51 protein-coding genes, 1 tRNA gene and 1 pseudogene (1 of these 53 running past the window's edge) are annotated in these 57384 nt (G+C 62.0%); 26 read left to right on the plus strand and 27 right to left on the minus strand.

Annotated features, from left to right (window positions below):
• From ABID19_RS16740 to ABID19_RS16750, 3 genes are all read right to left on the minus strand, one after another.
• Positions 1 to 387, minus strand: the 5' portion of a protein-coding gene (locus ABID19_RS16740; RefSeq protein ID WP_354492094.1) for a DUF1810 domain-containing protein. 48 nt of this gene lie to the left of the window's left edge; only the first 387 of its 435 coding nucleotides appear in the window; the start codon lies at positions 385 to 387; its stop codon lies off the left edge, out of view.
• Between the two features lie 44 nt (positions 388 to 431).
• Positions 432 to 713 (minus strand): GNAT family N-acetyltransferase, encoded by a 282-nt coding sequence (locus ABID19_RS16745; RefSeq protein ID WP_354492095.1) that lies wholly within the window; start codon positions 711 to 713, stop codon positions 432 to 434.
• Positions 714 to 803: 90 nt separating this feature from the next.
• Positions 804 to 1562 carry a sensor histidine kinase gene (locus ABID19_RS16750; RefSeq protein ID WP_354492096.1) on the minus strand — a complete coding sequence of 253 codons (759 nt, stop codon included), beginning with the start codon at positions 1560 to 1562 and terminating at the stop codon, positions 804 to 806.
• Positions 1563 to 1604: 42 nt separating this feature from the next.
• Between ABID19_RS16750 and ABID19_RS16755 the strand changes: the two genes are divergently transcribed.
• The 10 genes and pseudogenes from ABID19_RS16755 (at position 1605) to ABID19_RS16800 (ending at position 8101) form a co-directional block, all read left to right on the plus strand.
• On the plus strand, positions 1605 to 1811 hold the full coding sequence (locus ABID19_RS16755; RefSeq protein ID WP_354492097.1) for a hypothetical protein: 207 nt from the start codon (positions 1605 to 1607) through the stop codon (positions 1809 to 1811).
• 83 nt (positions 1812 to 1894) lie between these two features.
• Complete coding sequence (locus tag ABID19_RS16760) at positions 1895 to 2680, plus strand: alpha/beta fold hydrolase (RefSeq protein ID WP_354492098.1); 786 nt, start codon at positions 1895 to 1897, stop codon at positions 2678 to 2680.
• A 59-nt stretch (positions 2681 to 2739) separates the two neighbouring features.
• A pseudogene (locus ABID19_RS16765) lies at positions 2740 to 2835 on the plus strand (NmrA family transcriptional regulator); the annotation flags it as partial.
• Between the two features lie 330 nt (positions 2836 to 3165).
• Positions 3166 to 3936: an SDR family oxidoreductase gene (locus ABID19_RS16770; protein WP_354492099.1), complete on the plus strand. Its 771-nt coding sequence runs from the start codon at positions 3166 to 3168 to the stop codon at positions 3934 to 3936.
• 199 nt (positions 3937 to 4135) lie between these two features.
• Positions 4136 to 4966: an alpha/beta fold hydrolase gene (locus tag ABID19_RS16775; RefSeq protein ID WP_435528733.1), complete on the plus strand. Its 831-nt coding sequence runs from the start codon at positions 4136 to 4138 to the stop codon at positions 4964 to 4966.
• 97 nt (positions 4967 to 5063) lie between these two features.
• Complete coding sequence (locus ABID19_RS16780; RefSeq protein WP_354492101.1) at positions 5064 to 5486, plus strand: cupin domain-containing protein; 423 nt, start codon at positions 5064 to 5066, stop codon at positions 5484 to 5486.
• Positions 5487 to 5560: 74 nt separating this feature from the next.
• Positions 5561 to 5998: a CBS domain-containing protein gene (locus ABID19_RS16785; protein WP_354492102.1), complete on the plus strand. Its 438-nt coding sequence runs from the start codon at positions 5561 to 5563 to the stop codon at positions 5996 to 5998.
• Between the two features lie 37 nt (positions 5999 to 6035).
• Positions 6036 to 6650: a glutathione S-transferase C-terminal domain-containing protein gene (locus ABID19_RS16790; protein ID WP_354492103.1), complete on the plus strand. Its 615-nt coding sequence runs from the start codon at positions 6036 to 6038 to the stop codon at positions 6648 to 6650.
• An 11-nt stretch (positions 6651 to 6661) separates the two neighbouring features.
• Positions 6662 to 7411 carry an SDR family NAD(P)-dependent oxidoreductase gene (locus tag ABID19_RS16795; protein WP_354492104.1) on the plus strand — a complete coding sequence of 250 codons (750 nt, stop codon included), beginning with the start codon at positions 6662 to 6664 and terminating at the stop codon, positions 7409 to 7411.
• Between the two features lie 57 nt (positions 7412 to 7468).
• The gene (locus ABID19_RS16800; protein WP_435528734.1) at positions 7469 to 8101 is read left to right on the plus strand and encodes an HD domain-containing protein; all 633 of its coding nucleotides are present in this window, start codon (positions 7469 to 7471) and stop codon (positions 8099 to 8101) included.
• Positions 8102 to 8156: 55 nt separating this feature from the next.
• Here the strand turns inward: ABID19_RS16800 and ABID19_RS16805 are convergent, their stop codons facing one another.
• Genes ABID19_RS16805 through ABID19_RS16820 form a run of 4 tightly spaced genes read right to left on the minus strand, consistent with a single transcriptional unit; the run spans position 8157 to position 12688 of the window.
• The gene (locus ABID19_RS16805) at positions 8157 to 8852 is read right to left on the minus strand and encodes a response regulator transcription factor (protein ID WP_354492195.1); all 696 of its coding nucleotides are present in this window, start codon (positions 8850 to 8852) and stop codon (positions 8157 to 8159) included.
• The gene (locus ABID19_RS16810) at positions 8842 to 9231 is read right to left on the minus strand and encodes a response regulator (protein ID WP_354492106.1); all 390 of its coding nucleotides are present in this window, start codon (positions 9229 to 9231) and stop codon (positions 8842 to 8844) included. The genes ABID19_RS16805 and ABID19_RS16810 overlap by 11 nt, the downstream gene beginning before the upstream one ends.
• On the minus strand, positions 9228 to 9875 hold the full coding sequence (locus tag ABID19_RS16815) for a response regulator transcription factor (RefSeq protein ID WP_354492107.1): 648 nt from the start codon (positions 9873 to 9875) through the stop codon (positions 9228 to 9230). The genes ABID19_RS16810 and ABID19_RS16815 overlap by 4 nt, the downstream gene beginning before the upstream one ends.
• Positions 9872 to 12688: an MASE1 domain-containing protein gene (locus tag ABID19_RS16820; RefSeq protein ID WP_354492108.1), complete on the minus strand. Its 2817-nt coding sequence runs from the start codon at positions 12686 to 12688 to the stop codon at positions 9872 to 9874. Before ABID19_RS16820 ends, ABID19_RS16815 begins: the two co-directional genes overlap by 4 nt.
• Before the next feature lie 293 nt (positions 12689 to 12981).
• Between ABID19_RS16820 and ABID19_RS16825 the strand changes: the two genes are divergently transcribed.
• On the plus strand, positions 12982 to 13503 hold the full coding sequence (locus ABID19_RS16825) for a carboxymuconolactone decarboxylase family protein (protein ID WP_354492109.1): 522 nt from the start codon (positions 12982 to 12984) through the stop codon (positions 13501 to 13503).
• 199 nt (positions 13504 to 13702) lie between these two features.
• Here ABID19_RS16825 and ABID19_RS16830 read toward each other — a convergent pair whose 3' ends face one another.
• Positions 13703 to 15430, minus strand: coding sequence for a DHA2 family efflux MFS transporter permease subunit (locus tag ABID19_RS16830; RefSeq protein WP_354492110.1), 1728 nt, complete (start codon positions 15428 to 15430; stop codon positions 13703 to 13705).
• The gene (locus tag ABID19_RS16835; RefSeq protein ID WP_354492111.1) at positions 15427 to 16458 is read right to left on the minus strand and encodes an HlyD family secretion protein; all 1032 of its coding nucleotides are present in this window, start codon (positions 16456 to 16458) and stop codon (positions 15427 to 15429) included. Before ABID19_RS16835 ends, ABID19_RS16830 begins: the two co-directional genes overlap by 4 nt.
• Positions 16459 to 16539: 81 nt before the next feature.
• Here ABID19_RS16835 and ABID19_RS16840 point away from each other — a divergent pair, with 81 nt between their 5' ends.
• The gene (locus ABID19_RS16840; protein WP_354492112.1) at positions 16540 to 17169 is read left to right on the plus strand and encodes a TetR/AcrR family transcriptional regulator; all 630 of its coding nucleotides are present in this window, start codon (positions 16540 to 16542) and stop codon (positions 17167 to 17169) included.
• Positions 17170 to 17498: 329 nt separating this feature from the next.
• Here the strand turns inward: ABID19_RS16840 and ABID19_RS16845 are convergent, their stop codons facing one another.
• From ABID19_RS16845 to ABID19_RS16855, 3 genes are all read right to left on the minus strand, one after another.
• Positions 17499 to 17867 carry an SPW repeat domain-containing protein gene (locus ABID19_RS16845; protein ID WP_354492113.1) on the minus strand — a complete coding sequence of 123 codons (369 nt, stop codon included), beginning with the start codon at positions 17865 to 17867 and terminating at the stop codon, positions 17499 to 17501.
• 261 nt (positions 17868 to 18128) lie between these two features.
• Positions 18129 to 19253 carry a patatin-like phospholipase family protein gene (locus ABID19_RS16850; RefSeq protein WP_354492196.1) on the minus strand — a complete coding sequence of 375 codons (1125 nt, stop codon included), beginning with the start codon at positions 19251 to 19253 and terminating at the stop codon, positions 18129 to 18131.
• A 496-nt stretch (positions 19254 to 19749) separates the two neighbouring features.
• Positions 19750 to 20103 carry a cupin domain-containing protein gene (locus tag ABID19_RS16855; protein WP_354492114.1) on the minus strand — a complete coding sequence of 118 codons (354 nt, stop codon included), beginning with the start codon at positions 20101 to 20103 and terminating at the stop codon, positions 19750 to 19752.
• Between the two features lie 502 nt (positions 20104 to 20605).
• Between ABID19_RS16855 and ABID19_RS16860 the strand changes: the two genes are divergently transcribed.
• Entirely contained in the window at positions 20606 to 21244 is a 639-nt protein-coding gene (locus ABID19_RS16860) for a response regulator transcription factor (protein WP_354492115.1), read from the plus strand.
• 111 nt (positions 21245 to 21355) lie between these two features.
• The gene (locus tag ABID19_RS16865) at positions 21356 to 23203 is read left to right on the plus strand and encodes a PAS domain-containing sensor histidine kinase (RefSeq protein WP_354492116.1); all 1848 of its coding nucleotides are present in this window, start codon (positions 21356 to 21358) and stop codon (positions 23201 to 23203) included.
• Positions 23204 to 23213: 10 nt separating this feature from the next.
• Here the strand turns inward: ABID19_RS16865 and ABID19_RS16870 are convergent, their stop codons facing one another.
• Genes ABID19_RS16870 through ABID19_RS16885 form a run of 4 tightly spaced genes read right to left on the minus strand, consistent with a single transcriptional unit; the run spans position 23214 to position 28453 of the window.
• A complete protein-coding gene (locus tag ABID19_RS16870) occupies positions 23214 to 24203 on the minus strand; it encodes an ABC transporter permease (RefSeq protein WP_354492197.1) in 990 nt (329 codons plus the stop codon).
• Positions 24203 to 25066 carry an ABC transporter permease gene (locus tag ABID19_RS16875; protein WP_435528735.1) on the minus strand — a complete coding sequence of 288 codons (864 nt, stop codon included), beginning with the start codon at positions 25064 to 25066 and terminating at the stop codon, positions 24203 to 24205. The genes ABID19_RS16870 and ABID19_RS16875 overlap by 1 nt, the downstream gene beginning before the upstream one ends.
• The gene (locus ABID19_RS16880; RefSeq protein WP_354492118.1) at positions 25063 to 26865 is read right to left on the minus strand and encodes an ABC transporter ATP-binding protein; all 1803 of its coding nucleotides are present in this window, start codon (positions 26863 to 26865) and stop codon (positions 25063 to 25065) included. Before ABID19_RS16880 ends, ABID19_RS16875 begins: the two co-directional genes overlap by 4 nt.
• Positions 26866 to 26896: 31 nt before the next feature.
• Positions 26897 to 28453 (minus strand): ABC transporter substrate-binding protein, encoded by a 1557-nt coding sequence (locus ABID19_RS16885; RefSeq protein ID WP_354492119.1) that lies wholly within the window; start codon positions 28451 to 28453, stop codon positions 26897 to 26899.
• A gap of 792 nt (positions 28454 to 29245) precedes the next feature.
• Between ABID19_RS16885 and ABID19_RS16890 the strand changes: the two genes are divergently transcribed.
• From ABID19_RS16890 to ABID19_RS16900, 3 genes are read left to right on the plus strand one after another with little or no spacing between them, the layout of a single operon-like run.
• The gene (locus tag ABID19_RS16890) at positions 29246 to 30460 is read left to right on the plus strand and encodes a macrolide family glycosyltransferase (RefSeq protein ID WP_354492120.1); all 1215 of its coding nucleotides are present in this window, start codon (positions 29246 to 29248) and stop codon (positions 30458 to 30460) included.
• Between the two features lie 3 nt (positions 30461 to 30463).
• Entirely contained in the window at positions 30464 to 30976 is a 513-nt protein-coding gene (locus tag ABID19_RS16895; protein ID WP_354492121.1) for a hypothetical protein, read from the plus strand.
• Complete coding sequence (locus ABID19_RS16900) at positions 30973 to 31914, plus strand: hypothetical protein (protein ID WP_354492122.1); 942 nt, start codon at positions 30973 to 30975, stop codon at positions 31912 to 31914. The genes ABID19_RS16895 and ABID19_RS16900 overlap by 4 nt, the downstream gene beginning before the upstream one ends.
• Positions 31915 to 32381: 467 nt before the next feature.
• Here ABID19_RS16900 and ABID19_RS16905 read toward each other — a convergent pair.
• A tRNA-His gene (locus ABID19_RS16905) sits at positions 32382 to 32458 on the minus strand.
• A 433-nt stretch (positions 32459 to 32891) separates the two neighbouring features.
• Entirely contained in the window at positions 32892 to 33350 is a 459-nt protein-coding gene (locus tag ABID19_RS16910; protein WP_352937135.1) for a phasin, read from the minus strand.
• 260 nt (positions 33351 to 33610) lie between these two features.
• On the opposite strand from ABID19_RS16910, the gene ABID19_RS16915 reads away from it, so the two are divergent.
• Entirely contained in the window at positions 33611 to 37237 is a 3627-nt protein-coding gene (locus ABID19_RS16915; protein ID WP_354492123.1) for a PAS domain S-box protein, read from the plus strand.
• Positions 37238 to 37516: 279 nt separating this feature from the next.
• Here the strand turns inward: ABID19_RS16915 and ABID19_RS16920 are convergent, their stop codons facing one another.
• Entirely contained in the window at positions 37517 to 39475 is a 1959-nt protein-coding gene (locus ABID19_RS16920) for an acetoacetate--CoA ligase (protein WP_354492124.1), read from the minus strand.
• A 182-nt stretch (positions 39476 to 39657) separates the two neighbouring features.
• Here ABID19_RS16920 and ABID19_RS16925 point away from each other — a divergent pair, with 182 nt between their 5' ends.
• The gene (locus ABID19_RS16925; protein ID WP_354492125.1) at positions 39658 to 41508 is read left to right on the plus strand and encodes an AsmA family protein; all 1851 of its coding nucleotides are present in this window, start codon (positions 39658 to 39660) and stop codon (positions 41506 to 41508) included.
• A gap of 63 nt (positions 41509 to 41571) precedes the next feature.
• On the opposite strand, the gene ABID19_RS16930 is transcribed toward ABID19_RS16925, so the two are convergent.
• The 6 genes from ABID19_RS16930 to ABID19_RS16955 form a co-directional block, all read right to left on the minus strand.
• Positions 41572 to 42390 (minus strand): ABC transporter permease, encoded by an 819-nt coding sequence (locus ABID19_RS16930; protein ID WP_354492126.1) that lies wholly within the window; start codon positions 42388 to 42390, stop codon positions 41572 to 41574.
• Positions 42387 to 43361 carry an ABC transporter permease subunit gene (locus ABID19_RS16935; protein WP_354492127.1) on the minus strand — a complete coding sequence of 325 codons (975 nt, stop codon included), beginning with the start codon at positions 43359 to 43361 and terminating at the stop codon, positions 42387 to 42389. The genes ABID19_RS16930 and ABID19_RS16935 overlap by 4 nt, the downstream gene beginning before the upstream one ends.
• A gap of 9 nt (positions 43362 to 43370) precedes the next feature.
• Entirely contained in the window at positions 43371 to 44510 is a 1140-nt protein-coding gene (locus ABID19_RS16940) for an ABC transporter ATP-binding protein (RefSeq protein ID WP_354492128.1), read from the minus strand.
• Between the two features lie 72 nt (positions 44511 to 44582).
• Positions 44583 to 45683 (minus strand): polyamine ABC transporter substrate-binding protein, encoded by a 1101-nt coding sequence (locus ABID19_RS16945; RefSeq protein ID WP_354492129.1) that lies wholly within the window; start codon positions 45681 to 45683, stop codon positions 44583 to 44585.
• Positions 45684 to 46040: 357 nt separating this feature from the next.
• The gene (locus tag ABID19_RS16950) at positions 46041 to 46988 is read right to left on the minus strand and encodes a DMT family transporter (protein WP_354492130.1); all 948 of its coding nucleotides are present in this window, start codon (positions 46986 to 46988) and stop codon (positions 46041 to 46043) included.
• 148 nt (positions 46989 to 47136) lie between these two features.
• Positions 47137 to 48591 (minus strand): helix-turn-helix domain-containing protein, encoded by a 1455-nt coding sequence (locus ABID19_RS16955; RefSeq protein ID WP_354492131.1) that lies wholly within the window; start codon positions 48589 to 48591, stop codon positions 47137 to 47139.
• 236 nt (positions 48592 to 48827) lie between these two features.
• On the opposite strand from ABID19_RS16955, the gene aceA reads away from it, so the two are divergent.
• The 3 genes from aceA (at position 48828) to ABID19_RS16970 (ending at position 51121) form a co-directional block, all read left to right on the plus strand.
• The gene (gene aceA / locus ABID19_RS16960; RefSeq protein ID WP_354492132.1) at positions 48828 to 50117 is read left to right on the plus strand and encodes an isocitrate lyase; all 1290 of its coding nucleotides are present in this window, start codon (positions 48828 to 48830) and stop codon (positions 50115 to 50117) included.
• Between the two features lie 62 nt (positions 50118 to 50179).
• Entirely contained in the window at positions 50180 to 50422 is a 243-nt protein-coding gene (locus ABID19_RS16965; RefSeq protein ID WP_126043653.1) for an SMc00767 family acetate metabolism repressor, read from the plus strand.
• Between the two features lie 300 nt (positions 50423 to 50722).
• Positions 50723 to 51121 (plus strand): response regulator, encoded by a 399-nt coding sequence (locus tag ABID19_RS16970; RefSeq protein ID WP_354492133.1) that lies wholly within the window; start codon positions 50723 to 50725, stop codon positions 51119 to 51121.
• Positions 51122 to 51150: 29 nt separating this feature from the next.
• Here the strand turns inward: ABID19_RS16970 and ABID19_RS16975 are convergent, their stop codons facing one another.
• Entirely contained in the window at positions 51151 to 51867 is a 717-nt protein-coding gene (locus tag ABID19_RS16975; RefSeq protein WP_354492134.1) for an HAD family hydrolase, read from the minus strand.
• Positions 51868 to 52009: 142 nt separating this feature from the next.
• Between ABID19_RS16975 and ABID19_RS16980 the strand changes: the two genes are divergently transcribed.
• The 4 genes from ABID19_RS16980 to ABID19_RS16995 all read left to right on the plus strand — a co-directional run bounded on the left by ABID19_RS16980 (position 52010) and on the right by ABID19_RS16995 (position 56277).
• On the plus strand, positions 52010 to 53446 hold the full coding sequence (locus tag ABID19_RS16980) for a glutamine synthetase family protein (protein WP_354492135.1): 1437 nt from the start codon (positions 52010 to 52012) through the stop codon (positions 53444 to 53446).
• A 59-nt stretch (positions 53447 to 53505) separates the two neighbouring features.
• Positions 53506 to 53877 carry a four helix bundle protein gene (locus ABID19_RS16985; protein WP_354492136.1) on the plus strand — a complete coding sequence of 124 codons (372 nt, stop codon included), beginning with the start codon at positions 53506 to 53508 and terminating at the stop codon, positions 53875 to 53877.
• Between the two features lie 90 nt (positions 53878 to 53967).
• Positions 53968 to 55254: an NAD(P)/FAD-dependent oxidoreductase gene (locus ABID19_RS16990; protein ID WP_354492137.1), complete on the plus strand. Its 1287-nt coding sequence runs from the start codon at positions 53968 to 53970 to the stop codon at positions 55252 to 55254.
• Positions 55255 to 55449: 195 nt separating this feature from the next.
• The gene (locus tag ABID19_RS16995) at positions 55450 to 56277 is read left to right on the plus strand and encodes an SH3 domain-containing protein (RefSeq protein ID WP_354492138.1); all 828 of its coding nucleotides are present in this window, start codon (positions 55450 to 55452) and stop codon (positions 56275 to 56277) included.
• A 217-nt stretch (positions 56278 to 56494) separates the two neighbouring features.
• Here the strand turns inward: ABID19_RS16995 and ABID19_RS17000 are convergent, their stop codons facing one another.
• Positions 56495 to 57241, minus strand: coding sequence for an SDR family oxidoreductase (locus ABID19_RS17000; RefSeq protein WP_354492139.1), 747 nt, complete (start codon positions 57239 to 57241; stop codon positions 56495 to 56497).
• Between the last annotated feature and the right edge of the window lie 143 nt (positions 57242 to 57384).

The following is a 57384-nucleotide window of genomic DNA, read 5'->3' on the forward strand; positions in this document are numbered from 1 at the left end:
ACCGTCGAACCAGACGTCGAACATGGTTTCGAGCAGGAACTCATCGTCACTGGCTTCGGAGAACAGCGTCAACGACGCATGCAGCTTGCGGGCGTCGGCATCACCGAAGACGGTGTGGGCGCTGAATTTGACCAGCCGCTGCAATGTGCCGACGCATTCGCGATAGCGACCGCCGAGCAGCGGGGAGGAAATATAGGCGTTCGCCTCGTCGAGCGATCTGATCGCGTAAGACTCAAGCGCACCGTCGCTTCCGCTAGAGGCCAGCCTGGGAAACATGAATTCCATGTAGGGCGTGCACATCATTCCCCGACGCAGAATGCCAATGGCATCTTCGTAAACCGGATCTTGTGCGTGGACGAATCTCTGCAGATTGTACTCGTCATTCATTGCGGCTCACCCGATCTTCCCGGAAAGCAACTGCTGCACCGCGATCATCCAGCGACGATGTCGGTATATTGCGGGTTCTTGACGAGGAAGCGTTCCATGAACGGGCATCTCGGGATCGCCTTGCGGCCGGTCTCGCGCAGCAACTCAAAAGTGCCATGCGCCAACTGCGATGCGATCCCCTTTCCGGAGAATTCCGATGGAACCTCCGTATGGATCAGAACGACCCGCTCGTTCTCGAGACGGTAGTAGGCCGCAGCGAGCGCACCGGCTGCAATCGGCAACTCGAAACGATGTTGCTGCGCATTTTCCGTGACCTTTGCGCTCATTTGAGAGTCCTCGATCTTGTGCCGCGTCTGTATCGGCGGTTGCGGGCATGAATGACTGGGCGCTGTGGGCCGTGCCCTATTGACTTGCAATTAATCCTGCCGGGCCTCGATGGCGGGTAGCCGCAATATCACTGTCGTGCCCGACCCGAAGGCGCTTTCGATATCGATGCGCCCGCCGTAGTGCTCGGCAAAATGCTTCACCATCGGCAGGCCGACACCGCCGAGCCCGGTGCCCTTGGTGGTGAAAAAGAGATCGAAGGCGCGGAGCAGGGTCTCGCGCGTCATCCCGATGCCGCTGTCTTCGACCCGGAGCTCGACCACGGTTTCAGGATTTTGAACGACGGCGGCCGCGCTTATCGAGATCAACCCACCATTTGGCATAGCATCGCGCGCGTTGAACACGAGATTCAAGATCGCAGTCTGTAAACCCAGAGGATCACACATCGCAGCGGGTAGATCTCGCTCAACGTGAACCTCAAGACGGATGTTCGCCTCCGATGTGCTTTGGACGAGTTTTACGACCTCGGCCAGACAGGCGCTTACGCTTGCCCGTTCAGGCATCCGGTGACTAGTTGCGGCCCGGCCTACAGTTTCCCGGACGAGCGCGCCGGCTCGCTGCAAGGCAGTCCTGGCGCTGGCGATTGCGGGCTCGAGCGCCGGAGCCGTCGAGACGCTCGGGTCGCGGGCGACCCGATTCAGCGCGGATGATGCGACCTGAATGAGATTGCCAAGATCATGAACAACGCCGGCGGTCGACTGCCCTATGGACAGGCCGAACTGAAACCCATCGGTGGTCCGGTCAAAGGCATGATTGCCGGTCGTGCCTGATCTTGTTTCCGCGCCTGACATTTTCACGCCCTTTTTGTTGAGTCGACAATTGGCGACTTGGTCGTGCAAAAACGCTATATAGAGGAGTATCTGCGGGTCGACTGGATCAAGGACGAGGTGGGGCCATACGGCGGTATATGTCTTGTTGCGATTGCGCCGGATTTCTCGTTTGCCGAAGCGGCTTCGATCTACCGACGCGATCCGGCTCCGCCGACTGCCGGCTGCGGCCAGTCCCGGGTTCAATCGGCCCTAGACTTTAGGATCGCCTGACCGAGCCGTCCGTCGAATATTTTCGCGCGCCATGTGGGCGCATTCTCCTGGGCATCGAACGACCGCCGCACAGGAGAAGAGACGTGCAGAAGATCATCAGAGCGCTGGCCCTTGTTTATGCATGCTGCGTGTCGGACAGCGCGACGGCGCAGCCCGCGGATCATCAGGTCAAGCCGACGATCGTGCTGGTGCACGGGGCCTTTGCGGAATCGTCAAGTTGGAACGGCGTCATCGCCGAGCTCGAGAGAGACGGTTTCCGGACCATCGCCGCGGCCAATCCACTTCGCGGCGTTGCAAGCGACGCGGCGGCGGTATCGGCTCTGATCGGATCGATCCACGGACCGGTCGTCCTGGTAGGCCATTCTTATGGCGGCCCGGTCATTACCGAGGCAGCCAACGGAAAAGGCAATGTGAAAGCGTTGGTCTATGTGGCCGGGTTCGCGCCGGACAAAGGCGAGTCCAGTCTAACACTTTCAGGACAGTTCCCGGGCAGCACACTTGGCGAGGCGCTTCTGACAGTGACGCGGCCAGATGGAGGACAGGACCTCTACATCCAGCCGGAAAAGTTTCACGAGCAATTCGCGGCCGACGTACCGGCAGCGCAGGCCAGCCTGATGGCGGCGACACAACGCCCCGTGGCTGACGCAGCTCTGGCCGAGCCCTCCGGCGCCGCCGCCTGGAGGATAATTCCGTCCTTTTCGATCTACGGCTCGGCTGATCGAAACATCCCGCCGGCTGTCATGAAGTTCATGGCCGAGCGCGCGGATTCGGTGAAGACCATCGTCGTCGAGGGCGCTTCGCACGCCTTGATGGTTTCGCACCCGGCGGAGGTAACCTCGCTGATCGAGGAAGCAGCATCGGCAGAGTGACGAACCGACCGCCTCGCGCCGGCTGCGTTCGACAAATGCAAGCCTCAGGAGACATCTACATGAAAATCGTGGTCATTGGCGGCACTCGGTACATCCAGTTGGCGACCGTCGAGAGGCTGCGTCAACAGGGGCACGACGTCGTGGCGGCGTCGCCGAAATGTCGTGCCCTCACAACAGCGGCACCTCGTGATCCCGGCCACTCGGGCAGACCTCTTCGGGAATTCCTCGAGAACACCGCCTCCATCCTGCGCCACCTTTGGCACGGCCGACATCTTCGGCTCGGGCCACTGCGGCAGCGCCTCGGAGGTCATGGGGCCCGGGGTCAAGCGAAGGGACGCTGCGAAGACAGTATCGCCTGAGCCTGCCTCGTTTGGCGAGCGAGCCGCCGAGGCGCCTCTCTCATTGAGGGATGCAGGACCGGTAGGGTGAGGAGACGCCGGCATTATCGCAATCAGATCTTTTCGAAGTCAGAACAGGAGAATGACATGAAAATCGTAATCATCGGCGGTACCGGACTTATCGGCTCCAAGACCGTCGCAAGGCTGAGCGCGAAGGGCCACGACGTATTGGCTGCATCGCCTAGTGGCGGCGTCAATACCTTCACCGGTGAAGGGTTGGAGAAGGCTCTTGCCGGGGCGGCGGTCGTCATCGATCTCGCCAATTCACCGTCGTTCGAGGACAAGGCCGTTCTCGAGTTCTTCGAAACAGCCGGAAAGAACCTGCTCGCGGCGGAGAAAGCCGCCGGCGTGAAACATCACATTGCGCTCTCGATAGTCGGGGCAGAGCGCCTGCCCCGCAGCGGCTACCTGCGCGCCAAGATGGCTCAGGAGAAGCTGATCAGGGAGTCGGGAATTCCCTACACGATCGTTCACTCGACGCAGTTCTTCGAGTTCCTTGGCGGCATAGCGCAGTCGGCAACCGTTGGCGACACGGTCACGGTATCGTCAGCCTATTTCCAGCCCATCGCCTCCGACGACGTCGCAGATGTGATGGCTGACGTGGCGCTCTCCCAGCCGATCAACGGCGTGATGGAGATCGGCGGCCCCGAGCCCTTCCGCATGAACGAACTGGTCGCGCGTTTTCTGCAACTCGCCAGCGATCCCAAGAAGGTGATCGGTGATCCTCATGCTCTCTATTTCGGAACCGAGCTAGACGACCGCTCGCTTGTCCCGGGCGCGGGCGCCCGTCTCGGTTCGACGTCGTTCGAAAACTGGTTCGACCACGCCCCGCCTCGGCGAAGCGGTGTTGCGGCGTAACGGCATCGTCTGAAGAGAACTCGCAGGGAAACGAACGATGGACCACAAGCTGACCTTTGCGCCTCAGGCAAGTCGCCGAGCCGTGCTCCTCGGAGCGGCTGCCGCCGGCATTGCAACCGGCCTGCCCAAATACGCGCTCGCGCAAGGGGCAGCCGGCGAGGAGTCGAACTCATCCATCTCTCAAGAAGGATCGAAAGATATGAGCACTATCACTACCAAGGACGGCACCGAGATCTATTACAAGGACTGGGGTCCGAAGGACGCCCAACCGATCGTCTTCCATCACGGCTGGCCGCTCAGCGCCGACGACTGGGACGCGCAGATGCTTTTCTTCGTCGGGCACGGATATCGCACCATTGCGCATGACCGGCGCGGGCACGGCCGTTCCGCACAGGTGAGCGACGGTCACGACATGGATCACTACGCCGCCGACGCGTCGGCTGTCGTCGAGCATCTCGGCCTGCGGGACGCGATCCACATCGGCCACTCGACGGGTGGCGGCGAAGCCGCTCGCTATGTCGCCCGCCACGGCAACGGACGCACCGCGAAGCTCGTCCTCATCGGCGCGGTACCGCCAATCATGGTGAAGACGCTGGCCAATCCTGGTGGCATTCCCGTCGAAGTGTTCGACGGGCTGCGCAAGTCGCTCGCCGACAACCGGGCGCAGTTCTACATCGACTTCCCGTCAGGCCCCTTTTACGGTTTCAACCGGGCAGGCGCGAAAGCAATCCCGGGCGTCATCCAGAACTGGTGGCGGCAGGGCATGATGGGCGGCGCCAAGGCCCACTATGACGGCATCAAGGCGTTCTCGGAAACCGATTTCACCGACGACCTCAAGATCATCGACGTGCCGACTCTCGTCATGCACGGCACCGACGACCAGATCGTGCCCATTGCCGATTCCGCGCCGTTATCCGCAAAGCTTCTGAAGAACAGCACGCTCAAGATCCATGAGGGCTTTCCACACGGGATGTGTACCACGCATGCCGATGTGGTGAACGCCGACTTGCTCACCTTCATCAGGTCCTAGGCTCACGCCGTGCCCTTAGGCGAGAGCCCGATCGCCGGCCGTCCTCCCCTCCGGCCGGCGATCACCCCCATTCTCAACAGCAACTGGAGCCAGACAAATGATAAGGACCACACTCTACAGCACCGCTGCGCTCGCGGCGTTCATCGCAACCGCCGCGCTGGCCGACAATACGGCTAACGCTTTCAAGAACGTGACGCTCGTCTATGACCAGCCGCTCCCGAACGTGCCCGGCAAGAGCATGAGAGGCGTACTCGTGAAATATGAGCCGGGCGGCAATTCGCCGGCGCATCTCCACCCAAAGTCAGCCTTCATTTACGCAACCGTCCTTGAAGGGGCGATCAAGAGCAAGGTGAATGACGGACCTGAAGTCACCTATCGCGTCGGCGAAAGCTGGTCAGAGTTCCCCGGTGACCGTCACGCCGTCAGCGCCAACGCCAGCGCGACCGAGCCCGCCCGGCTGCTGGCCGTGTTCGTCGTCGACACCGATGAAACGGAATTGGTGATCCCCCTCGACGAATGAAACGAGCGCCTGCTCGGCGCCGGCTTTTTCGAAGCACACCGGCGCCGATCGGGGAAGCTCAGGAGATATGAGCGATGTTCGTCGAGAGGCTGCACGCATTGACGTCCTTCCGCCTGGCAGTTGTCAGTCGCGATGCAACTGTCCAGGACGCGGCCCTGCCGCTTTCCAGGCCAGGCGTCGGGCTGGTCCTGGTGTGCGACGCGACCGGAAGCCTGGAAGGCGTCATTAGCAAATCCGACCTCATCCGCCATCTCAGCAGCCCGACCCATGCGTCTCCGCCCGCATCGGCGTTGATGAGCAAGTCCGTCATCACATGTGGACCGAAGGATGATGTTCGTGACGTTTGGCAGACCATGGCCGCGAGGAGCCTGCAGAATGTTCCAGTCATCAATGAGGCCGCCAAGCCTCTCGGCATCCTGGACATCCGCGACGCGATGAAGGTGCTGTTCGAGGAGGAAGAGCTGCAGGAGCGAATGCTGTTCAACTACGTCAGCGGAGTTGGCTATCGCTAGCCGGCCGCCACCCAACAAACCGAACAAGGTCATTGTCATGAAACTGTACTATAGCCCGCTCGCCTGCAGCCTCGCGGACCACATCGCCCTGCTTGAAGCAGGCGCGACGTTTGAGCGTGAGAGCGTGGATCTCAAGACGAAGCGGACAGCTTCCGGAGCCGACTTCAACGACGTCACGCCAAAGGGCTATGTCCCTGCCCTGGTGCTCGACGACGGCGAGGTTCTCACCGAGAACATCGCCATTCTCGACTGGCTCGCCACGAAATATCCGACGCTTGGTGTTTCGGGAGAGCTGGGACGCACACGGCTTCTCGAAGCGCTGGCCTTCATCTCAACCGAGGTGCATCGCGCCTTCAAGCCGATGTGGCACACAGGAAACGATATCCAGAAGGCGCAAGCCAGGGAGACCATTTCCCGGCTGCTCGACAATCTGGCGGAAAGCCGAGATGGCGACTTCCTGTTCGGCGCAACACCCAGCGTTGCCGACTTCTATCTGTTCGTAATGCTCCTATGGGCTGAACGGTTCGACGTGCGCACTCCCGAAGCGTTCGTCGCATTGCGCCGACGGATGGTGAGCCGCCCCGCGGCGCAAGCCGCCTTGCGCGAAGAGGGGCTACTCAAACTGGTCGAAACAGACGTTTCGTACGCATAGGGACCAGAACGATGATGTTCAGCGCCAAGGTCGCCATCGTAACCGGCGGAAGCTCGGGCATAGGTCGGGCAGTAGCGCTCGCTCTCGCAAGACAAGGCGCCAAAGTCCTGATCACAGGGCGCCGCCCGAAGAGCCTGAAGGAGACGGCCGCCCTGCACAAGGATATCACAGGCGTCGTCGCCGATGTCGCGGTCCCGGGCGATGCGCCTGATACGATCGCGAAGGCAATCGATAGTTGGGGCCGGCTGGACATCCTTATCAACAATGCGGGCGCCGGCGCGCTTCTGCCGCTGCGTGACGCAACCGCCGAACGCATCAACAGCATCCTTGCGGTGAACGTGGTCGGTCCAAGCCTGCTTGCGGCCGCAGCGCTCCCGCATCTCGAAGCCACAAAGGGTTCAATTGTCAACATATCCAGCACGTTCGGTCACAAGCCGGGCGCTGGCCTCTCGCACTATGCGGCCAGCAAGGCGGCGCTGGAGCACCTGACGCGCTGCTGGGCGCTGGAACTCGCGCGGCAGGGCATAAGGGTCAACGCCGTCGCGGCCGGCCCGACTGAATCGGGTGCGCTCACCGGCATGATGGGCCTCTCTCCGGAGCATGCTGCGGTGATCGAGGAGGCGGAGCGCGAACAGATACCGCTCAAGCGACGCGGCACTCCGGATGACGTTGCCCGATGGATCGTGCAGCTGGCGAATCCAGCTTCGGATTGGGTGACCGGACAGGTCATTACCGTCGATGGAGGCCTGGCGCTCACCTAAAGCGAACGGCCTCCCCAATCACAAGGAACTCTGCTCATGCACGGAATTTTCAGTCGAATGTTCGCAGGGGTCCTCGTCCCCGACACGGCGCTCGTGCGCCAAGCTCTCGATCACGCGCGCAACAGTTGCGAGCCGTATCTGTTCAACCATGTGGTTCGTTCATGGCTCTTTGCCGTCCGGATCGGACAGATCCGAAATATCAGTCACGATCCCGAAGTGGTCGCAGTGGGCACCCTGCTGCACGACATCACGCTCAACGATCGCTTCAACGGCCCTCGCCGCTTCGAGGTCGAAGGAGCCGATCTGGCGAGGACCTTTGCGCGGCAGGGCGGAGTCGACGAGCGCCGGGCTCAGTTGATCTGGGACAGCGTCGCGCTCAATTCGACGCCGTCGATCGGGCTCTACAAGGAGGCGGAGGTTGCCCTTTGCACGGCCGGCATTTGCCTGGACGTGGTCGGTCTTCAGTACGACACTATTCCACCCAGCGAGATCGCGCGGATCGCCAACGAATTTCCCCGGCTCGACATGAAGCGGCGCATGACACGATGCTTCTGCCATATCGCCGAGAATGTGCCCGAGACGACCTACGACAACTTTATCCGCGACTTCGGCAATCGTTTTGTCTTCGGCTATGGGGCTAAGGTTCCATCCTCAGACGATCTGGTTGCAAACGCGCCCTTCGACGAGTGAAACTCGGCGGCCGAGCGCCCCACTCGGGGCGCTGCCGCACGCCGCCGTTACGCGACTATGCCTGGCCCAACTCACGCATCGCCGCCGGCAGCGTCTCCCATGCCCGGATCAGCTCGCCGATGGAAGCAGCCTCCATCTTGCGCATGACGTTGCCGCGGTGCAGTTTCACTGTCACCTCACTGATGCCGAGATCGAAGGCGATTTGCTTGTTGAGGCGTCCTCGTGCAACCTGACACAGAACCTCCCGCTCGCGTGGCGTTAGCGTCTCGACGCGTTCGATGTTGAGCTTGACGACCGCTGATGCCGCCCGCCGCAGGGCATCCATGGCGACACCCGCAATTACTGCGTCAAGGAGCGTTTGGTCCCGCACAGGCTTCGTGAGGAAGTCCACCGCACCGGCCTTCATCGCCTGCACGGTCATTGGAATGTCGCCATGCCCGGTCAGGAAGATAACCGGCTTGGGATTGCCCGTTTGAGACAGATGACGCTGCAGGTCGAGGCCGCTCGCTCCCGGCATGCGGACATCGAGGATCAGGCAACCGGGTCTGTCCAGTACGTCGGCATCGAGCAATGCGCGCGTGGAGCTGAAGCAGACAGGCTGGAACCCGGCGGAGAGTATCAATTCCGAAAGCGCCTCCTGAACAGACGCATCGTCATCCACAATGACTACGAGTGGTTGCTCCGCGTCGCTCCTCCGCTGCGATGACGACGGCGCCGATCTCCGTAAGTGCGGCAGCTGCTCAACTCTCATGCTCACCTCCATTTTTCGATTTGCGCAATGCATTGCCGATGGCTGCCAGCATGTCCTGCGCATCGAAGGGCTTTCTGAAGCACCCGCTGACGCCCTGAACTCTGTCCGCATCGGCAATCTCGTGGCGCCCGGTGATAAGGAATATCGGCAGGTCCGGACGCACCTTCTTCACCAGGTCACAAAGTTCGAAGCCGTCCATGCCGGGCATCCCGATGTCGGCGATGAGCACGTCAAGGCCGGACAGCCCACTGATGAGCAATGATCGCGCTGAAGAGAAGCTGCGGGACGCATAGCCAGCGGACTCCAGCAGGTTCTCCAGCGACTCCAGCAGCCTTGGATCATCATCGACAACCGCCACGATGGGTCTTATCTTGGTCACGCCCGGCTCCCTCCCGCTCGGCGCGAGTGAGTGATCGGTATCTCCAATCGCTCCGCGATCCGCACGAGATCGGCGAGCGATGACGCTGCCATTTTTTGCATTACGTTCCTTCTATGGATTTCCAGCGTGACTTCACTGATTCCCAGCTCTGCGGCCGCCTGCTTGTTGAGCAGTCCGCTCACGACAAGCGGTAGCACCTCGCGTTCGCGTGGCGTCAGGTCACGATAGCGTCGCCTCAGCACGCCCAGTTCGGCGCGCGCGGAGCGCCTTTCCCGGTCCTCGGCGATCCCCGCCTGGATCGCAGCCATGAGATCGGCATCGCTGAAAGGCTTGGTGAGAAAGTCCACGGCGCCATGCTTGATCGCCTGGACGGAGGACGGGATGTCGCCGTGCCCGGTTATGAAAACGATCGGCGGATGATCTCCCTTTGCGATCTGCCTCTGCAGATCGAGGCCGTTGATGTCGGGCAGCTCGACGTCGAGGATGAGGCATGCCGGGATGTCTGGTTTATCCGCACCGATGTATTCGCCTGCCGATCCGAATGCAGCGGTGCGGATGCCGTGCGAATCCAGCAGTTCGCTCAGCGCCTCCCGCAGGCGCGCATCGTCGTCCACGATGAAGACGATATGGTCATCCGTGGTCATGGTGCCGCCTTCACTTCAATCGGCAGGGTGAAGGCGAACGTCGCCCCCTGCAGTTCGTTCTTGTCCGCCCACAAGCGTCCGCCGTGTGATTCGACGATCGAACGGCAGATCGCGAGCCCCATGCCCATCCCGTTCTCCTTCGTCGTGAAGAACGGTTCAAATATCTTGTCGGGGAACTCGATCCCCGCGCCGCTGTCGCTGATCTCCGTTTGGACCACGTCTCCCATGCGGCGCACTCGCACCCCAAGAATCCGGTCACCTTCGAGGGAATCCATCGCATCCATGCCGTTGCGAATGAGGTTCACCAGAACCTGCTGGATGTGTACGCGATCCAGCACGACAAGCGGCAGGCCGCTCTCGACATCGACATCCATGCGGACGCGCCGCCGCGTCGCTTCGTCGGCCATCAGGTCGCGCGCCTCAGCGATAACACCACTCAGCGCCGTAGAGCTCCTTGCCTCGCCGGATTGCTTGAACAAAGCGCGGATCCGACGAACAACGTCGGCGGCTGCATTTGCGTCACGGACAATGCGCTCCACCGTCTTCTTCGCACGTTCGAGATTCGGCGGTTCAGCAGAGAGCCAGCGCTGGCATGCGTACGAATTCGCGACCACGGCTGCCAGCGGTTGGTTTACCTCGTGCGCGATCGAGGCAGAGAGCTCAGCCAAGTTTGCAGCTTGCGTCGCCTGCGCTAACTTGTGGGACGCCTGACGTAGCGCCTCCTGTGCACGCACCTCGTCATCGACGTCCAGATTGACACCGTACCATCGGACGATTTCTCCTAACTCGTTTCGTAGTGGTTCGGCTCTCCCCTCGATCCAGCGGTACACCCCATCGTGTCGGCGCTGCCGGTAGCGCATTGCGAATGGTTCACCTCGGCTGAAGCTGCGCTTCAACGCCTGATGGACAGTGGGCATTTCGTCTGGATGGACGAGCATGCGGACAGCCCGGTCCATCCGCGTCTCCCCCGGTGCGTCGAATTCCTCCTGCTGGAATCCATGAAAGTCTGCCAGACGCTTGTTGACGTAGATGGGATCGCCGGCGGGCGTCGCGAGGAAGATCAGTACGGGCACGGTGTCGATGAGCTGTTGGAGGTCCCGTTCACTCTGCCGAAGTGCCTCCTGCGCGCGCACCTCGTCGTCGATGTCGAGAGAAACGCCATACCATTCCGCAATCTCGCCGTTCTCGTCGCGCCGAGGCTCTACCCGGCACTCGGCCCAACGATAGACGCCATCCTTTTCGCGCCATCGAAATCGCATCGCAGCCTCACCGCCGGTTTCGAAACACCTCGATAGCGTGAGCTGCACTTCGGGAGCATCGGCGGGATGAAGCAGCTCTTGCAGCAACGTTTCGATGCGTGGCTCCTCGAGGGCTTCGAAATCCGCGATCACGTCGCGGAAATGGTCCTGATAACGCTTGTTGAAGTAGACCGCCCCACTCGGAGGTTTCGCGCTCCAGATACGGACTGGAACGGCGTCGATCATCTCCCGAAGCTGCCGCTCGCTGCGCCGCAGCGCCTCTTCGGCGTGCATCTGATCGTTGATGTCGTGACAGAGGCCATACCACTGGACGATGCTCCCGTCCTCATCCCGCAATGGCTCGGCGCGGCTCGACATCCAGCGATAGACATCATCGGCGCGGCGCAGGCGATATCGCAGCGCAAAGCTCTCGCCGGTGGCGAGGCTGTGACGGAGTGCGTCACCGAACCCTGCTGCGTCGTCCGGATGGACGGTTTCTATGACCGCCTCCAGCCGGCTCATGTCCGGTTTGTCCAAATCGGCTACGTCCAGGCCAAGAAAATCGACCATGCGCTTGTTGAAGAAAACTGGCTCGCCGTCCGGCGCAAGCCGCCAAACGTGGCTCGGAACCATATCGACGAGCTGAGAGAGCTCCCGCTCCCGGCCGCGCGATGTGACCAGCGCCAGCTGACGCTGCCGGGATATCGCCGCCACGATGAGCGCCGACGATGCCGAGATGGCCAGGAAAAGCTGCAGCATGACCTGCCTTTCCCTCTGGGACTCGGGATCGCCGACAAACTGGCTGTCTCCGGATATCGTAAGCGCCACCGTGATCAGCGCTAGGAGCGTCAACGCGACGGCGGCGCCTCTGAACTCGAAGCGCGCCGCGGCCCAAAGAAGGGGTGGCATGATGATGTAGGGGGTGGGCAGGTAGATGTCGCTCAAGGAAAGCGCGGCGACTCCCAGGAAGATCAGTCCCAGGACGCCGGCTTCCACCCCCTGCGCAGGAGAGAGTTGGGTCTTGCTGCGCCAATACTGGATCACGACCAGCGCCGGTGGCGCTACGAGCAGGATTCCTGTGGCGTCGCCAATCCAAAACAGCGGCCATACAGAGGTGAAGGTTTGCGACTCTATGCCAAACCACGCGAGCGTCGCGCTTCCGACTGTCGCGCTGACGAGCGGCGCAGCTCCAGCGCCTAGCACGACGAATGCGAGGACCTCCTGCAAAGTTTCTAGCCGAACCGGCCGCCCGCATGCCCGGTTCACCAGCGTTGCGCCGACAGCCGCGCCAAGGGCATTGCCGACATAAATCAGGAAGCCCGCAGGCAACGGACTGTGGAACCACACGAGCTGCGCGAACATCTCCGCCAGGCAGCCCGCCAATATCCACCATGGCCAACTGTAAGGAGAGGTGAGGACGAGCGTCGCGATGAAAACGCCGCCTGGAGGCCAAATGGAAACCGTTATACCAGGGATGATTGCCAGCGCCTGGGCGAATCCGCAGCCCAAGACATATGCCGCAAAAAATAACCCCAGGTGAAGCATTTGCGGACGGTGCGACCAGACGGACATCATCGGCTTCTCCTGCCAGGCAAAGAAAGGCTGGGGACTGTCAGTGCGTGATGTAGCACTTCTCCTAGATGTCTGGGTTGGCAAACTCATATCCGCATCCTAGTCCCGCCACGCCGCAGCCGCACCTTATGGAAATCCATGAGGCGCTGGTCCGAGGCGTGCCCAGCCTAGCTTGAAGCATGATGCTGCCTAGACCAGCTGAGCGGAGAACTGGCTCCTCGCATGATGGTTTGGTTGCGTACACGCAGACATGATTTGCAGGCGATGACTTCAACCGCATTCAAGGAGAGATATGCATGAACGTTGCCACCAAACCGGCGGCGCTGGCCAAAACCCAAAATGGGCCTCGCATCAACTGGGCCGAGCAATCGCCGGAACTCGTGAGGAAGTTCACCGAGGTTGCCTTGGCTCTCCGTGCAAGCTCGATCGAGGTGTCAATTATCGACCTCGTCAACATTCGCGCATCGCAGTTGAACGGCTGCTCCTTCTGCCTGGACATGCACGTCAAGCAGGCCAAGATGCACGGCGAGCGCGAGCTGCGCCTTTACCATCTGGCGGCGTGGAGGGACTCGACCCTGTTCACCCTCCGCGAGCGCGCGGCACTTGCGTGGACGGAAGTACTGACCAAGCTGCCGGAACAGGGCGTTCCGGACGAGATCTATGACCGAGTCCGCACGCAACTGTCGGAGAAGGAGATCTCCGACCTCAGCTTCGCTGTCATGGTGATCAACGCGTGGAACCGCCTCAACGTAGGCTTCAAGACTGTGCCGGGTTCCGCCGACGCAATGTATGGCCTGGACAAGGCGGGGCTCAATTAACCTCCTGTCGATCGGCGGCGCGGCTCTCGCCGTGTCGCCGCGACTCCCTGGCGGTGCCCCTGCGACCCTCCCCGGGGGGGCGCTTCAAGAAACAGGCGTATAGTTCGGTCGCTTCGGCAGGACCCTCTTTGCCGCCCGCTCCCTTACCCATCTCACGACGATCCAGCCGCGACATGCGGCCACACACTTCCACGATGTGTCAGGCTGGCGCCTGCGCGTCTTCCACTTGCCTCCGACTCCTGTCGTCGAGGACATTCGAGGCTAAGGTTGGAGACGGCCAGTTCGGGGTCATGTCGAGCGTCGTCGCGATCAGCGTCGGGACTGCGTTTAGCTCGAGGGACGGCAGTTCTGTATGCTTTCGCATGTATCGCGAGAGGCCGATCTTGGTCGCGACCAGCACGGGCGCGGCGATCACAAACAGCAGCGCGACCGCGTTGAACGCGGTGTCGAAGGCGATCACAGTGGACTGACCCGCGACGGCTCTGCCCAGCAGGCTTGTCGCTGCCCGGCCGGCTGCCAGGGGGTCCATTCCTTTTACCGCGAGCATGGCTGTTGTCGCCGCCAGACGCTCGCTGACCGCGAGAACGCCTGCGGTTACATTGGCGCCGAGCACCGCGACATTGGCGGCAATGTTATTTTCGATCAACGTCTGCAGCAAGGCTACACCCATGAGGCCGCCGAGCTGGCGACCCGTGTTGAAAAGGCCAATGCCGGATGCGAGGTTTTGTTCGTTGAGTTTGCCGAAGGCTATGAGGGTAATCGACAGGAACAGGAAGCCGAGGCCGAGACCACGCAACAGAATGGCCGGCATCATGTCGTCAGCGCCGCTCTCGATCGTCGAGCCGGACAGCATCCACATCGAAGCCATGATCATCAGGATTCCGAAGGGCACTGTGGCGATCGGAGGAATGCGCCTGACTTGCATGAGGAAAGCAGCGGTGAGAAGCGCGCCGATGAAAAGCGCGCCGCTCGGCAACAGGAGCAGGCCGGCGTCGGTTGGGGTGAATGCAAGGACAGATACGGCGAACGACGGGATCAGGAACGCGCTCCCGAACAAGGCGGCGCCGGCGACGAAACTGACGATGAACGCGAAGGAGAAATCCTCTGACCAGAACAAAGTGAAGTCCAGCAGGCCCCGGCCTTTGCCCATTGCCTGCTGGCCAAGAAACGCCAGCAGCGCGGCCGTGCCGATCACTGTCAGCCACAGGATGCGGGATTCCTCGAACCAGTCCCACCGGCTGCCTTGGCTGAACACATAGGTGAAGCAGAAGAGTGTTGTGGCTACCAGCGAGAAGCCGATCCAGTCGAACGGGCGGCGTGCAACATTGAGGGGCACCGGATAGTCCGCGAGCAGCACGAGTCCTGTCGCCGCCAGCGACACCGGGACGACGCTGAAGAAAATCCACGTCCAGGACTGGCTGTCGAGCAGCCATCCCTGAAGGGCGGGGGCGATCGTCGCGGGCGCAACGACCGAACCGATTGCGAACAGGGCCTGCAGGATCGGTTGGTAACGTCGCGGATAGGCAAGAAAAATGATCGCCTGCCCCGCCACGAGCAGGACGCCTCCGGAGAAGCCTTGCATCACGCGGAGCACGACGAGCAGGTCCAAGCGGGCCGTGATGGCGGCAATAGCGCAGGCCGCGCCCATGACCAGGGTCGAGCCAACGATCAGATTGCGGGGGCTAATACGGCTCATCAGCCAAGCCGCGGCCATGAACCCGATCAGTTTCGGAGCGGTATAACCGACATCCAGCCAGGCGAACTCATCGGGAGTTGCGTAGGTGTCGCCGATGATGTCGCCGCGCCCGAGCGACAGGACCGTGCTGGCGATCGCCTCCGTCATGGTGGCGAGCACTACGCCCGCGACAAGAAGCGTTCCTGTCGCAGGTCGATCGCGGCTCGGCGTGGCGACAAGCGCCGCGGTCACGGGCCGCTCCCGTCATCGATCTCGACGCGGGCGGACAGACCCGGGACGAGGCGGCCAGGCAGTGGATTGCCGACAAGTCGGATCTTCACCGGAACGCGCTGGACGATGCGAACGAAGTTCCCTGTCGCATTGTCGGCGGGAAGCAGGCTGAACGCTGATCCGCTGCCTGGCGAAAAGCTGTCCACCACGCCTTCAAACATCTCGTCCGGGTAGCTGTCGACGCTAACTCGCACACCCTGACCGGCCCGTATATGTTCGATCTGCGTTTCCTTGAAGTTCGCCACGACCCACAGATCGTTGACCGGAACGATGTCGAGCAGGGAGGCACCCGGCGCCACAAGCCGGCCGATGCGAACCTGGCGGTTGCCGACGACGCCGCCGATCGGCGCACGTACCACGGTGTTGTCGAGATCGATTTGAGCGAGTTCCTCTGCGGCCCGTGCTTGCGCTACTGCGGCTACGGCGGCTTCTCGCTGGGCGTCGAGAACAGCGATGCGCTGCCGCTGTGCCTCCAGCGCTGCCGATGCCGCCGCTACCGCCGCTTCGGCTCTTGACCGCGCAGCGTCGCTTTCATCGACCTGGGCCTGGCTTACTGCGCTTGTGCGAATAAGTTCGCGGCGGCGGTCGGACGCCTTTGTCGCGAGATTCAGCTCGGCTTCGGCCGAACGCATCTGGGCTTCGGCCTGCCTGATGAGGGCGTGCTGAAGCTGGACTTCGGCATCGACATTACCGAGACGCGCCTGGGCGGCTTCGACATTGGCCACGGCTTGCGCCAGCCGCGCGCGGTAGTCGCGGTCGTCGATCCGGAACAGGACGTCACCAGCTTGGACGGCCTGGTTGTCCCGAACCTCTACCGCGGTGACATACCCCGCAATCTTCGGCGCAAGACCGGTCACGTCCCCGCGGACGTAGGCGTTGTCGGTCGACGTCTCGCTCGAACGGGCCCATGCCCATCCCGCACCCAGGGCGAGCACGGCCGAGAGGCACAGTAGCAAGCCGATCGTCTTTTTCCTGCTATGTTGCGGCACGACAGCCTCCGGTAATAGGCGTTACCATTGACGCTTATGGTAATAATTGTTACCAGTCAAGAGATGCATTGGAGTGAATGAATGGCTGCGGCTGCAAGGACCACGCGGCGCAAAGGCCGCCGCGAGGCGCTTCTTCAGGCGGCTGCCGAGGTCTTTTTCGAGCAAGGCTACGCCGCGACGAGCATCGACGCGATCATCGAACGCGCAGGCGGATCGAAGCGCAACATTTACAATGAGTTCGGCAACAAGGAGGGCCTGTTCTCCGCGCTCGTCAAGGAGAGCGCAGACAAGGTGCTGTCGCCCCTGGTGATCGAGGAAATAACAGGCCACGACCTGCGGGCGACGCTGACAGCGTTCGGACGGCACTCCATGCGGGCCTACATGTCCCCCACTTTGATCGGCATCTATCGTATTGCCGTCACCGAGGCCAACCGCTTCCCCGATCTCGCGGAAGCGTTCTACCAACAAGGCCCGGGCCGGACCACCGTTCGGCTCGCCGAGGTTCTTGAAGCCGCGAGAGAAGGGGGGGAAATCCAAGCGGACGATTGCCTGCGCCTCGCTGGGCATTTTGTAGGCATGATCCGCGACAACCTTCATCTGCAGGTCGTTCTCGGGCTGCGGCCGCCGCCGTCGGACGAAGAAGCGCAGGAGGCGGTCGCTTCCGCGGTGGAAATCTTTCTGAACGGCGTTCGACGCGGCCAGAACAAGTAGAAGGGCAATCGTCCTCTTCAACGTCGAACTGTTTCCCGAGAGGTCGGGTGGCGTGCCGCGTTCGATCAACAAGCCTCGACATGCCTCGTGGACCTCATGAACGATCCGCCTCACATCGTCGGGGCAGACATTGTCGCGCCGCATCTGGACGATAGGATCGTCCAGCATCTCTTCGAGTGTCGGTTCGCGATTCACGGAGTCCATGATCTCTACCATGCCGGCTCGGGCTTTGCAGGGCGGGCTCTCACTCGCAACCCGCCGAAGCATTCTAGGGGACGGTTGCAGAAACAGCTCACGCGGCCATCCCGTTGTGCCTGGCTCCGATGACATTACGTGGCGTCGGATTTGATCCTCGAAAGCATCTGCGCTTTGCTGCCGTTGGAAAGCTGGATGATGGCGATCGTCGCGACGCAAAGCCCAACCAGGACGAGCGTCCACATCGCCGCTTGCGCCGACCCGAGGCCAAGCAGGAACGGGGCCGCTACTGCCCAGCACCCCAAGGCGAGATTGGACCATTCGGCCCAGGCTCCGTAGCGGTAGAGCGCCACGGCAGAGCAGCAGGCAACCAGCACGCCGACGATCCCTGCATTCCAGGCTGCGGCAGGCAGCTCGGTGAATGCGAGGGCAGCGCAGGCCAGACCTGCGCCTAGAACGAGGTTGGTCCACTCCAGCCCCTTGCTCGGTACTTCACTTGTCATCTTCATCTCCTTCTCCAGCCCGGCTCCGCGTCCACGCCATCAATGTCGGGGCGGCCGGGTGAGAGGAGAATGAGGCGGTCCCGCGCAGCAGCCTATTCTACGGAGGAATCTGTCGTGCGATGCTAAGGTCTAGTGCGGCTGACCAGGGTGCTGGCGGAGAATATCGAAGCGCTTGGGTCACAGCGTTTTTGGACGTAGGGAATCCGTCTTTCTTACTGTCGAGCAGCTCTTGATGAGCAGCACCCGACGTTCAGGACGTGATCACAGCCGTCGGTCGGCAAAAACAGGACGGTCTTTCCACAGGTTTCCAGCCAGGAGGCCGGCATAGCCGAGGTTATATACGGCTTGCATATAGCTGGTGTTGAAAGGATCGAGCATCGAATAGGGGACTTGAGCGCCAATAGTCGCCAGATGAAAACGTGCCCCGGTCAGTTTCGCGTAGTTGTAGAGGATAGTCAGTTCACTCTGTATCTGGGATTTGAGCAGGATGGAATATGCTCTTGCAATCACCGACAATGTTCTGTTCTGCGTGGTGGCGAATTCCGGTATGAGCGCATTGTTTACGATCACATGGAAAGCGACACTTTGGCGCTTGCTGGGCACGAGAGGGTTCGTGCTTGCCAGAATTGCCTGTGGAAGTATCAAAACTTGCGACGTCGACCCCCCATCGGAATGGATTTCCTGGAAGCGACGCCCTCCTGACTCGGCCTCAATCATGACCGCCGGATAAATGCCGGGGATACTCGCCGACGCGATCAAAACGTCTTGGAACAGCCTAAGCGCGTTCGGTCGGCCGCTGTTGGCGATGGCGCCCATGTTCCACACGACGGCACGTTGAGTATCGAGATTGGTCGTCAGGACTAGAAGGCGACGGCCCTTGCGATGCTGATCTGCGACCCGCCGCAGGATTGCGGGTGTGATGGTGTCCTCGACCATTCGCCTCAATGGCGTGGATCGCAGCAAGCTCGATCCAATCAACCCCACCGGAAACTTGGTTGCGACAAGGTCGTCCGCGACGCCGCTTGTAAAGAGATGCACCAGTGTTTTGTCAGAGTCCGATCCGAGGAACGCGAATGGTGCGATCAGGGCGCCCGTGCTTACGCCAGTGACCACGTCGAATTGCGGGCGCGTTCCAGATGCGCTCCACGCCGCAAGCACACCGACGCTGAACGCGCCTCCCGCACCGCCGCCGGAGATCATCAGGACATCGAGGCCATCCGGCTCGGTGGTCGGCGTCCAGTCGCGAACGTCTCCCGCAGTGATCCGAGCGTCGCGATATATCCGGATCTCGCCATAGCCGGCAATCGAAGCCTCCTCGGCTTCCGTTGCGTCGAGGGGCCTGTCCGTCGCGGCGATCCGGGGTTCGGACCCCGGGAACCAAACGATTGTCGCAACTACTGCCGCCAGTCCAACGAGCACCGATATTTTCAAAGGGCGCAAACCGGATCTCCAACGTGCCTAGTGTCGTGAACGTTGGAGCAAGTTCGCTATGCCTAATGGCTGCGGCACACTGTCAGCGCGACATGCCCAACGTATTATGCGCATGGCGTGCCCATCGCTCGACGAGGCGACGTCATGATGAGCCGGATGGCGCAGGCTATGTGGAAGGTGCGGTCGTAGTCGATTAGTTCAAGGATGATGGCGGGCCATATCACGGTATAGGTCGCCGGCTGCGGTGGCCTCGGGAGACCCTGTTCTATGCGCTGTGATGACTGTGGCTCGGTGCGTGTTTCCATCGTCTGAAGTGCGCGTCTGACCCCCGGTAGCCCCGACAGCTCCAGTCCGCCGGACTGCACCACGAAGCAGGCGGCGAGTGTGAGGAGATGGAGTGTCGATATTGCTTTCATCGCTGGTTCCGTGACAATGCCGCGATGGCGGCGGCCTAGTATCCCTTCGGCGGAACGAAGAGGCAGATGGTCCTGCTGTCGGCGGCCCCGGCCACCGAGCACCAGTGATAGACACCGTCTGGCGAATGCTTCACCCGGCCGTCGCTATAGGCGACGACCTCGCCGGTCCCGTTGATGACATAGCCTTCCGGTCGCTCGCTGATGGCCTTGTCGCCGACCTGGCGGCAGTCGATGCCGGAGCAGCACGAGTGCGGGTAGCTCCAGCCCAGCGGCTTGGCGGCTGTCGGCAATGCGTCATGCGCACTGACCGGACATGAGAACAGAATCACCGGGAACATGGAGACGGCAAGAGAAGCGCGGTGGGACGGCATTCGGGTCGAATTGCGCATTGTTTTCCTCCATGGAGGCTTTAGCCAGTACAGAGGAGAATGCGGCGGGCCGCGGCGCCAATCTATTCTACAAGGGTCTTTGTGATGTGATGCAAAGGTACAGAATACTTGCGCTAGGAGCTCGTGAAACCAGTCAGGATAGGCACTGTACAGCGGCTTCTGGCGCAGCAGCCGATTGATGTAATGGCGATGCGCCACTTTGAAAGCGGCGGAGGCCGGGGGAGACTGGAACCCCCGGTCCGCACACCTATACCGAAGTCTAGGTCAGCCGTTCAAATCGCTAGGTCCGATCACCCTTTGCAGTGTTGCGTTGCCCGCCGCGATACAGGTACGCAAGACCTGACGTACAGACAACGGATTGGCGGGAATGGCTGGCCATCGACGAGTTCCGGCGGCCTCGCGTGAGGCGCAGGTCCTGGTTGACGTGTGACAAAAGCGCGGCTGATACTAACTGCGTGAACGCGGCCTTTCGTGTCCAGCATATCTCCCCGAGGCAGGAGTCGTGGGCGTGGCAACTTCAGGGATCGCAGACAGTCCGATAACCATTTTGGTCGACGATGACGCAACGGTTCGCGACGCGTTGGAGGAGTTGCTGAATTCGGTCGGCATAGACACGATGTCGTTTTCTTCGGGCCAGGAATTGCTGGACGCAAATCTGCCGGACCGCCCAGGCTGCCTCGTTCTCGATGTGCGAATGCCGGGTCTGAGCGGCCTCGATCTTCAGCATCTCCTCGCAGCCAAAGGCATCCTAACGCCGATCGTATTCTTGACGGGTCATGGTGACATCGCCATGAGCGTCCAGGCGATGAAGGCGGGGGCAGTGGATTTCCTGACCAAGCCGGTGCGCGACCAGACGTTCCTTGATGCGGTGTCCACCGCTATCGCCAACGACGTCGCGCGAAGAGCAGCATCGACCGTGTCGCGCAAGAACTTGGCCGTTTATGAGACCCTTACGCCCCGCGAGCGGGAAGTGCTGAGGCTTGTGGTCTCCGGTGCGATGAACAAGCAGATTGCATCGGATCTCGGCATCAGCGAGATCACCGTAAAGCTCCATCGGAGCAACATGATGAAGAAGATGAACGCGAGGTCCATCTCGCATCTCTTCAACATGTGGCAGTCGCTTCCGGTCGACAGCCGGTGAGCGGCTGCGGGAGAGGACAGGTGTACAATCAGGCGTTGGGGCTCCGTAACTGACTTGGATAACGGCCGCGACAGGGAGTGGGGACACAGAGGCGGTCTCTAGAGGTCTGAAATGGAGCTGACGTCAACGAAACAGCGCCGCGCCGTGGCATTGGCGATCGGAGCTGCGAGCGTTTTGCTGGCATTGTTCGTCAATGAGCCATACGTTCTGCTGGTCGCCGTTGCAGCCATATGCATCTGCATCGGCTGGGAGGCCGGCTTGGTGGCCATTGCCGCGGCCGGTCTGCTTTCATCCGTGATCCTGTTTTCGCTGGAATCGGGGGCCACAAGCGGCGCGGTCCGGTTGACGGTATTTGTCGTCGCGGCGTCAGCCCTATGGTTCGTGACAACGATTTTCAGGACCATGAGCTTCTATGACCGGGTCTACCATGACACTGGACCGAGCATCGCCGATATTCCGGGCCTCGGATGGTCGGCCTCTGCGGATGGCCGCCTTCGCGTGGTTAATCCTGCGGCGCTCGAGTATGTAGGTGTGACAGCCGATGAGATGCGCCGGATCATGGATGGCGATGATTATCATTGGACACAGTTTATCCATCCGGACGATGTCGAAGCGAGCATGGCGCGATGGCGTCACAGCTTGCAGACCGGCGAGCCTGTGATCGACGAGCATCGTTTGCGTCGGTTCGATGGGACATATCGGTGGTTTCGCGACACCGGCATTGCTTCGCGCAATGAGTTCGGGAGGATAACCGGCTGGTACGGCCACACGGCGGATATCGACGATCAGAAGAAGGCCGAATCTGCGTTGCGCGAGCGCGAGCGCGAGCTGCGCCTGCTGGTCGATACAGTTCCCACCATGATCTGGCTGATGACGCCGGCGGGATTGCCGTACTACTTCAACAAACGGTTCGTCGACTGGGCGGGCATCGACTCGGCTAAGGCGCAACCGCGAGGCAAGCGGCAATTCGCCTCGCATGTGGAGTTGTTCCATCCCGATGACCGGGCGGCCGTCAAGGCTGTGTTCGAAAAGTCCTTTGCCCGTGGAGAGCCACTCCAGCACAAAGGTCGGCTGTGCCGGAAGGATGGCGAATATCGCTGGATCGATTCGCGGTTCGAACCGCTACGCGACGAAGACGGCACTATCCTTCGCTGGTACGGCGTCAACTTCGACATTGACGACGAGGTCCGCGCCCAAGAATCCCTGCGTCTGGCGGACGAACGGCTCGCGCGCGCCTTGCGCGCAGCCAGCCTGTCCGAACTATCTGTGTCCATTGCGCACGAACTCAACCAGCCGCTCCAGGCGGTCGTGGCCAACACCGGCGCCTTCCAGAGATGGCTGAACGCTGATCCGCCAAATTTCCATCACGCCAGCCGTGTCGCCCAAAAAATCATCAGAAACGCGGACGCGGCGGCACAGGTGATCACCCGGATCCGGGCCCTGTTCAACAAGACGGAAGGTGAACCGCAAGCGATCGACCTGAACGCGGTGATCCGCGAAGTGTGTGATCTCCTGGCCGACAGGCTCGCATCGAGCGGCGTCAAGCTGGACCTTCACCTCGATCCCCGCCTTCCTGCGACGGTCGCCGATCATGTCCAGATGGAGCAAGTCGTCCTCAACATCGTCCGCAACGGCATTGAAGCGATGCAGGAAGTCGACAGCAATGTGCGAAGCCTGCGAATCGTTTCGCGGTCTCAGAACGACGGAACAGTTGAGGTCGAAGTGCGAGATAGCGGCCGCGGACTTAGCGATCCAGAACGGATTTTTGAAGCGTTCTACACAACCAAGCCGGATGGAATGGGGATGGGCCTGGCAATCTGCCATTCGATCGTCGAGGCGCACCGCGGACGGCTTTGGGCGGAAAATGTCGAGACAGGGGGGGCATCCATAACCTTCAGCCTTCCCATCCTCGCAGGCGGCTCGACCAAGACACCAACCGGCGCCACAGTGGGTCCCTGAGTAAGCGCTTTCAGAGATTGATCCGAGGATCGGCCATCGACTGCACGATCTCGATGAGCGTGTTGATAAGGATGTACAAGATTCCGAAAACGATGGCGACGCCCAGCACTGCCGGGAGATCGGCGCTGGCAAAAGCCTGGACCGCGTAAAGGCCCAGACCAGGCCACCCAAAAACGCGTTCGACAACAAGCAAATTGCCGAAGAGAAGGCGGACCTGCAGGCTGAGCATGGACAGTGGGGCCGTGGCAGCATTGCGCAAACCGTGGCGCAACAACACTTTCGTTTCCCCGAGGCCCTTGCCACGCGCGGTCCGGATGTATGTCTGCCTCATCACTTCGTGAAGCGCACCGTTCAGGCTTCGGCCGACCGCGATGCCGATAGGCAACGCCAGTGCAAGCGCGGGCAAGATCATATGCAGCAGCGCGTCAACGCTGACTTCGGGCCGGCCGACCAATATTCCGTCGATGACGTTAAGTCCGGTAGGGCCTGCGAAGTCGCGGTAGGTAAGCCGACCCGCTCCGGGAAGCCAATCGAGTTGGAACCAGAAAAAGTAGGCAAGAAGCAAGGCCGATAGAAAAATCGGCGTGGAGCCCACCCCCACCATGGCTAGCCTTATGCCGGCTGATCCCGGAATCAGGAACTGAAGCGCCGCCATTGCGCCGGCGAGCCCCATTCCCAAGGCGATCGACACAAGTCCGAGTTCGAGCGTAGCGGGAAGAAATTCCCGTATGTCGTCAGATACAGGCTGCCGGGTCCTGACCGACGTTCCCAGATCCGCATGCACGAGGCGGAACAGAAAGTGTCCGTACTGAACGACAGCCGGGTCGTCCAGTCCGAGCTGCTCCCGCATTGCTTCGACCGTTTCCATCGGAGCGTTCGGCCCGGCAATGGCTCGCGCTGGATCGGCGGGGATAATGCTTTGAAGACTGAAAAAGATAAAGCTCATCACCAGGAGAACGACGACGGCGCCGACGATGCTTTTGGCGAGATATGCCAGCACTACGCCCCCCTTAGCGCGGCGCGAACGCCGTCGCCCGCAAGGTTGGCGAGGAGGCAGAGGAGAAAGATAACCGCGGCCGGCAGGATCGGCAGCCACCAATGGACAGTAAGACTGTCGAGGCTGCGCGCCGTCATTGCTCCGAGTTCAGGCGCCGGCGCAGGCAGTCCAAGGCCGAGGAAAGACATCAGCGACAGCGTCATGATGATGCTGGCCACATCCAGTGAGGCCCCGATGAGCAAGGCCGGGACCACTCCCGGCATCAAGTAACGCAACAGCAGGCGCGGACCGCGGACCCCGGCTATACGCGCCGCCTCGACATGAGGACGGGCCTTGAGGCGACGGATTTCGTCACGCGATATGCGCGCGTACCAGGGCCACCAGAAAATGGCAACCGCGATCATCGTGTTGACGAGCCCCGGGCCAAGCGAAGCCACAACGGCAAGCGCGACGAGCGTTCCCGGAACGACAATGAATAGATCGATGATCCGCTGGATGACCAGATCGACCTTGCCGCCCGCAAGGCCCGAAATTAGTCCGACCAGGGAGCCCACGGCAAGACTGAAGCCGATAACGGCAAGCGCTGGCAGCCACGTATATTGAATGCCGAGGATGACGCGCGAGAACAGGTCGCGGCCGATCTCGTCGGTGCCGAACCAATGGGCGGCCGAAGGCGGCAGGTAGGCCGCGGCGACGCGCAGTTGTGGATCGAACGGCGTGATCCATTGCGCCAGCAGGGCCGCAACGGTGACGACAGGCAAGCCGACGATGCCGACGCTTTCAAGCCAGCCGGCACGCCGGAAGAATTCGCGCCAGTTGAACCGAGGCCGCGCAGGCAGCGTGTCGGAGCTTGGCCTGCCGTTCACCATCCGCCTCCCGCCTGTAAACTCGGCATCGCCGTAACGAGAGACCGCGTGTAGGGAGACTGTGGTGCGGCAACGATGGCATCGGGATCCGCAATTTCAACCAGTTGGCCGTCCTTCAGCACGGCGATACGGTCGGCGATGATTCTGGCGGCCGCCAGATCGTGGGTTACGAACAGCATCGCCATGTCGAGCCGCCGCCGAAGGTCGCCAAGAAGGTTCAAGGTTGTGGCCGCCAGCGACACGTCCATGGCGCTGATCGGCTCATCACAGAGCAGAAGCCTTGGGGGGACGATTACCGCGCGAGCCAAAACGGCGCGCTGGCACTGCCCGACCGACATCTCGGCCGGCAGCGCGTCCATCAGGATCGGATCGAGGCCGACCAGCTTCATGGCCTCTCCGACGCGACGGCGGCCGTAATCACTGTCCGGCGAAATGGCCCGCAGGCGCTCGCCGATCTGCTCGCCGATCGTGAGCCAGGGCGTCAGCGCCGCAACAGGGTCTTGAAACACAACTTGCGGAGGAAGCTTGTCGAAGCGTGCAACAGTGCCACTCTCGGGTGTCACGAGACCGGCAGCTATCCTCAGGAGGGTAGACTTGCCGGCGCCGCTCTCGCCGACCAGGGCGACGCACTCGCCAAGCTTGATCGAGAGGTTGACCGAATTAAGAACTGGCTGCGGTTGACGCCGTCCCCAAAACGATCGGATGCCTGTCGGGTATGTTTTTCCGATGTTCGACAGCCTTAAGGCAGCGGTTTCCTGGATCGCCAGGGCCGGCCATGGTTTCGCATCAGTGCGCTGCGCTGAGAGCGTCGGGGTTTGTTTGTGGTGGAGGCAGGCGACTGCGCCGGCGTGAACGTAAGCAGGCTCCTGGGGTGGGCGGATCGTCGTGCAATCCGGCTGGGCGATCGGGCAACGGGTCGCGTAGGCGCAGGCGTTATCGACATTTGTGGAGGGCGTGCGCTCGGACGGGAGCGTGGGAAGCGGGCGCCGTCGATCAGAGTCCAGATCGAATCGAGCGGCGAGCAGACCGGCAGAATAGGGGTGCGCGGCATTGTGGGCCACATCCTGCATGCGGCCCATTTCAACGATGCGTCCGGCGTAGAGAACCAGGGCGCGGTCGGCCAGTGAGGCCGCCACGGTCAGATCGTGCGTGATGAAGAGAATTGCCGTCTGCTGCTCGCGGGCGAGATCGCGCAACAGGTCAAGGATCTGCGCCTGCATCGTGACGTCGAGCGCAGTGGTCGGTTCGTCGGCGATGAGTAGCTTCGGTCTTGCCATCATCGCCATGGCAATAAGCACTCGCTGACGCTGCCCCCCCGACAGGCGATGCGGAAGCGCATCGGCGATGCGGTCCGGGTCAAGTAGGCCGGTTCGGCTGAGCCAGTCTTCGATCGATCCCTCAGACCCTCCATTGGATTCGCGCATCTGGCGACGGATGGTCATCGTAGGGTTGAGCGCGCCCATCGGATCTTGCGAGATGGCACGGACGAGGTGGCGGCGAACTGACTGCCAGGTGCGCCTTCCCGCGCCGACAAGCTCGATGCCCGCCAGCCGGATCGAGCCTGCAATCTGCGGAAGGTGCTCGCGCGGCAGGAGCCCCTGAAGCGTAAGCCCGATGCTTGTCTTGCCGGATCCGCTTTCCCCGACCAGCGCGATGATCTCGCCCGGAAACATGTCGAAACTGATGCCATCGAGGACGCGGGAAGGGCGGCCTTCGCGGCTGAGAGTAACTGAGAGGTCTTTGACGGCAAGAACGGATTCGGTCACGGGTTCGGACATTCGGTGCGGAAGCTTGACCATCCAAGGGACGAGCCTGACCTGCTTCCGGAGTTCAGGGTCCCCAGCGAACGGTGGCAAAGTCGATATTACCAGGTGGATTCACGGGGCGGAGTCCAAGGTCCTTCAGACCCTTGGCGTGGACAACCACATCGCTTACGTCGACAAGCGGGATGACGACGCCGGCATCGAAATACATCTGCCCCGCTCTCTCGTAGAGAGCGTCGCGTTCTTTGATGTCGGTCAACTGCCCGGCCTGATCCACGATGGCATCGGCTTCCGGCAGGACCCGGCCAAAAAAATTGAGGGGACCGTCTTTTGTGAAGAAAGCCTTGGCCTGGGTCTCCGGATGAGCGGCGTCCGGGCCCGCGATCGTGAGCAGCAAATCGGGAGGGTTCGGGTCGTCCTTCAAGGTGTAAGCAGCGCCGGAAGGCAGCACGTAAGCCGTTGCCTTTACTCCGATCAACGCCAGTTGCGCTATCATCAGGTCGGCGATGCGGCTGTAGCTTGGGGCCGCGCTATGGAGGCCAATGACCAAATTGACCGCGCCACGTTTGGTGATCGCGGCTTTCGCTGCCTCTAAGTCGGTCGGGAACCGGATCGGATTCACTGGGTCGAGCATCACGTTCGGATAAACGGACCTCGACAGGCTTGCGAACTCTCCAAAGGCGTCCTTGACCCAAAGCGCCGGGTTGATCGCTGTCAAAATGGCATTGCGGACCTCCGCGTCGTCGAGCGGCGAGTTCGGCTTAACGAAGAGATAGTACGGTATCATGCTCGGGGCGGCGGTGATCTCCAGCCCCCCCGGCAGGCTGGTGAGTTGCGCGAATGGATAGTTGATTGGCACGGCATCGATCGCACCGGCCTGCAATTGAAGTATCTGCTGGCTGATATCGGGAACGAGCGAAATCTGGATCTGCCGGAAGAACGGTTTGTCGCCCCAGTAGTCGTCGTTGCGCTCGAGCACATAGCGCTGACCGCGTTTGAATTCCGACAGTTTGAATGGACCCGTGCCGATCGCATGCTCATTGAGCCAGGTCGTCGCAAAGTCGCCGTTGTCATGCTCGGCGAGCGCTGTCGGACTGATGATCTTGGGCCCCCACGGACTGGAAAGGGTATCAAGGAGCGACGGCTGAGGATGACCCAGCGTGAGCACGACCGTCAAATCGTCGGGCGCCGCCATGTCCTTCACGTTGGCCAGAAAGTAGCTCAGGATCAGTCCACCATCGCGGCGGCGCTCGAACGACTGTATGACCGCCGTCGCATTGAATGGAGTGCCATCATGGAACTTGACACCATCGACCAGGTGAAAGGTGTAGGTCAGCCCGTCGTTCGAGATCTCCCAGCTCTTGGCGAGCAGACCAACGATCTTGGTCGAACCCGGCTCGTATTCGACGAGCCCTTCATAGACATTGTTGATTGCGCTGATCCCGCCGGTCTCGAACCCGTTGTCCGGATCGAAAGTGCCGATATCGGCCACGTAGGGTATGCGCAGCACCTCTTGCGCGTAAACCGGCGCAATCCAGACCAGCAGACCGAGGGCGATTCCCAGCATGCGCAGCCCGAGGCTGTGCTTGTAAGATCGCTTGGCCCGGTGTGCGTAAATCTCCATCAAGGATTCCCGTTGGCCTGGTACTTCACTAGGGACTGCGGGAAGGCCACCCGCAGTCAATTCCTGGCCAACGAGGCATTCCGCACTCTTGTCCAACTCATCGTCCCACCGATGCCATCAAGGTCTTCTTGCGGGGCTTGGCATCGACGCGGACACCGGACATTTTCGCCACGGTATCTCAGCCCGCTGATCGCGGTCTATGAGCATCAAGCAGAGGTCACCCTATCCTCAGGATATAGGTCCTGGCTCCGCCGAACAGGTGTGTGGACGCTTTCAGACTCGAATCCGCTAAAGAACGCGCTTGCAACCGACTAAGCCCAGACGGGAACGCTGGCTGCTGCAGGAATTGACCGAGCCTCTGCCAGGACGCGTGGAGTGCTGACGGGCCTGCCTATGTGTCGGTGGTCGAGTCGTAGCCACGCTCCGGCGTGCCTCGAAAACTCGCGGCGAACACGAAAATGCGGATGGGCGGCCAGTACGACGAGAACTGCCGGACCAGTATGCTCGCATTATGAGGCAGGCTGGTGGCGATCCCCGATACAGTATTTGATTTGCGCCATCCCAGCCCAGCGGCGCCGGGGCTTAGCCGTCGCACCCGACCGGGCAGAGCGTCCTAGAGAGAGGTCATAGTCTCCCATACTTCTGCATCGTCCAATCGATCCTACCGTTTGATAGGCTGGCGCTGCGGGTTCCACGAACATTGGCTGCATCGGAAGGCGGCCCTTGCCGGATTGGCAGGTGGTGCGTCCAGCCACCCCCGCCTTGAATCTTCCGACCACCCCGGAGGCGTCGATGAGCACCGTCTCTTTCCTCAACATCGGCATGCACGGCTACATTAACCCGACACTCGCGGTCGTGGCAGAACTCGCCCGGCGCGGTCACACGGTGACCTATCACACCTCCCCTGCATTTGCGGCCCAGATTGAGGCCGCTGGTGCGAAGGTCCACCTCTACTCCGGGGGCGACCTGCCCTTGCCGGATCCGCCGATCCCCCTCGCGATGCTGGAAGAGCTCGCGCGGACCGCCCTCGGCCTGTTGCCCGACGTGCTCTCGGACCTCAGCGGCACCAGGCCCGACCTGATCGTGCATGGGGCGGCCTGTCCATGGGGCGCGGTGGCCGCGCGTGAGCTCGGTGTGCCGGCGGCGGCCACGTTCACCACGTTCGCGTTCAACGGGCAGGTGCCCAGCCCCACCCGCCTCTCCCGTGAGTTGGTGACCGCCGCAGCCGACCGTCCTCGCATCGGCTGGAGCTACGTTTGCGCGCGCTGGGCCCTGCACCGCGGCTACGACACCGGCGGGCTGCCCCTGATCGACTTGATGAACGCCCGCGAGCCGCTGAACCTGGTCTTCACCTCCAGCGCGTTCCAGCCTGGTGCCGACGCGTTCGACCCCTCGTACCGGTTCGTCGGCGCGAGCGTCGGTTCCCGCCTGACCGATCCGGGATTCGACGCCCTCCGGCTGGAGGACCCCGTGCTGTACGCGTCGCTGGGCACGGTGTTCGATGGAGGCCCCGCTCTGCTGCGGACCTTCGCGACCGCGCTCGCACCGCTGGGCGGCACCGTTGTCGTCTCGACCGGGCATACTGAACCGGCAGACTTGGGTCCGCTACCGGCCAACGTGCTGGCCCGCCGATCCGTGCCGCAGCTCCAGGTGCTGGACCGGGCGGCGCTCTTCGTGACCCACGGCGGCATGAACAGTGTCAACGAGGCGATGCGGGCCGGGGTGCCGACGCTCGTCGTGCCACAGGGCGCGGATCAGCCGCTGGTGGCCCGGCGGGTCGTCGAGCTCGGTGCCGGCCTCGCGCTCCGTACGGCTAACGCCACCGTGGAGACGGTGCACGCGCTCGCCCGGACTTTGCTGAACGAGCCGCGCTTCCGAGAGGCGGCAGCCGCACAGAGCGCCGCACAAAAGCAGGCCGGCGGCGCCCGGCGTGCCGCCGACGAGCTCGAGCGGTATCTCGACGACGTGCTCGGAGGCATCGCGGTTGATCGAGCACAGGGGCGCTGAACCATGTCGACGACGGTCGCCGTACTACTGGTCCTCGCCGGGCTGTCCGAGAGCGCCGGGCGCGTGCTGCCCCTGGTGGCGCGCCGGCCCAAGCTATCCCCGCGGCTCGTGGCCGGTCTGATGGTGACCGGCACCGTCGTCGAGGGTATGGTGATGGCGCTGTGGCCCCTCGCCGCGTGGGCGGTTGCCGACCTGGTGCAGCCGGTCGTGGCGCCTGACTCAGCCCCACTGCCTGGCACGATTGGGCTGGCCTGGACACCCGCCCTGGTCGCCCCGCTGCTCCTGGCCGCCGTCCTCGCGTTCCCGCTCCTCGGGCCGTGCCTGCACATGCTGCTTATGGCCGGTGTCGGAGCAGGGCTGGCCGACCCGCTCGCCGCGGCGTCGGGACTGGGCTGGTGGACCGCGGCCGGATGCATCGCCGTCGCGGGGGTCGGGCTCGCGGTCACGGTCGAGGTGGGCCGGCGGCTAGTTGCGAGACTCATCGCTGGCGCGCGGGAGCCGGAGGCGGTTGTGTGAGCGAACTCCTCCTGCTCGTTGCACTCGTGGCCCTCGGCTCGTTCCTCCTCGCCGAGGGCTTGCTCGCTCGACACGAGCTGATGGTCTATACCATCGGCCGGCGCGAACCGGCCGCCACGCTCCCACCGGAGGTGCCCTACGCCAGGGGGGCCGATCCAGGGCGGCCGCCGGACGCCTACGTGGTCTACCTGGACGGGATCGGCAAGCGCCGCTTCACCGATACGCGCGATGGCGGCCAGTTCGTCAAGGCCATCATCGCCGGAACACCGGAGTTGCGCGTGCTGGGCCAGGTCCAGCCCTACTCGCCCCTGGCGGACCCGCTCGTAGGGCGCCCGGTGTGGGATTGGCTCCGGCGGCACGTCGGCATCACGCTGTTCCTTCACAACGTCATGCAGACCTTTGTGGCCGCCGATCGCCGATACCGCCCGCTGTACAACCGGGCAGTGGGTGCCCAGATCGCCGACCAGCTCCGGCTCGCGGGCTACGAGCCCGCCTGCGGCATTCCGGTCGTCCTGCTCTGCTACAGCGGTGGCGCCCAGGTGGCCACCGGCGCGGTCGAAGAGCTCTTCACCCAGCTCCGCGCTCCGCTGTTGCTGATCACGCTCGGCGGTTTCCACAACGGCGCCAACGACCTCACGCATGCGCTCCACCTGTACCGGCTCACCAGCGCGAACGACTGGATCGAGCGGGTGGGCATCGGACTCTTCCCTCAGCGTTGGCGCCTGTGGCGGCGCAGCGCCTGGAACCTGGCCCTGGACGCCGGGAAGATTACGGTGTGTTCGCTCGACCCGGCAACCCACGTCGGCCCGCAGAGCTACATCAGCCCTACGGCGCGGCTCGTCGACGGGCGCAGCCATCTCGACCGCACCACCGAGACCGTGATCGAGATCATCCGGCGCGACTGCACAACGAAAATGCTCGGAAAGGCGACGGATTGAGGCTGAAACCGGCGAGCTTGGTTTGAGGCCCGGAAAAACGAAGATTTTTGTTGCTCAACACGGCTCGCTCGCGTGGGAGGAGTCCGCCAACAGGCAATTCGATGCGACCTGTTTTCACCCAGCATCAACGAAGCCCACAAAGCGTTGTCAGCAGCCTCGTTGAGATCTCTGGCCGTGCGCGCCTTTATGCGGTCAGTGGTGTCGAGGGCGCGGCGCACGAACAGGCCATACCCGTCAAGGTCCCTGATCTCTCTGGGCACCCGGCGGTAGTAATGGAAATGATCGCCCCTCAGTTGCAGGAAACGGTCAGGATCATGCTCTTCGCGTCGTCTTCCCATTCCTCTGATGCACCATTTGTATCACAATAAGTAACACAATAGGTATCACAAAGCAGGAAGTAGCCGCGAGGCTGATCGCTAGCTGTCGAAAATTCTACAATAAATTCAAAGTGTTATTGAGAAAACCGATGGTACCGTTGGCTGGGATCGAACCAGCGACCTCCGGATCCACAATCCGGCGCTCTAACCATCTGAGCTACAACGGCACGTTCGCCCGAGCGGGATCGAGATGGACAATCATCCCTCTGGACCCGCTCAGTCGTTCGGCGATGCGTCCATACGGGCTATCGGAGTTTAATTCAAGGCTTTTGGCCGCCCATGCCCCGAAATCAGAACCGATTTTCCGAAAAGATCACGCGCGAAATCCAAAGTTCTATACGTCCTTTGCGCGCCCAGGAGGACGCGCGGCGCTGTACGCAAAGATCGCCGCTTTTTTCGCCGGGCAAAGAAAAAGGCCGGCGGGAGGAGGTGCCGGCCTTTTCCTGTTACGAGCCAGCGGGAGGAGGTGCTGGCTGGTCACCCCGGAGAGCAGAGGGAGGAGGTTCCACCCGCCGGGTATTCGCTTTGACCACTATATTTCACATAATCTCTTCCGAAGAAATGCGACGTTTTGTTGCATCTTCAAAGTATGCGCAAATATTAGGCGGCCTTAATTTCCTTCATCGCTTTCTCGAAGGCGGTCTTCATCGGCTTGGAGACGTCCTCGGCCGCCTTGGAGGTGACGGTCTGGAAATCCTTTGCCTGCTCGACGGCCATCTCGACGTGCTTGCGCAGGAATGCTGTCTGCAGCTCGACCACTTCCGACAGCGACTTGGCGCCGATCAGGGCTTCGAAATGCGAGAAGCCGGCTTCGGTATTGGCGCGCAGAGCGGCGATGGTCTTGAGCGACAGGTCGTTGGAAACGGTCTTGGCGGTCTCGAAGGTCGACTCCAGAGCCTTCTGGGTCTCTTCTGCGCCGGTCTTCAGCTTGGCATAGGCCTCTTTCGACTGCTCGACGCCCTTTTCGGCGAAAGCGCGGATCTGGTCGGTGGCCTTGGAGGCGTCGAAGCTCGGGAATTCAACGTTTTCGATCGTTTCGGCAGTCTTGGTCCTGGACATTTTCCATCCTTTGGGCAGCGGCTTTGACAGAAAGCCGTCTCGTTCATGTATGATGGCAATATAAAGGCAAATTTTGTGCATTGCAATATCTTTGTTGCATCGCACCATAAAATTCTTTCCCGGCGTTAACCACGAGCCCAGAGATTCCAGCGGTTGCACGCTGTGGCTTGTGGACCTTCGCGCCATCGGCTTTTATTAACAAAACGTTAACCGGAAAACTGCCCGTTCCGTGAGGATTCGCCAAGAGGTCCGCCAAGCGCATGCCGTCCGAAAACTACTCCTTCCTCGATGTCGCCGTGCTCGATACGATCCGCCAGCGCTTTGCCGCCGGCGACGCGATCGTCCTTCTGTCGGCAGACCTCGAACAGGTGATCTGGGCAAACGGGCCAGGGGCGGTGGTGTTCGGCTACCCGGACATCGAAGCCATCATCGGCCACTCGGCAGGCTTGCCGCTGGTCGCCAGGCGCCAGATCATGGCGACCAGCGGTTTTCCCAGGATCGGCCGCGACCGGGCCATTACGGTCCGGCTGGCAACCGGCCTGACCAGCCGCGCGCTTGGCTTTCTGGCCAGCGCGGTGACGATGCCTGACGGAGAAAATGCGATCATGCTGGCGGTTCCAGCGGCACAGACCGGCTCGCGCAGCGCTGCCGAGATCGCCGCCCGGGCCATCAGCGGGTTTACCGAAGACAGTCATTTCATCGCCTTCGTCGACGCCAAGGGCAACATCGAGGCTGCTTCGGAAGGTTTTTCGGCGCTCGGCATCTTGCCCGAGACGCTGGCAGCACTTGTGGCCGATGTGGCGAACGAGAGCGATCGCATTGTCAAACGCCTCGTTCCAGGCGGCACCACTTCCTACCCGGCCGGTCTTGCCCGGCTGACGGATGAACGGCACCTGCTGGTGGTGATCGACGAGGACCAGCTTGACGCCGACGGCGAGCACATCACGGCGATGGAAACCGGCACCGGTGCGGCAGCACACGATGCCGCGTTCCGCCAAAAGGCAGAACAGGACAACGCGCCGGCAACAGCCGCGAAGGCGGATGCGACAGCGGAGACAGGCCCGACAGCCGGAGAAGACACTTCGGTGTCTGCGGAGCATGACATTTCCGATTCGTCCCGGCCCGATAGCGCCAGCCCCCCGGCCGGCAGAGCGCCCGCGCAGCATGATCATTGGTATTTCAGTGCCAGCGAGGATGAGACGCAAAAGCCGGGCCGACCGGATGCGTCCGGGCATGTCGAGGCCGATGTGTCGGCGGAACGTACCGCGCAGGCCGCCTCCCCGACTGAGCGTGCAATCCCCTCGATCGACCGCGCGGCAGCGCCCCTGCGTTTCGTCTGGCGCACCGACGCCGAAGGAAAATTCAGTGCCCTGTCGCCGGAATTCGCGGAGCTCGTCGGCAAGCCTGCCGCCGATGTGATCGGCCGGCGCTTCAGCGACGTCGCGGCCACCTTCGACCTTGATGCTTCAGGGGAGATCGCCGGCCTGCTCGACCGGCGCGACACCTGGTCCGGCCGCTCGGTGCTGTGGCCGGTTTCCGGCACCGATTTCAAGATACCCGTCGACTTGGCGGCGCTGCCTGTCTACAGCCGCAGCCGTGCCTTCGAAGGTTTTCGCGGTTTCGGCGTGGCCCGCACCGGCGATGCGGTGATCGATCCGGAAGCGATCGGAATGGCGCTTGTCCCCAATGCGGAGGCCCCCGCAGCCGTCGAGCCGGAAGTTGCCGAAACGCCTGATGAAACCGATCCGTTCCAGGGCGAGGTGCCGGCGCTGACCATCGTGCCGAAGCCGGAGCGGCGCTTTGCCGACAAGGTGATCCGGCTGGCCGAGCACCGGCAGCCCGCCAACGACAAAGGCCTGTCGACGCTGGAACGCAGTGCATTCCGTGAGATCGGCGAGCGGCTTAAGAAAGACAATCCCTCGACCGAACAGTCCGATGCTGCAATGCCGGCAGAAACGGCAGCGGCGGAACCGATCGATGCCGAAGACGAGAAGGATGTCGCAAGGCTTGACGGCGAGCAGCCGGAAGCAACCAGGCCCGACATCTCGGGCTCGCTGCTCGACTACGCCGAGCGGGAGTATGTCGCCGACAATGGCGACGGCGCCCCGGTTTCGGAGCCGGACAAGGCGGCGCAAGAGACCACCGAACCCGCCGACACGGACGATCGGCCGACGGCCGTCGAAGACGACGACAGCATGACGGCGGCCGATTTCCGCGATGCGGAAGACAGGGAGGATTGGGCGCCGCCCGACGAGGATGAAACCCGTTCGTCAGCCGATGACATTGGCAATGCCGGTGACGCGGAGCCGGCGCCTGTCGAGCGGCCATCCCCGCAGGTGCCGCCGCTCAAGCTCGAAGGGTTCGTGCCATCGGCCTTTTCGACAGCGGACGACAACAACGCTCCCGACACTTCTATCCTCGGCAAGCTGCCGGTGCCCCTGCTCATCCATTCCGGCGACGATCTCCATTATGCGAATGAGGAATTTCTCAGCCTGACCGGGTATGACACGCTCGACGATCTGGAGGATGCAGGTGGTCTCGGCGCGCTGTTTGCCGATCCTTACGACGACAACGCCTCCGACGGAACCGATCACGCGCTGCGGTTGAAGACGCATGACGGTCAGGAGTTCCCGATCGAGGCTATTCTGCGCTCGGTACCGTGGCGTGGCGGCAAGGCGCTGATGCTGGTCGTGCGCCGTTCCGGCGACGAGGCAGCAGCTGTTCCGCAGGGCGTCGCCGACGACCAGACCCAGCCCGATATTTCCGAGCTCAAGGCGCGCATCGCCGAGATGCGCACCATCATAGACACCGCGACCGACGGGGTCGTGCTGATCGGCCGTGACGGAACGATCCGCTCGATCAGCCGCCCGGCGGAAGCGCTGTTCGGCTTCGACAGCGACGAGGTGACCGGCAAACCGTTCTTTTCGCTGTTTGCGATCGAAAGCCAGCGCGCGGCGCGCGACTATCTCGACGGATTGTCCGAGCCCGGCGTGGCAAGCGTGCTCAACGACGGCCGCGAGGTGATCGGACGCGAGGCGCAGGGGCGCTTCATTCCGTTGTTCATGACCATCGGCAGACTGCCCAATGACAGCGGGTTCTGTGCGGTGGTGCGCGACATCACCCAGTGGAAGCGAGCCGAAGAGGATCTGACCCAGGCGCGTGCAGTGGCCGAGCGCGCCTCCTCGCAGAAGACCGAGTTCCTCGCCCGCATCAGCCACGAGATTCGCACCCCGCTCAACGCCATCATCGGATTTTCCGAGTTGATGGTCGACGAGAAATTCGGGCCGGTCGCCAATGACCGCTACCGCGACTATCTGCGCGACATCAACCGGTCGGGCAACCACGTGCTCGACCTGGTGAACGACCTGCTCGACATCTCGAAAATCGAGGCCGGCCAGCAGGAGATGGCTTATGAGGCGGTGTCGCTCAACGACACGCTGGCCGAGACGGTGGCAATGATGCAGCCGCAAGCCAACCGCGAACGGGTCATCATCCGCTCCAGCTTCGCCTCACGACTGCCGGAAGTGGTGGCTGACCTGCGCAGCGTGCGCCAGATCGCGTTGAATATCCTGTCGAATGCTATCCGCTACACGCAGGCCGGCGGCCAGGTGATCGTATCGACAGCCTATGAGATCTCCGGCGACGTCGTGATGCGGGTGCGCGACACCGGCATCGGCATGAGCCAGTCCGAGATCGAGCAGGCGCTGAAGCCGTTCAAGCAGCTCAACGCGCTGAAGCGTGGGCGCGGCGATGGCACCGGTCTCGGGCTGCCGTTGACCAAGGCCATGGTCGAGGCCAACCGGGCCCGCTTCACCATCAACTCGACGCCTGGCGAGGGCACTCTGGTCGAAGTCGCGTTTCCCTCAACCCGCGTGCTTGCGGATTAATCTAAAAGAAAAGGCGTCCAACAGGACGCCTTGAATAATGGGATTGCTGTCACAACGGGCTTGAGCGAATTCAGATCCTCTGGGGATTTAGAGGAACGGGATTTCTCCCTCAAGTTACGCACGACTATCGACGCCGGCCGTTAACAAAACCTTACCGGCGCGGCGGAAAATTTACCAATGTGTACCACTCATGAAATCTAGGTAAATTCGAACGAGATATTTGGTTAACCATGCTCGCCCGGCGCCCATCAACTCGAATGGCGGCGCCGTTCCGTTTGCTTAGTCGGCCAATTCCGGCAAATCGCGGAACAGCTCCAGCGCTTCGGGGTTGGCGAGCGCCTCCTTGTTCTTGATTGCGCGGCCATGGACCATGTCGCGCACCGCAAGCTCGGTGATCTTGCCCGATTTGGTACGTGGAATATCGGTGACGGCGACGATCCTGGCCGGCACGTGGCGAGGGCTCGCCCCACTGCGGATTTTCGCCCGGATGCGTTTTTCCAGCTCGGCGTCGAGTTCAACGCCCGCAGCCAATCGCACGAACAGCACAACGCGCACATCGTTGTCGAAATCCTGGCCGATGCACAGCGCTTCCAGGACTTCCGGCATTTGCTCAACCTGATTGTAGATCTCCGCCGTGCCGATCCGCACGCCGCCCGGGTTGAGCGTCGCGTCGGAGCGGCCATGGATGATCAGGCCGCCATGAGCGGTCCATTCGGCGAAGTCGCCATGGCACCAGACATTGTCGAAGCGCTCGAAATAGGCAGCGTGGTATTTCTTGCCTTCGGGATCGTTCCAGAAGCCGATCGGCATTGCCGGAAAAGCCTTGGTGCAGACGAGCTCACCCTTCTCCTGCCTGAGCGGGCGGCCATCGTCATCCCAGACATCGACGGCGAGGCCGAGGCCAGGCCCCTGGATCTCTCCGGTCCATACCGGTTGCGTCGGCACGCCGAGCACGAAGCAGGAGACGATGTCGGTGCCGCCGGAGATCGAGGCCAGATGCACGTCTTTCTTGATGCCGTCATAGACGAAGCGGAAATCTTCCGGCGACAGTGGCGAGCCGGTGGAGGAGATCGTGCGCACGGTGGAAAGATCATGCGTGCGGATCGGTTTGAGGCCGGCCTTGCGCACGGAATCGATGAATTTGGCCGAGGTGCCGAAATAGGTCATTTTCTCGGCGTCGGCAAAATCGAACAGCACGTTGCCGTCGGGGTGGAAAGGCGAACCATCATAGAGCAGAAGGGTTGCGCCCGACGCCAGGCCGGACACCAGCCAGTTCCACATCATCCAGCCGCAGGTGGTGAAATAGAAGAAGCGGTCGCCGTCGAGCAGGCCGGCATGGAGCCGTTCTTCCTTGACATGCTGGATCAGCGTTCCGCCGGCCGAATGGACGATGCATTTGGGGATACCGGTCGTTCCGGAAGAAAACAGGATGTAGAGCGGATGCGCGAACGGCAATCTCTCGAAGGTGACTGCCTTGGCCGCGAAGGATGAGAGCGCCTCGTCCAGCGCAGTCGCCTTCTCGATGGTCGCCGCCACATCCGTCGATGTGCCGAGATAGTCGACGATCAGGATCTTGCGCAGGGTGGGAAGCTTTGCCGCAACGGCGGCGATCTTGTCGGCGACCTCGATCGCCTTGCCATTGTACCAATAGCCGTCGGGCGCGATGAAGACGACCGGCTCGATCTGGCCGAACCGGTCGAGCACGCCCTGTTCGCCGAAATCGGGAGAACAGGAAGACCAGACAGCGCCGATCGAAGCTGTTGCCAGCATGGCGGCGACGGTCTCCGGCATGTTGGGCATCATGGCGGCGATGCGATCGCCGATTTTCACCCCGAGCGACAGGAAAAGCTGCTGCAGCCGCGAGGTCAGCGCATGCAGCTCATTCCAGGAGAGCCGGCGCTCGACCTTGTCCTCGCCGCGAAAGACGATAGCGTCGCTGGGGCCGGTCTTCTTCAGGAGGTTCTCGGCGAAGTTCAGCTTCGCGTCGGGAAAAAACGCGGCGCCGGGCATCTTCTCGCCATCGACAAGCACGCGCTCCCCCTTGTCGCCAACGACCCCACAAAAATCCCAGACCAGGCTCCAGAACGCCTCGCGATCGTCGATCGACCACCGATGCAGGTCGGCATAGGAGGAAAAAACCTTGCCGGTTCCGGCAGTGGCGGCCTTCATGAAGGCGGTCATCGGCGCGGCGTCGACCTGGTCTTTCGTCGGTGCCCAGAGCGGTGCGTCGCCAGCCATGATCGTTCCTCCGCGGTCACCACCGCTTATGCATATCGCAGCGCAGCAGAGCAAGATTTTGTTCGGCCGAGCGACGTGGATGTGCGCAAATGCCATCGCTGGGCCATAAAGACTTGAAATGCGTCAGCTGTGGGTTACACCCGTCGGGCTATTTTTGTCGGAATGGAAGCATACGGGGCGACATGCCATCACCTTTGATCCGGCGCGGAATATGGGCGATCGGCGTTGCCGTGCTCATCATCGCGCTGGCCGTCGCTGCCTTGCCGCTCGTTGCCTCGACCCGGATCGTGCGCGACCGCATCGCCTGGGAAATGAGTGCGTGGAGCGGTTTCCGGGTCACCATCGACGGCGCACCGCGGATCGAGGTCTGGCCGAATTTCCGGGCCATCCTGACCGACGTGACGCTTTCCCAATGGACAGAAACCGACGCGCCGCCCGTGATCGAGGCCGAACGGGTCGAGGTCAATCTCTCCGCCATGGCCGCGTTGCGTGGCGACGTGGTGTTCTCGACGACGCGGCTGATCCGGCCGACGATCAGGGTTCAGCGCGCAGCAAATGGGCTTTTCCTGCCCGCCCTGCCTTCGGGCGGGCGGATCACGCGTTCCATCGACACCGCTCGCACGGTGGTCAGCGCCAATCCTGCCAAGCCGGACCTGAGCAAGCTGCCGGCAGATCCGTTCGGCACCGTGGAGTTCAGGAACGGCCGCGTGATGACCGCTGTCGATGGCAAGGACACCGAGATACTGAGCAGCTTGAGCGGACAGGCGAACTGGGCCGCGATGAACAGCAATGCGACGCTGTCGGCGACCGGGATCTGGCGCGGCGAAAGCGTCGCCGTGGATGCCGCATCGCCGAACCCGCTGGTGCTGTTTGCAGGCGGTGCGGCGCCGATGACGCTTTCCTTCAAGGCGGCCCCTGCCACTTTTTCGTTCGACGGCGTGGCCAGCATGTCCGAGAACGCTTATTTCGACGGCCAGGCGAAATTTGCCGCACCCTCGCTCAGGCGCGTGCTCGAATGGTCGCAGGCCGGCATAGCGCCTGGCGCGGCAATCGGCTCGGTTTCCGTTTCCAGCAAAGTCACGGCGACCTCCGGCCGCATTAAATTCGAAAACACCGAGATCGCCCTGGACGACAACCCGGGAATGGGTGCGCTGGACTTCTCCTTTGGCGAGGCGCGGCCGGTGATCGCCGGTACGCTCGCCTTCGACACGCTCGACTTGCGGTCGTTTCTCTCCGCCTTCACGCCGCTGGCGCCTACAAACGGTACCGGCCCCGGCGAAATCGACATAAGCGTCGCCGACCGGATCAATCTCGATCTCAGATTGTCGGCAGCGCAGGCGACCGCAGGCGCCATCCAGCTTGCCAACGTCGCCGCCACCGCCCAGGTCAAGAACGGTCTTGCGGTCTTCGATATTTCCGACGCATCGGCCTTTGGCGGCAACATCCAGAGCAGTCTTCGTTTCGACCGCAAGCCGGGAGGCACGCAGGTGGAGATCAGGCTGCTCGCCTCCGACGTCGACGGCGGCGCCTTTGGCACTGCAGCCGGAATGACGCGACTGGTGCCGATCGGCAGGGGAACCGTTTCGGTCATCCTCAAGGGTCCGGGCAGAACCTGGGATTCCATTTTCGAAAACGCCGACGGCTCGGTTTCGGCGAAATTCGGCCAGGGCGCGTTGAGCCGGCTCGACCTGCCGGCATTTCTCAAACACAACGAACAGGGTGGGTTCTTCGCGCTCGACGATGTCTCCGACGGAACGCTGCCGATCGACGGAGCCGAACTTAAAGCAAGTATTTCGAACGGCGTGGCGAAGATCGACAAGGCCGAAGCGAATTCGGCGAAGTACAAGGTCTGGCTTTCCGGCATCGCCTCCTATGCGGGGCGCGGGCTGGCGCTGTCCGGCGGCATCATTCAGGCGGACCAGGCAGCCACGCAGACAAATAATCAGGGTCCCAACCAGTCTTCGTTCTTCGTCGGCGGAACGTGGAGCACGCCCTTCATTTCGCCGATAAGCCGTGGGGTTTCCGGAGAATAGACAGCGAGGCTGCTGCGGTCGTCAGAAGGGCTTCTGCCGGCGTTTGCTGCCGCCGCCCGTCGGTCACCCCCGCTGAGCGGCCTGCTCGTCGCGCTGGCGCTGGACCTCGCGACGCTTGTTGGCGAGCGATGCGATGATGACCCCGACCGCCACGACCGCGATCAGAATTGTGCAGGCGGCGTTGATCTCCGGCGTCACACCGAGACGAACCTGGCTGTAGATCTTCATCGGCAGCGTGGTGGCGCCAGGCCCTGAGGTGAAACTGGCGATGACAAGATCGTCGAGCGACAATGTGAAAGCCAGCATCCACCCGGACACGATCGCCGGCATGATGACGGGCAGCGTGATCTGGAAAAACGTCTTCACCGGCGGCGCGCCAAGATCCATCGCGGCTTCTTCCAGCGAGCGGTCGAACGTGACCAGGCGCGACTGCACGACAACGGCGACGAAGCACATGGTCAGGGTGATGTGGGCAAGCGTAACGGTGAGAAAGCCGCGATCGAGACCGACGGCGACGAAGAGCAGCAGCAGCGATAGGCCGGTGATAACTTCCGGCATGACCAGTGGCGCAAAGACCATGCCGGAAAACAGCATGCGGCCCTTGAAGCGCGTGTAGCGCGTCAAGGTGAGAGCCGCCAGCGTGCCAAGCACGGTCGCCACAGTGGCCGAGATGACGGCGACGCGGGCTGTCACCCAGGTGGCGTCCATCAGGCCCTGGTTGTGGAACAGGGAGACGTACCATTTGGTCGAGAAGCCGCCCCAGACAGTGACCAGTTTCGACTCGTTGAAGGAGAAGACGACGAGCAGGACGATCGGCAGGTAAAGAAAGGCAAAGCCCAGCACGATCGAAGTGATGTTGAAACGGCTCCAGGTCGGGCTCATTTGTCTTGTTCCTGGGCGCGGGCCTGGGCCCGCTGGAAGAGCATGATCGGCACGATCAGCAGCAACAGCAGGATGACGGCGACGGCCGACGACACCGGCCAGTCGCGGTTGGCGAAGAACTCGTTCCACAGCGTCTTGCCGATCATCAGCGTCTGCGACCCGCCGAGCAGGTCGGGAATAACGAATTCGCCGACGGCGGGGATGAACACCAGAAGGCAGCCGGCGATGACGCCGGGCAGCGACAGCGGAAAGGTGATCTTCCAGAAGGCGCTGGTCGGCGGGCAGCCGAGATCCTTGGCCGCTTCGATCAGCGAGTAATCCAACTTTTCCAAGGACGAATAGAGCGGCAGCACCATGAATGGCAGGTAGGAATAGACGATGCCGATGAAGATCGCCGTATAGGTGTTGAGGATGATCAGTGGCTGACTAATGATACCGGTGGCGAGCAGCAACTGGTTGAGCAGCCCCTCGGGCTTGAGAATGCCGATCCAGGCGTAGACGCGGATCAGGAACGAGGTCCAGAACGGCAGGATCACCAGCATCAGCAAAGTCGGGCGGAGCGTAGCCGGCGCGCGGGCCATGCCATAGGCGATCGGGTAGCCGACAAGCAATGTCAGCGCCGTCGAGATGGCGGCGACGATGAGGCTCGTCACATAGGCATTGAAGTACAGCGCATCCTGCGTCAGCCAGGTGTAGTTATCGATGCTGAGCTGTTTCAGCTGGGCGAGAAAACCGGAAAACCCGTCGCCGAAGCCAAGCACCGGCGTGTAGGGCGGTATGGCGATCGCCGTCTGCGACAGTGAAATCTTGAAGACGATGACGAACGGAACGAGGAAGAAGAAGACCAGCCAGAGATACGGGATGATGATGACGAGACGGCCAATGAAGGCGGCACTCAATCTGGCCAGGGCGGATTTGCCAGCATCGTTGGTCTGAGAGCTTGCTGCAGCGGTGACAGCGGCATTCGACATGACGGTCCCCTATCGCGTCAGCACGACGCCGGCGTCCGGCTGGAACGACACCCAGGCACGGTCGTTCCAGCTCAGCGGATCCTCGGTGATGCGGGCCGCGTTCATCGTGCTCGCCCGCACCACGTGACCGTCGTCGAGCCTGACGTGATAGACGGTCATGTCGCCGAGATAGGCGATATCGTAGACCTCGCCTTCGATGGCGTTGACGGCACCGGCCGGCTTCTTCGACGATATCTTGATCTTCTCCGGCCTGATGGCGAAGGCGACGGCCGCGCCGGTGGCGGCATTGCCGGCATTCTCGGTTCGGATGGTGATGCCGTTGCCCGCGTCGATGCTTGCGGCACCGGCCTCGCCACGCGCGAGCTTGCCTTCGAACATGTTGACGTTGCCGACAAACCCGGCGACGAAGCGGGAGCCCGGCGCTTCGTAGACTTCCGCCGGCGTTGCCACCTGCATCACCTCGCCCTTGTCGATGATGGCGATGCGGTCGGCCATGGTCATCGCCTCTTCCTGGTCGTGGGTGACGACGACGAAGGTGAGGCCGAGTGACTGCTGCAGATCCATCAGCTCGAACTGTGTTTCCTCGCGCAGCTTCTTGTCCAGCGCGCCCAATGGCTCATCGAGCAGCAGCACCTTCGGCCTTTTGGCGACCGAACGAGCAAGCGCGACGCGCTGGCGCTGACCGCCGGAGAGTTGGTGCGGCTTTCGCTTGGCGAACTGCTCGAGCTTGACCAGCTTCAGCATCTCTCCAACGCGCGCTGCGATCTCGGGCTTCGGCATGCCGTCCTGCTTGAGGCCGAAAGCGATGTTGTTTTCGACCGTCATATGCGGGAACAGCGCATAGGACTGGAACATCATGTTGACCGGCCGCCGGTATGGCGGAATCCCACGCAGATCCTGGCCATCGAGCAGGATGCGGCCGGCGGTCGGCTCCTCGAAGCCGGCGAGCATCCGCAGAAGCGTCGATTTTCCACAGCCCGACGCCCCAAGCAGGGCAAAGAACTCACGCTCAAAAATGGTCAGCGACAAATTGTTGACGGCGGTGAAGTCACCGAACTTCTTGGTGACCTTGTCGAACTGGATGTATGGCTTGGCGTTCGGATCGTTCCATGGCGCGAAATCCCTGCGGATGCTGCCAAGCGATTTCATGTCCCACTCCGTCTGATTCTATCCCCTGAGAAGTGCGACCCCGGCAGCCAGCACCGGGGTCGCGTCAGATTGCTATTGCCCCGTAATAATCTTGGTCCACGACCTGGTGACCAGACGCTGCGTCTTGGGGTCGTAGGGACCCACGGTGAACAGCTTGGCCAGCATCGCATCGTCTGGATAGACGCCCGGGTCATCCAGGATTTCCTTGCTGACCAAAGGCTGCGAGGCCTTGTTGCCATTGGCGTAGAAGACATAGTTGGTCGATTTGGCAATGACTTCGGGTTTCATCATGTAGTTGATGAACTCATGCGCCTCGGCGGCATGCGGCGCGTCTGCCGGGATTGCCATCTGATCGAACCACATTTCCGCGCCTTCCTTGGGTATGACGTAGGCGATCTCCACCCCCTTGTTCGCTTCCGCCGCGCGGTCGCGGGCCTGGAAGAGGTCGCCGGAAAACCCGACAGCTACGCAGATGTCGCCATTGGCGAGCGCATTGATGTATTCCGACGAGTGGAATTTGCGGATCGACGGCCGAATGCTCAGCATGAGATCCGTCGCCTTGGCGATGTCATCAGGAGAGGTCGAGTCGGGCTTGAGGCCAAGGTAATTCAGCGCGGTTGGAATGATGTCCGTCGGCGAATCCAGGAAATACACCCCGCAACTCGCAAGTTTGGCGATATTCTCCGGCTTCAAAACCGCATCCCAGCTGTCGATCGCATCGACACCGAGCGCTTCCTTCACTTTCTTCGTGTTGTAGCCAATGCCGGTCGTGCCCCACATATAGTTGACCGAGTATTCGTTGCCTGGATCGAATTTCGCAACCCGGTCCGCCACGTCACTCCACATGTTGGTAAGATTGGGCAGCTTCGACTTGTCCAGCTTCTGGTATACCCCGGCCTGGATCTGACGGGCCAAGAACGGACTTGCCGTCGGTACGACGACATCGTAACCGCTGCCACCGGCAAGCAGTTTGGTTTCAAGAATTTCGTTGGAATCATAGGTGTCGTAGACGACCTTGATGCCGGTTTCCTTGGTGAAATCCTCGATGATCGAGCTGTCGATGTAATCCGACCAGTTATAGACATTGACGACGCGGTCCTGGGCATGAGCGCCGAGGGTGAAAAGCGTCAGAAATGCCGAGGTCGCCGAAAGCCAGAACGCTTTGCGGGTCATGCGTCTCTCCTTTGATGAGTGTTCCATCGCCAGCTCGTCGCGGGGCTGCGCGGCTGGGCGTTTGCTTCAGATTATTGGGCTTTCCGGCAAGCGACAAGAGCGAACCGCCGACACCCCGGCGCTTCGATGTGCAGTAGCCATGGCCTCCGTTCCGATGTCGTGATCCAGATGGCGTTCCGACGCCGTCAGAGGCTCTCGCCACTGCGCGGGCAGGAATACGACGATGTTGTCCGGTCTCGATCAGGCCGGAGGGGAGACTTGGCAAGATACGCCTGTCTTGTTGTTGCCGTATTGGCAACCTGCCCGTGCGGCCAAGCCATTGTCAATGGCTCATCTGGCTTTGGCGCGTGCGCCGCATCAATTGGGCGACGGCATGCCGGTGACACCCGGCCGCACTGGCCGCGCCTGACGCTTGAATTCGAGCCCGATATGGACGAGCAGCGCCGTGACCACAACAGTGCCGCCAAGGATGGTGCGCCCCGACGGCACCTCGGAATGGACGAGCCAGACCCAGATCGGGCCGAGGATCGGTTCGAAGGTGCCGAGGAGTGCCGCGACCGCCGCCGGAACAAGCCGGGCGCCGGTGGCGAAGAAGGCAAGGCCGAGACCCAGATTGACCACGCCGAAGGCAAACAGGAAACCCATGTCGCTGTCGGAAACCGCGAATTGCGATGTCTGGGAGGCGGCGAATGCGGCAGCAAGCATCGTGCCGAGGCAGGTCGCCGGCGTCATGCGCACATGGGCAAAGCGTCGCGTGATGACGGTGGCGATCGAAAACATCACGGCGATGAGCAGCGCCAAGCCGTCGCCGATGGGTGACACCGCGCCATCGAGCGATTCCGATACCATGATGGCAACGCCAGCAATAACGGCTGCAATCGCTACCCAGGTCGCCATTGCGACCCGTTCGCGAAATACCACCCAGGCAAACAGCGCCGCCAGAAGCGGCACGCCGGCCTGCATCAAAAGGATGTTGGCGACGGTGGTGTAGGCAAGCGCCACGACGAAGCAAGTCGATGCGGTGGCAAAGCAGAACGCCACGGCAAGGCCAGGCAGGCCCATGCCGCGGAACAACCTCACCGTGCCGTGCCAGCCGTCGCGCCAGATCATGAAACAGATCAGGAAGGCGGCGGCCCAGACCGATCGCCAGAACACCACCGTCCAGCTGTCGCCCGCTTCGATGAAACGGGCGATGGCGCCGCCGAAACTCCACATCAGCGCCGACAGGAATATCAACAGGAAGCCGACACGCTCGTCACGCGGCGAAACAGCAGGCGCAATCGGTGATGATGCGGTATCGGTCATGGGCGCGACTGTCGGCGATTTCTGGGCGGCACGATGTGCAACGGACGACAAGAACGTGCTTCATTCGCGTAGCGCAAAGGCAGCGGCTGAGCGTGGTCCACCGGACGGCGACGGTTGTGGCAAAGATAGCAGGTCGCCCGCCGAGGCCTCATTGAAAATCGAAGGCGCTCAAGCCGGTCACCATCTCGTCGAGGCCGAGCGGGCGCGTCACCGGCGGCTCGGCGCGGGCGAGGCAGCCGATGCGTTCGCACAGCCGGCAGGCTGGACCTATCGGCGTGGCCGGATTGATGCTCCGTCCGGCTTTTCCGGCCGCTGCGGCAGCCGGTGCCGCCAGTGCCGCGCCATAGACGATCTCGTCGCGAAAGCCGATGTCGCAGCCGAGCAGAAGTGCGGTACGGCGCGGGCGCTCGGAAAACGAGCCTTGCGGCCCTTCGAGCGTGCGGGCGACGCAGAGGAACTCGGCGCCATCGGGCATTTCCACCGCCTCGACGAAAATCTGGCCGGGCTGGGTGAAGGCGGCATGCACGGGAAGCTTGGGACAGCCGCCGCCGAAGCGGCTCTGCGGAAAACCCTGGCTGCCCGCCTTGCGGAAACGGTTGCCGGCATTGTCGACCTCGATCATGAAAAACGGTACGCCCGGCGTGCCCGGCCGCTGCAGCATGGTCAGGCGGTTGGCCGCCTGCTCGAAGGAAACGCCGAAACGCGAACGCAGCACGTCGATGTCGTACCGGGCGCGTATCGCGGCTGCGTGAAAGGGCTGGTAGGGCATCATCAGCGCGTGGGCGGCGTAGCGGCCAAGCTCGAAGCGGGCGAGCCGGCGGGCCTCATCCGAGGTCAGCTTCAGCGCCTGAATCTCGCTTGCCACCGCGACGGTCATGCGGATCAGACAGGCCTCCATCGCCACCTCGCGCAACTGGTCGAATGGCGACAGGCGCTCGGATAGAAACAGGCGCTGCGAGTGACGGTCGTAACGGCGGCGCCAGTTCGGCATGGTGGCGACCGGCAGCACCTTGACGACGATGCCGTATTCGCGTTTCAGCCAGGCCTTCAGCGCACCGAGCAGATCGTCGCCGGGATCGAGCACCGACGTGAATGCCTCGGCCTCCTCTTCGATCGCGGCAAAATGGTTCGGCCGACGCTCGAAAATCTCGTGCACCTCGTCGATCGGCAAGCGGGCGCCGGAAAGCGCCGTCGCTTTGCCCTCACGTGCAAGGAGCTGGTTGAGGTCGGAAAGCCGCTCGGCCTGCTCGCGATAGGCGCGAAACAGTTTTATCACCGCGGCGGAAGCATTGGGCGCCGCCTCGGCAAGCTCGATCAGCTCCTGGTCACCAGGCAATTCGCCGACCAGCAGCGGATCTGAAAACACTTCCTTCAGGGCGGCGACCGACCCCCTCGCCTCGCCCTGCAATTCATGCGGGTCGACCTTGTAGACAGATGCCAGCTTGAGGATCAGCTGGACCGTCAGCGGCCGCTGGTTGCGCTCGATGAGATTGAGATAGGAGGGCGAGATGCCGAGCCCTTCGGCCATCGCCGTCTGGGTCAGGCCTTTAGCGCTGCGAATGCGGCGGATGCGCGGCCCGGCGAAGATCTTTTGATCGGCCACTCGGCCATCCTTGACAGAAATTGACATTGCTTCTACACGGCGACGCCGTACTGGTTTTTTACAATCATGACAAATTTACAGCGCCGGGCTGTCAAACGCAATACAGGTTTTCCCTTATTTCTCAGCCAACCGCACGGTTTTTCTCGCCTGTTTCGCGCCGAGATGTAAATTCTGTCACACCAAAACGGCGCAATAGCCCCGCCTCTGTCCCTGCAGCAATTTATCCGGAGTGACCAATGACCGATTTTTACAACCTCGTTCCCTCGGCGCCGGAAGGTCGCTTCGACGGTATAGAGCGGCCCTATTCGCCGGACGATGTGAAACGGCTGCGCGGTTCGGTCCAGATCCGGCAGAGCCTCGCCGAAATGGGCGCCAACCGGCTTTGGCAGCTCATCCACGAGGAGGACTTCGTCAACGCGCTCGGCGCCATGTCGGGCAACCAGGCGATGCAGCAGGTCCGGGCCGGGCTGAAGGCGATCTACCTGTCCGGGTGGCAGGTCGCCGCCGACGCCAACACCGCGTCCGCCATGTATCCGGACCAGTCGCTCTATCCCGCCAATGCAGCGCCCGAACTGGTCAAGCGCATCAACCGTACGCTCCAGCGCGCCGACCAGATCGAGACCTCCGAAGGCAAGGGACTTTCGGTCGACACCTGGTTCGCGCCGATCGTTGCCGACGCGGAAGCTGGCTTCGGCGGACCGCTCAATGCCTTCGAGATCATGAAGGCCTTCATCGAGGCGGGTGCGGCCGGTGTCCACTACGAAGACCAGCTGGCATCGGAAAAGAAATGCGGCCATCTCGGCGGCAAGGTGCTGATCCCGACCGCCGCCCATATCCGCAACCTCAACGCTGCGCGGCTTGCCGCCGACGTCATGGGCACGCCGACGCTGGTCGTGGCGCGCACCGACGCGGAAGCGGCAAAGCTGCTCACCTCCGACATCGACGAGCGCGATCAGCCCTTCGTCGACTATGACGCGGGCCGCACGGTGGAGGGCTTCTACCAGGTCAGGAACGGCATCGAGCCTTGCATCGCGCGGGCCGTCGCCTACGCACCACACGCCGACCTGATCTGGTGCGAAACCTCCAAGCCCGATCTGGCGCAGGCCAAGAAGTTCGCCGAGGGCGTGCACAGGCACCATCCCGGCAAGCTCCTCGCTTATAATTGCTCGCCGTCGTTCAATTGGAAAAAGAACCTCGACGACGCCACGATCGCCAAATTCCAGAAGGAACTCGGTGCCATGGGCTACAAGTTCCAGTTCATCACGCTGGCCGGTTTCCACCAGCTCAATTTCGGCATGTTCGAACTCGCCCGCGGCTACAAGGCGCGGCAGATGGCGGCTTACTCCGAGTTGCAGGAGGCTGAATTCGCGGCGGAAGCCCACGGTTACACCGCGACCAAGCACCAGCGCGAAGTCGGTACCGGCTATTTCGACGCCGTGTCGATGGCGATCACCGGTGGCCGGTCTTCGACCACGGCCATGCACGAATCGACCGAGCACGCCCAGTTCAAACCGGCGGCGGAATAGCCGCAACGCAACGAACAGAGGAACGCCCCAAGGGGTATAAAATAGGCTGAAGGAGAAGACCAATGGCATCGATAAGCCGCGTCAAGGAACGGGCCGAAGAACAGGCCACCACCATGAACGTCGACCAGCAAGCGACCATCCGCATGCTGGCCAACGACCTGCACAGGCTTAACCAGTCGGTGATGAAGGCGGTCGAGGCCGGTGTGTCGGTTGAGCTCGTGCGCTCGGCACGGCACCATGGCGGCGACGGCAACTGGGGCGATCTGCTGATCCCGGTGATCGTCACGCAGCGGAGCCTTGGCTGACCGAAATTCGACCAAAGCCGGTTGGTGGATCCGGCGTCACCTGCGCAGTCCCTGCGCAGGTGATTTGCGTTTGCACGACCAGTTTGCATATAGTGTGAAAATAGAACTTTCTTTAAACTTTAACGTTTCTTTCGATATTCTCGACATCAGTCATTTCAGCTTGACATAGGCAGCGATCTCACGGCACTTGTTTGTAAGTTTCAACCCTGCATTGAAACCAGACGAGTGCCCGTCCCGCTCATGCGCCCCGTGAACCGCGAGACCAAAACTGCAAAGCATCCTAGTCTAGAGGGCAGGAATATGGGATCCGTGCTCGCCGACTTCAGCCGCGTGCTCGTCGTTGGAAAATCGCCGGTCAACCGGGTGGTGGTTTCGAAAATCGTCGAACGATCCGGGCTCAAGCCGATCTCGGAATCGCCCGAGGCGGCAGCAACGACGTTGCTATCGCTCATTCCCGGAGCTGTCGTCCTTGATGGCGGAGCGGACAATAAGGACTGCGATGCGCTGATGCCGGGTATCGATGCGCTGCGACGCAGCTCGGGCACATCGCGTCCCCCAGTGATCCTGCTTTCGACCAAGAATGGCACGCCGGAGAGCCTCGGCCTGTCGAGCGTCATCGATGCGGTTGTCGTCAAGCCGATCACGACGGAACGGCTGCAGCCGGTGATCGACCATCTGATCGGGCTGGGACGTAACTAGTCGACATCAGGGTCGACGCCGACACCCGATCAACGGGCTTTGCCGATGCCTTCGATCAGCGGGGGCAATTCAGAGAGATCGGCTATCTGGCGGAAGCGCGGCGCGGTGACCGGCGGCTCGACATGTTCCAGCACCCAGGTCAGTTCATGCGGCACGTGAATGCCCCAACTGCCGGCCTCGATCGCCGGCACCACGTCCGACTTGAGCGAATTGCCGACCATCATGCTTTTTTCCGGGCCATCGCCGTGGCGGCTGAAGATCCTGGCATAGGTGGCCGCGCTCTTGTCGCTGACGATCTCGACGGCGTCGAACATATCTCCGAGGCCGGATTGCGCCAGCTTCCGCTCCTGGTCGAAGAGATCGCCCTTGGTGATCAGCACCAGACGATACGCATCCGCCAGCTTTTCCACGGTTTCGCGCGCATGGGGCAGCGCCTCGATCGGATGGCCAAGCATCTCGCGGCCCGCAGCAAGAATTTCGGCGATGACCGAGGCCGGAGCGCGGCCCTCGGTAATCTCGATCGCCGTTTCGATCATCGACAGGGTAAACCCCTTGATGCCGAAGCCGTAGACGGCGAGGTTGCGCTTCTCCGCCTCCAGCAATCTTGCCGAAATGTGCCGCTCCTCGGCGTGATCGGCGAGCAGCGCGGCAAAGCGCCTCTCGGTGATGCGGAAGAACTGCTCGTTCTGCCAAAGCGTGTCGTCGGCATCGAAGCCGATCGTGGTCAATTCATGGCTGTTCTGCATTTCGACGCCTTCAACCGAGATCTTGCGCCGAACCTAAGCCGCCCGCGGCGGTTTTCAACCGGGCAGGCAATGTAGGGCCGGCTCCCTTCCCTTCCATCCCCGGCCACGGCTATACTCCAAAATCCGCAACCCAATCTGGTGAATGATGCCGCCTGCAAAAAAGGAAGTCCGTCCGTCGAGCCGCGGAGGACGTATCCGCACGCCTGCCTACGTGAAGAATCAGCGCGGCGTGAAGAACTGGAAGGAAGTCAGCGCCTGGCTGGAGTGGCGCGGCATCGAGGATATTGAATGCATCACGCCCGACCAAGCGGGCGTTGCGCGCGGCAAAATGATGCCGTCGAAGAAATTCACCTCCAACACCTCGCTGGCGCTGCCTTCGGCGGTGTTCATGACGACAATCTCAGGCGGCTATCCAGAGGACGGCAACGGCTTTCACTATCCGGAGGACGACGGCGATCTCAAGCTGATGCCGGACCTTTCGACACTGACCGTGGTGCCGTGGGAAGAGGACCCGACGGCGGCGGTCATCTGCGACCTCGTGCACCAGGACGGCCGCTCGGTCGAGTTCACGCCGCGCAACGTGCTGAAGCGCGTGATTGCAGCTTACGACAAGCGCGGGCTGAAGCCGGTGGTGGCGCCAGAGATCGAGTTCTACCTCGTGCGCAAGAACCCCGACCCGGACTACCCGCTGACGCCGCCGGTCGGGCGCTCGGGACGGGCGATCGGGGGCGGCGCCGGCTATTCCATCGCCGGCGTCAACGAGTTCGACGAACTGATCGACGACATCTACCATTTCTCCGAAAGCCAGGGCCTGGAGATCGATACGCTGATTCACGAGGAAGGCGCCGGCCAGCTCGAGATCAATCTGCGGCACGGCGATCCGATCGAACTCGCCGACCAGGTGTTCATGTTCAAGCGCACCATCCGCGAGGCGGCGCTGAAGCACGATATCTATGCCACGTTCATGGCAAAGCCGATTCAGGGGCAGCCCGGCTCGGCCATGCATATCCACCAGTCGATCATCGACAAGAAGACCGGCAGGAATGTCTTTTCTGCCGAGGACGGCTCGGAAACCGAAGCCTTCTTTCATTTCATCGGCGGCATGCAGAAACATGTGCCGAACGCGTTGGTGATGTTTGCGCCCTATGTCAATTCCTACCGCCGGCTGACGCAGTCGGCTTCGGCGCCGGTCAACAACAAATGGGGCTACGACAATCGCACCACCGCGTTCCGCGTTCCGCGTTCCGACCCGGCGGCCAGGCGCGTCGAGAACCGCATCCCCTCCTCCGACGCCAATCCCTATCTGGCGCTGGCCGCATCGCTCGCCTGCGGGCTGATCGGCATGACCAACAAGATCAAGGCCGAACCGCCGGTTCTCACCACAGCCAACGATGCCGAGATCGATCTGCCGCGCAGCCTGCTCGAAGCCGTCGACCTGCTCGAAGCCGACGAGGAACTCTGCGCGCTGCTCGGCAAGTCGTTTGCCGCGACCTATGCGGCGATCAAGCGGGCTGAATTCGAGACTTTCATGGAAGTGATCAGCCCGTGGGAGCGGGAGTATCTGTTGTTGAATGTTTAGGGGAGTAGGGGGGTAGGGAGTAGGGGAGTAGGGAGTAGGGGAGTAGGGGAGTAGGGCGAATGGCTGAGAAAACAGGTTCCTACAAGGATTTAATAGTTTGGCAACAGGCAATGGACCTTGCGGTGGCGGTTTACGGCGCGACGAAATCCTGGCCCAAGGAGGAACTTTACGGACTGACCAGCCAAGTGCGGCGCGCCGCAACTTCGGTGCCGGCGAACATAGCGGAAGGCTATGGCAGAGAGGTCCGGGGCTCCTATCAGCAATTTCTCCGTATCGCTCAAGGGTCACTGAAGGAGCTGGAAACTCAGCTTCTGATCGCTGAGCGTACCGGCATTGCGCCGAATGCGACTGCGGCTTCATTGTTGGCGAGCACCGAAAGTGTGGGAAAGCTTCTTCGACTTCTAATCCGCAAACTTTCAGCCGTCGACTAGCATACCTATTCCCCTATTCCCCTATTCCCCTATTCCCCTATTCCCCTATTCCCCTATTCCCCTATTCCCCTATTCCCCTATTCGAGCATCATGCCTTACCAATCCCCAATCTCCCCCGGCCGCTCCTGGTATGAGGACACGGCCGGCCCACGGCCCGAATACGAGGCGCTCGATGGCGACCGGACATGCGACGTCGTCATCGTCGGCGGCGGCTTCACCGGCCTGTCGGCGGCGGTGCACCTCGCCAAGGCCGGCAGCAATGTCGTGCTGATCGAAGCGCATCGTTTCGGCGACGGCGCATCGGGCCGCAATGGCGGCCAGCTCGGCACCGGCCAGCGCGCCTGGGCCGAGGAACTGGAAGCGGAGTACGGCTTTTCCCGTGCCAAGGCGCTGTTCGACCTCGCCGAAGAGGCCAAAACGCATCTCCTCGAATTCGCCGCGGTCAACAAGATCGAGATCGACTACATGCCCGGCCAGATGTCGGTGGCGCACAAGCAGCGCTACGTCGACGACTACAAGGCGCATGCCGAAATCATGGCGAACCGTTTCGGCTATCCGCACATCACCTTCATGGACGCGAAGGAGACGGCGCAGCGGTTGGGCTCGACGCGCTACTTCGGCGGCACCCGCGACACCGGAACCGGGCACATCCATCCACTGAAGCTGGTGATCGGTACGGCAAAAGTGGCGGCGCAGGCAGGCGCCCATCTATTCGAACAGACGCCGGCGACCGGCATCGCGTCACTCGGCGGCAAGGTGAAGGTCACGACGCCGAAAGGCACGATATCAGCCGAGAAATGCTTGATCGGCGTCAACGCCCATGGCGGCACGATCGAGCCGGTCAGTGCTGCGCACATCATGCCGATCGGCTCCTTCATCGGCGCGACAGTGCCGCTGGGGCCGGATTCAAACGTATTGCCGGGCGGTGAGGCGGTCGATGATTCCCGCTTCGTCGTGCGCTACTTCCGCAAATCGACGGATGGACGGCTGCTGTTTGGCGGACGCGAGATCTATGCCGTCAACGATCCGAAAGACATCCATGTCCATATCCGCCGGCAGATCGCCGAGCTTTACCCTGAGCTCGGGGACGTAGAAATCTCCCATGGCTGGGGCGGCTATGTCGGTATCACCATGCCGAGAAAACCGTTCGTGCGCGAGGTGATGCCCAATGTGATCTCGGTTGGTGGTTATTCCGGTCACGGCGTCATGCTGTCGAACTTTTTCGGCAAGCTCTATGCAGAAACCGTTGCCGGCAACCGGGACCGGCTGAGGCTGATCGAGGATCTGAAAATTCCGGCCTTTCCCGGTGGCCGACGCTTCCGCGCTCCGCTGCTCTTTCTGGCGCTCAACTGGTATGCCTTGAGGGACCGGATCTAACCACAGGTTGCATAATCCCTTGCAAGCGTGCAGAATCCCTTGCGAGGGCGCAGTGATGCCACAATCGCGGGCAACAGATGAGCGCCGTGGGACAGTTGAACTGGGAATTTTGCGGGCCTGCCCGCTTTTGGTTCTGGGACTGATGGAACGCCGGTTTTCCGATTGAACGTCGGCCCGCAAATGGAGGTTGCAAGAGTGAGAGAGCCCTTCAGTTTCGGCGCGCCGGAACGACGGCGCTTTGCGATGCAGTTTGGCTACGATATGCGGCCCAGGTTCTGGCAAAAAGTCCGGTCGAACCTGCATCTGGTAATCGCCGCACTTGGCACAGCAGCGCTGCTTGGCGTGGCCGCAGTGGCGCTATGGCTGGCATTGCCGGCCAACGAGAGACAAGCAATCGCGAGTCCCGAGCAGATCGTTCCGAGTGTTCCAGTAAAAACAACAAAGATCGTGCCGGCCGCTGCCTCGACGGTCGCCGCGGTGCAGAAGGCAACAGGCAAGGCCGATGCGGTTTCGCCGGCGGTGGTTGCGGCGGAAGCCGAGATACCGGCGCTGGCGCCCAATGATCCCCGCTGGACAGGGTCGGGAACGAAGACCGCGCCCGGCCAATTGGCAGGCCAGGCGGAACAGACGGCAGACAAGCCGTCCACCGCGGCGGCATTCGCCGATCCTGCGGCGAAAACCAAAGCCGCAGCATTGCTTGCCAAAGTCGCTGCTCCCAGCAAGGCGGCAACAGACGGCGCGCAAACCGCCGCCATTCCGACGCCGAAGCCGCAATCGCCGGCAGCGACGCAGGGTGATGATAGCCAGGCCAAGGTCGAAGCCAAGAAAGTGAGCGCGGCCGATATCGGACGCATCCTCAGGGCCGTCACCATGCGTACCGGACCGAAGAAGAATGCGGCCGCGATAGTCACCGTTCCCGCCAAGACCTCGGTTCAGGTGATGGGCTGCAAGCAATGGTGCCAGATCATCTACAACGGCAAGCGTGGCTGGATCTATAAGAGCTTTGTCAAGACTGGTGCGTAGGGCTGATCAGGCGATCCTTTGACGTTGCAACACGGCTCAGAGGCTTCCGTATCGTGATCGGCCGAGCAGACGTCTATTCGAACGGAACTTCGAATAGATCACAGGTCAAGTACCCCCGGCCTTGCCGCGGGTATGAAGACCAACATTTGACATCATGCGCCCCGAAACTCGTGATAGCAGCCTGTATCACGATCAGCTTGTCCAGCTGCCGGGCGGCTCAGATGCAACGTCCACCGTCGACTTCCAGCGCCACGCCAGTGATAAAAGCCGCCTCGTCCGAAGCGAGCCAGAGCGCTGCGTTGGCTATGTCGAGCGGCGTCGAAAGCCGGCCAAGCGGGATCGACGCGCGGAATTTGTCGCGGATTTCAGGTGTGTCGGCGCCCATGAATTTTTCCAGCATGCCGGTCTCGCCGGCGACTGGGCAGAGGCAGTTGACGCGGATGTTCTTCGGCGCGAGTTCGACCGCCATGGATTTGGTCGCGGTGATCGCCCACCCCTTCGACGCGTTGTACCAGGTGAGGCCGGGCCGCGGCCTGATCCCAGCCGTCGAAGCCGTGGTCAGGATGACGCCGCCGCCTTGTCGATCCATGATCGGCACAACCGCCAGAGCGGCGTGGTAGATCGCTTTCATGTTGACAGCCGTGATCGGGTCGAAGGTCGTCTCGTCGACCTCGAGCATATCGCCGTTGCGATGGGTGCAGCCGGCATTGTTGACCATGATGTCGATGCGGCCGAAGGCGCTCTTTGCGGCATCGACCATCTCGTCGAACTCGGAACGCAACGAGACGTCGGTCTGGGTCCAGATCGCCGCCCGGCCGATGTCGTTGGCGACGCGTTCGGCGCCCTTGGCGTTGAGGTCGGCGACAACGACGCGCGCGCCCTCTTCGGCGAAGCGCTTGGCCATGCCTTCGCCGAAACCTGAAGCGGCACCGGTGATGACGGCAACTTTGTTTTCCAGGCGCATGGCTTTCTCACTCATAATTGAACAGGATGGTTCGGCAACCGCCGGCGATGGCCGGCGAAAGATCAATATACTCTCGATTTCTCCTTTGGCTTTCGCCGCGATCCCGCTCTATGCTGCATCTGCGAAGGCTTTCCGGAACACTT

The sequence above is a fragment of the Mesorhizobium robiniae genome (genome assembly GCF_040545535.1).
GTDB classification, from domain to species: domain Bacteria; phylum Pseudomonadota; class Alphaproteobacteria; order Rhizobiales; family Rhizobiaceae; genus Mesorhizobium; species Mesorhizobium robiniae.

What these genes read in the sequence shown, in the direction of transcription:
- ABID19_RS16745 (WP_354492095.1), bottom strand. Translation starts at nt 713, where the DNA reads ATGAGCGCAAAGGTCACGGAAAATGCGCAGCAACATCGTTTCGAGTTG.
- ABID19_RS16750 (WP_354492096.1), bottom strand. Translation starts at nt 1,562, where the DNA reads ATGTCAGGCGCGGAAACAAGATCAGGCACGACCGGCAATCATGCCTTT.
- ABID19_RS16770 (WP_354492099.1), top strand. Translation starts at nt 3,166, where the DNA reads ATGAAAATCGTAATCATCGGCGGTACCGGACTTATCGGCTCCAAGACC.
- ABID19_RS16775 (WP_435528733.1), top strand. Translation starts at nt 4,136, where the DNA reads ATGAGCACTATCACTACCAAGGACGGCACCGAGATCTATTACAAGGAC.
- ABID19_RS16780 (WP_354492101.1), top strand. Translation starts at nt 5,064, where the DNA reads ATGATAAGGACCACACTCTACAGCACCGCTGCGCTCGCGGCGTTCATC.
- ABID19_RS16785 (WP_354492102.1), top strand. Translation starts at nt 5,561, where the DNA reads ATGTTCGTCGAGAGGCTGCACGCATTGACGTCCTTCCGCCTGGCAGTT.
- ABID19_RS16790 (WP_354492103.1), top strand. Translation starts at nt 6,036, where the DNA reads ATGAAACTGTACTATAGCCCGCTCGCCTGCAGCCTCGCGGACCACATC.
- ABID19_RS16795 (WP_354492104.1), top strand. Translation starts at nt 6,662, where the DNA reads ATGATGTTCAGCGCCAAGGTCGCCATCGTAACCGGCGGAAGCTCGGGC.
- ABID19_RS16800 (WP_435528734.1), top strand. Translation starts at nt 7,469, where the DNA reads ATGTTCGCAGGGGTCCTCGTCCCCGACACGGCGCTCGTGCGCCAAGCT.
- ABID19_RS16805 (WP_354492195.1), bottom strand. Translation starts at nt 8,852, where the DNA reads ATGAGAGTTGAGCAGCTGCCGCACTTACGGAGATCGGCGCCGTCGTCA.
- ABID19_RS16815 (WP_354492107.1), bottom strand. Translation starts at nt 9,875, where the DNA reads ATGACCACGGATGACCATATCGTCTTCATCGTGGACGACGATGCGCGC.
- ABID19_RS16820 (WP_354492108.1), bottom strand. Translation starts at nt 12,688, where the DNA reads ATGATGTCCGTCTGGTCGCACCGTCCGCAAATGCTTCACCTGGGGTTA.
- ABID19_RS16825 (WP_354492109.1), top strand. Translation starts at nt 12,982, where the DNA reads ATGAACGTTGCCACCAAACCGGCGGCGCTGGCCAAAACCCAAAATGGG.
- ABID19_RS16840 (WP_354492112.1), top strand. Translation starts at nt 16,540, where the DNA reads ATGGCTGCGGCTGCAAGGACCACGCGGCGCAAAGGCCGCCGCGAGGCG.
- ABID19_RS16845 (WP_354492113.1), bottom strand. Translation starts at nt 17,867, where the DNA reads ATGACAAGTGAAGTACCGAGCAAGGGGCTGGAGTGGACCAACCTCGTT.
- ABID19_RS16855 (WP_354492114.1), bottom strand. Translation starts at nt 20,103, where the DNA reads ATGCGCAATTCGACCCGAATGCCGTCCCACCGCGCTTCTCTTGCCGTC.
- ABID19_RS16865 (WP_354492116.1), top strand. Translation starts at nt 21,356, where the DNA reads ATGGAGCTGACGTCAACGAAACAGCGCCGCGCCGTGGCATTGGCGATC.
- ABID19_RS16880 (WP_354492118.1), bottom strand. Translation starts at nt 26,865, where the DNA reads ATGGTCAAGCTTCCGCACCGAATGTCCGAACCCGTGACCGAATCCGTT.
- ABID19_RS16885 (WP_354492119.1), bottom strand. Translation starts at nt 28,453, where the DNA reads ATGGAGATTTACGCACACCGGGCCAAGCGATCTTACAAGCACAGCCTC.
- ABID19_RS16890 (WP_354492120.1), top strand. Translation starts at nt 29,246, where the DNA reads ATGAGCACCGTCTCTTTCCTCAACATCGGCATGCACGGCTACATTAAC.
- ABID19_RS16895 (WP_354492121.1), top strand. Translation starts at nt 30,464, where the DNA reads ATGTCGACGACGGTCGCCGTACTACTGGTCCTCGCCGGGCTGTCCGAG.
- ABID19_RS16910 (WP_352937135.1), bottom strand. Translation starts at nt 33,350, where the DNA reads ATGTCCAGGACCAAGACTGCCGAAACGATCGAAAACGTTGAATTCCCG.
- ABID19_RS16915 (WP_354492123.1), top strand. Translation starts at nt 33,611, where the DNA reads ATGCCGTCCGAAAACTACTCCTTCCTCGATGTCGCCGTGCTCGATACG.
- ABID19_RS16920 (WP_354492124.1), bottom strand. Translation starts at nt 39,475, where the DNA reads ATGGCTGGCGACGCACCGCTCTGGGCACCGACGAAAGACCAGGTCGAC.
- ABID19_RS16925 (WP_354492125.1), top strand. Translation starts at nt 39,658, where the DNA reads ATGCCATCACCTTTGATCCGGCGCGGAATATGGGCGATCGGCGTTGCC.
- ABID19_RS16930 (WP_354492126.1), bottom strand. Translation starts at nt 42,390, where the DNA reads ATGAGCCCGACCTGGAGCCGTTTCAACATCACTTCGATCGTGCTGGGC.
- ABID19_RS16935 (WP_354492127.1), bottom strand. Translation starts at nt 43,361, where the DNA reads ATGTCGAATGCCGCTGTCACCGCTGCAGCAAGCTCTCAGACCAACGAT.
- ABID19_RS16940 (WP_354492128.1), bottom strand. Translation starts at nt 44,510, where the DNA reads ATGAAATCGCTTGGCAGCATCCGCAGGGATTTCGCGCCATGGAACGAT.
- ABID19_RS16945 (WP_354492129.1), bottom strand. Translation starts at nt 45,683, where the DNA reads ATGACCCGCAAAGCGTTCTGGCTTTCGGCGACCTCGGCATTTCTGACG.
- ABID19_RS16950 (WP_354492130.1), bottom strand. Translation starts at nt 46,988, where the DNA reads ATGACCGATACCGCATCATCACCGATTGCGCCTGCTGTTTCGCCGCGT.
- aceA (WP_354492132.1), top strand. Translation starts at nt 48,828, where the DNA reads ATGACCGATTTTTACAACCTCGTTCCCTCGGCGCCGGAAGGTCGCTTC.
- ABID19_RS16965 (WP_126043653.1), top strand. Translation starts at nt 50,180, where the DNA reads ATGGCATCGATAAGCCGCGTCAAGGAACGGGCCGAAGAACAGGCCACC.
- ABID19_RS16970 (WP_354492133.1), top strand. Translation starts at nt 50,723, where the DNA reads ATGGGATCCGTGCTCGCCGACTTCAGCCGCGTGCTCGTCGTTGGAAAA.
- ABID19_RS16975 (WP_354492134.1), bottom strand. Translation starts at nt 51,867, where the DNA reads ATGCAGAACAGCCATGAATTGACCACGATCGGCTTCGATGCCGACGAC.
- ABID19_RS16980 (WP_354492135.1), top strand. Translation starts at nt 52,010, where the DNA reads ATGATGCCGCCTGCAAAAAAGGAAGTCCGTCCGTCGAGCCGCGGAGGA.
- ABID19_RS16985 (WP_354492136.1), top strand. Translation starts at nt 53,506, where the DNA reads ATGGCTGAGAAAACAGGTTCCTACAAGGATTTAATAGTTTGGCAACAG.
- ABID19_RS16990 (WP_354492137.1), top strand. Translation starts at nt 53,968, where the DNA reads ATGCCTTACCAATCCCCAATCTCCCCCGGCCGCTCCTGGTATGAGGAC.
- ABID19_RS17000 (WP_354492139.1), bottom strand. Translation starts at nt 57,241, where the DNA reads ATGCGCCTGGAAAACAAAGTTGCCGTCATCACCGGTGCCGCTTCAGGT.